This window comes from Kitasatospora sp. NPDC086801 (assembly GCF_044745805.1).
Classification (GTDB): domain Bacteria; phylum Actinomycetota; class Actinomycetes; order Streptomycetales; family Streptomycetaceae; genus Kitasatospora.
Map to the genome: position 1 here is coordinate 1 of NZ_JBIVAX010000026.1, position 56,108 is coordinate 56,108.

The 56,108-nt window shown below is 73.4% G+C and carries 48 protein-coding genes and 1 pseudogene (1 of these 49 running past the window's edge); 18 read left to right on the plus strand and 31 right to left on the minus strand.

The genetic code is table 11. The annotated features are described in order from the left end of the window. Positions 1-147, plus strand: a pseudogene (locus ACIPLC_RS24490) (IS5/IS1182 family transposase); the annotation flags it as partial. Positions 148-497: 350 nt separating this feature from the next. Here ACIPLC_RS24490 and ACIPLC_RS24495 read toward each other — a convergent pair. After that, positions 498-1,517 carry a hypothetical protein gene (locus tag ACIPLC_RS24495; protein WP_400475147.1) on the minus strand — a complete coding sequence of 340 codons (1,020 nt, stop codon included), beginning with the start codon at positions 1,515-1,517 and terminating at the stop codon, positions 498-500. A 142-nt stretch (positions 1,518-1,659) separates the two neighbouring features. On the opposite strand from ACIPLC_RS24495, the gene ACIPLC_RS24500 reads away from it, so the two are divergent. Beyond that, on the plus strand, positions 1,660-2,253 hold the full coding sequence (locus ACIPLC_RS24500) for a TetR/AcrR family transcriptional regulator (protein ID WP_400475148.1): 594 nt from the start codon (positions 1,660-1,662) through the stop codon (positions 2,251-2,253). Between the two features lie 169 nt (positions 2,254-2,422). On the opposite strand, the gene ACIPLC_RS24505 is transcribed toward ACIPLC_RS24500, so the two are convergent. Beyond that, a complete protein-coding gene (locus ACIPLC_RS24505) occupies positions 2,423-2,677 on the minus strand; it encodes a hypothetical protein (protein ID WP_400475149.1) in 255 nt (84 codons plus the stop codon). A gap of 430 nt (positions 2,678-3,107) precedes the next feature. Then, positions 3,108-3,689 carry a TetR/AcrR family transcriptional regulator gene (locus ACIPLC_RS24510; RefSeq protein WP_400475150.1) on the minus strand — a complete coding sequence of 194 codons (582 nt, stop codon included), beginning with the start codon at positions 3,687-3,689 and terminating at the stop codon, positions 3,108-3,110. Positions 3,690-3,786: 97 nt separating this feature from the next. Between ACIPLC_RS24510 and ACIPLC_RS24515 the strand changes: the two genes are divergently transcribed. Both ACIPLC_RS24515 and ACIPLC_RS24520 read left to right on the plus strand, forming a co-directional pair. Beyond that, positions 3,787-4,530: an SDR family oxidoreductase gene (locus tag ACIPLC_RS24515; RefSeq protein ID WP_400475151.1), complete on the plus strand. Its 744-nt coding sequence runs from the start codon at positions 3,787-3,789 to the stop codon at positions 4,528-4,530. Between the two features lie 49 nt (positions 4,531-4,579). After that, positions 4,580-5,008, plus strand: a complete 429-nt coding sequence (locus ACIPLC_RS24520; protein ID WP_400475152.1) for a hypothetical protein — start codon at positions 4,580-4,582, stop codon at positions 5,006-5,008. A gap of 19 nt (positions 5,009-5,027) precedes the next feature. Here ACIPLC_RS24520 and ACIPLC_RS24525 read toward each other — a convergent pair whose 3' ends face one another. From ACIPLC_RS24525 to ACIPLC_RS24535, 3 genes are all read right to left on the minus strand, one after another. Then, positions 5,028-6,485: an SDR family oxidoreductase gene (locus ACIPLC_RS24525; protein WP_400475153.1), complete on the minus strand. Its 1,458-nt coding sequence runs from the start codon at positions 6,483-6,485 to the stop codon at positions 5,028-5,030. 185 nt (positions 6,486-6,670) lie between these two features. After that, complete coding sequence (locus tag ACIPLC_RS24530) at positions 6,671-8,188, minus strand: carbohydrate binding domain-containing protein (RefSeq protein ID WP_400475154.1); 1,518 nt, start codon at positions 8,186-8,188, stop codon at positions 6,671-6,673. A 296-nt stretch (positions 8,189-8,484) separates the two neighbouring features. After that, positions 8,485-9,081, minus strand: coding sequence for a choice-of-anchor C family protein (locus tag ACIPLC_RS24535; protein ID WP_400475155.1), 597 nt, complete (start codon positions 9,079-9,081; stop codon positions 8,485-8,487). A 495-nt stretch (positions 9,082-9,576) separates the two neighbouring features. Here ACIPLC_RS24535 and ACIPLC_RS24540 point away from each other — a divergent pair, with 495 nt between their 5' ends. Then, positions 9,577-10,533, plus strand: coding sequence for an aldo/keto reductase (locus tag ACIPLC_RS24540; RefSeq protein WP_400475156.1), 957 nt, complete (start codon positions 9,577-9,579; stop codon positions 10,531-10,533). A gap of 129 nt (positions 10,534-10,662) precedes the next feature. On the opposite strand, the gene ACIPLC_RS24545 is transcribed toward ACIPLC_RS24540, so the two are convergent. From ACIPLC_RS24545 to ACIPLC_RS24560, 4 genes are all read right to left on the minus strand, one after another. After that, entirely contained in the window at positions 10,663-11,283 is a 621-nt protein-coding gene (locus ACIPLC_RS24545) for a GNAT family N-acetyltransferase (protein WP_400475157.1), read from the minus strand. A gap of 126 nt (positions 11,284-11,409) precedes the next feature. Continuing rightward, complete coding sequence (locus ACIPLC_RS24550) at positions 11,410-12,084, minus strand: nitroreductase family protein (RefSeq protein WP_400475158.1); 675 nt, start codon at positions 12,082-12,084, stop codon at positions 11,410-11,412. A gap of 150 nt (positions 12,085-12,234) precedes the next feature. Continuing rightward, a complete protein-coding gene (locus ACIPLC_RS24555; RefSeq protein ID WP_400475159.1) occupies positions 12,235-13,872 on the minus strand; it encodes an ABC-F family ATP-binding cassette domain-containing protein in 1,638 nt (545 codons plus the stop codon). Between the two features lie 104 nt (positions 13,873-13,976). After that, positions 13,977-15,194 (minus strand): trypsin-like serine peptidase, encoded by a 1,218-nt coding sequence (locus tag ACIPLC_RS24560; protein ID WP_400475160.1) that lies wholly within the window; start codon positions 15,192-15,194, stop codon positions 13,977-13,979. Between the two features lie 529 nt (positions 15,195-15,723). Here ACIPLC_RS24560 and ACIPLC_RS24565 point away from each other — a divergent pair. Both ACIPLC_RS24565 and ACIPLC_RS24570 read left to right on the plus strand, forming a co-directional pair. After that, a complete protein-coding gene (locus tag ACIPLC_RS24565; protein WP_400475161.1) occupies positions 15,724-17,331 on the plus strand; it encodes an ABC-F family ATP-binding cassette domain-containing protein in 1,608 nt (535 codons plus the stop codon). A gap of 418 nt (positions 17,332-17,749) precedes the next feature. Continuing rightward, entirely contained in the window at positions 17,750-17,962 is a 213-nt protein-coding gene (locus ACIPLC_RS24570; RefSeq protein ID WP_063351004.1) for a hypothetical protein, read from the plus strand. A 223-nt stretch (positions 17,963-18,185) separates the two neighbouring features. On the opposite strand, the gene ACIPLC_RS24575 is transcribed toward ACIPLC_RS24570, so the two are convergent. The 9 genes from ACIPLC_RS24575 to ACIPLC_RS24615 form a co-directional block, all read right to left on the minus strand. Beyond that, positions 18,186-18,833: a Pr6Pr family membrane protein gene (locus tag ACIPLC_RS24575; RefSeq protein WP_400475162.1), complete on the minus strand. Its 648-nt coding sequence runs from the start codon at positions 18,831-18,833 to the stop codon at positions 18,186-18,188. A 189-nt stretch (positions 18,834-19,022) separates the two neighbouring features. Next, entirely contained in the window at positions 19,023-19,679 is a 657-nt protein-coding gene (locus tag ACIPLC_RS24580) for a response regulator (RefSeq protein ID WP_400475243.1), read from the minus strand. A gap of 143 nt (positions 19,680-19,822) precedes the next feature. Continuing rightward, positions 19,823-21,091: a sensor histidine kinase gene (locus ACIPLC_RS24585; RefSeq protein WP_400475163.1), complete on the minus strand. Its 1,269-nt coding sequence runs from the start codon at positions 21,089-21,091 to the stop codon at positions 19,823-19,825. A 15-nt stretch (positions 21,092-21,106) separates the two neighbouring features. After that, a complete protein-coding gene (locus ACIPLC_RS24590) occupies positions 21,107-21,859 on the minus strand; it encodes a hypothetical protein (RefSeq protein WP_400475164.1) in 753 nt (250 codons plus the stop codon). Positions 21,860-22,261: 402 nt separating this feature from the next. Beyond that, the gene (locus tag ACIPLC_RS24595) at positions 22,262-22,807 is read right to left on the minus strand and encodes a GNAT family N-acetyltransferase (RefSeq protein WP_400475165.1); all 546 of its coding nucleotides are present in this window, start codon (positions 22,805-22,807) and stop codon (positions 22,262-22,264) included. A 91-nt stretch (positions 22,808-22,898) separates the two neighbouring features. Then, positions 22,899-23,975, minus strand: a complete 1,077-nt coding sequence (locus tag ACIPLC_RS24600; protein ID WP_400475166.1) for a hypothetical protein — start codon at positions 23,973-23,975, stop codon at positions 22,899-22,901. A gap of 5 nt (positions 23,976-23,980) precedes the next feature. Further along, positions 23,981-24,769 (minus strand): hypothetical protein, encoded by a 789-nt coding sequence (locus ACIPLC_RS24605; protein ID WP_400475167.1) that lies wholly within the window; start codon positions 24,767-24,769, stop codon positions 23,981-23,983. Next, complete coding sequence (locus ACIPLC_RS24610) at positions 24,742-25,446, minus strand: WXG100 family type VII secretion target (protein ID WP_400475168.1); 705 nt, start codon at positions 25,444-25,446, stop codon at positions 24,742-24,744. The genes ACIPLC_RS24605 and ACIPLC_RS24610 overlap by 28 nt, the downstream gene beginning before the upstream one ends. An 88-nt stretch (positions 25,447-25,534) precedes the next feature. Next, positions 25,535-26,005 carry a hypothetical protein gene (locus ACIPLC_RS24615; protein WP_400475169.1) on the minus strand — a complete coding sequence of 157 codons (471 nt, stop codon included), beginning with the start codon at positions 26,003-26,005 and terminating at the stop codon, positions 25,535-25,537. A 212-nt stretch (positions 26,006-26,217) separates the two neighbouring features. On the opposite strand from ACIPLC_RS24615, the gene ACIPLC_RS24620 reads away from it, so the two are divergent. From ACIPLC_RS24620 to ACIPLC_RS24635, 4 genes are read left to right on the plus strand one after another with little or no spacing between them, the layout of a single operon-like run. Then, complete coding sequence (locus ACIPLC_RS24620; RefSeq protein ID WP_400475170.1) at positions 26,218-27,390, plus strand: CaiB/BaiF CoA transferase family protein; 1,173 nt, start codon at positions 26,218-26,220, stop codon at positions 27,388-27,390. A 2-nt stretch (positions 27,391-27,392) separates the two neighbouring features. Beyond that, positions 27,393-28,535, plus strand: coding sequence for an acyl-CoA dehydrogenase family protein (locus ACIPLC_RS24625; RefSeq protein ID WP_400475171.1), 1,143 nt, complete (start codon positions 27,393-27,395; stop codon positions 28,533-28,535). Positions 28,536-28,575: 40 nt separating this feature from the next. Beyond that, positions 28,576-29,790, plus strand: coding sequence for an acetyl-CoA C-acetyltransferase (locus ACIPLC_RS24630; RefSeq protein ID WP_400475172.1), 1,215 nt, complete (start codon positions 28,576-28,578; stop codon positions 29,788-29,790). A gap of 38 nt (positions 29,791-29,828) precedes the next feature. After that, positions 29,829-32,051, plus strand: a complete 2,223-nt coding sequence (locus tag ACIPLC_RS24635; RefSeq protein WP_400475173.1) for a 3-hydroxyacyl-CoA dehydrogenase NAD-binding domain-containing protein — start codon at positions 29,829-29,831, stop codon at positions 32,049-32,051. A gap of 3 nt (positions 32,052-32,054) precedes the next feature. On the opposite strand, the gene ACIPLC_RS24640 is transcribed toward ACIPLC_RS24635, so the two are convergent. From ACIPLC_RS24640 to ACIPLC_RS24660, 5 genes are all read right to left on the minus strand, one after another. Continuing rightward, positions 32,055-32,936, minus strand: a complete 882-nt coding sequence (locus ACIPLC_RS24640) for a MerR family transcriptional regulator (RefSeq protein WP_400475174.1) — start codon at positions 32,934-32,936, stop codon at positions 32,055-32,057. Positions 32,937-33,028: 92 nt separating this feature from the next. Further along, positions 33,029-34,552, minus strand: coding sequence for a hypothetical protein (locus ACIPLC_RS24645; RefSeq protein ID WP_400475175.1), 1,524 nt, complete (start codon positions 34,550-34,552; stop codon positions 33,029-33,031). A 232-nt stretch (positions 34,553-34,784) separates the two neighbouring features. Next, the gene (locus ACIPLC_RS24650) at positions 34,785-35,816 is read right to left on the minus strand and encodes an isopenicillin N synthase family dioxygenase (RefSeq protein WP_400475176.1); all 1,032 of its coding nucleotides are present in this window, start codon (positions 35,814-35,816) and stop codon (positions 34,785-34,787) included. A 335-nt stretch (positions 35,817-36,151) separates the two neighbouring features. Then, positions 36,152-36,799 carry a response regulator gene (locus ACIPLC_RS24655; RefSeq protein ID WP_400475177.1) on the minus strand — a complete coding sequence of 216 codons (648 nt, stop codon included), beginning with the start codon at positions 36,797-36,799 and terminating at the stop codon, positions 36,152-36,154. Next, positions 36,751-38,208, minus strand: coding sequence for a histidine kinase (locus ACIPLC_RS24660; RefSeq protein ID WP_400475178.1), 1,458 nt, complete (start codon positions 38,206-38,208; stop codon positions 36,751-36,753). Before ACIPLC_RS24660 ends, ACIPLC_RS24655 begins: the two co-directional genes overlap by 49 nt. Before the next feature lie 235 nt (positions 38,209-38,443). On the opposite strand from ACIPLC_RS24660, the gene ACIPLC_RS24665 reads away from it, so the two are divergent. Beyond that, positions 38,444-39,157, plus strand: coding sequence for an ABC transporter ATP-binding protein (locus tag ACIPLC_RS24665; protein ID WP_400475179.1), 714 nt, complete (start codon positions 38,444-38,446; stop codon positions 39,155-39,157). Between the two features lie 100 nt (positions 39,158-39,257). Further along, complete coding sequence (locus ACIPLC_RS24670) at positions 39,258-41,687, plus strand: FtsX-like permease family protein (protein WP_400475180.1); 2,430 nt, start codon at positions 39,258-39,260, stop codon at positions 41,685-41,687. 104 nt (positions 41,688-41,791) lie between these two features. Here ACIPLC_RS24670 and ACIPLC_RS24675 read toward each other — a convergent pair whose 3' ends face one another. From ACIPLC_RS24675 to ACIPLC_RS24685, 3 genes are all read right to left on the minus strand, one after another. Further along, a complete protein-coding gene (locus tag ACIPLC_RS24675) occupies positions 41,792-42,559 on the minus strand; it encodes a MerR family transcriptional regulator (protein WP_400475181.1) in 768 nt (255 codons plus the stop codon). 56 nt (positions 42,560-42,615) lie between these two features. Further along, positions 42,616-43,707, minus strand: a complete 1,092-nt coding sequence (locus ACIPLC_RS24680; RefSeq protein ID WP_400475182.1) for a DUF2332 domain-containing protein — start codon at positions 43,705-43,707, stop codon at positions 42,616-42,618. 393 nt (positions 43,708-44,100) lie between these two features. Continuing rightward, complete coding sequence (locus ACIPLC_RS24685) at positions 44,101-44,973, minus strand: LysR family transcriptional regulator (RefSeq protein WP_400475244.1); 873 nt, start codon at positions 44,971-44,973, stop codon at positions 44,101-44,103. 204 nt (positions 44,974-45,177) lie between these two features. Here ACIPLC_RS24685 and ACIPLC_RS24690 point away from each other — a divergent pair, with 204 nt between their 5' ends. Beyond that, entirely contained in the window at positions 45,178-46,194 is a 1,017-nt protein-coding gene (locus ACIPLC_RS24690) for a DMT family transporter (RefSeq protein WP_400475245.1), read from the plus strand. A 7-nt stretch (positions 46,195-46,201) separates the two neighbouring features. Continuing rightward, complete coding sequence (locus ACIPLC_RS24695; RefSeq protein WP_400475183.1) at positions 46,202-47,494, plus strand: MFS transporter; 1,293 nt, start codon at positions 46,202-46,204, stop codon at positions 47,492-47,494. 3 nt (positions 47,495-47,497) lie between these two features. On the opposite strand, the gene ACIPLC_RS24700 is transcribed toward ACIPLC_RS24695, so the two are convergent. The 3 genes from ACIPLC_RS24700 to ACIPLC_RS24710 form a co-directional block, all read right to left on the minus strand. Next, a complete protein-coding gene (locus ACIPLC_RS24700) occupies positions 47,498-47,869 on the minus strand; it encodes a hypothetical protein (protein WP_400475184.1) in 372 nt (123 codons plus the stop codon). A gap of 41 nt (positions 47,870-47,910) precedes the next feature. Then, a complete protein-coding gene (locus tag ACIPLC_RS24705; RefSeq protein WP_400475185.1) occupies positions 47,911-49,074 on the minus strand; it encodes an SUKH-4 family immunity protein in 1,164 nt (387 codons plus the stop codon). A 145-nt stretch (positions 49,075-49,219) separates the two neighbouring features. Next, positions 49,220-49,810: a DinB family protein gene (locus tag ACIPLC_RS24710; RefSeq protein WP_400475186.1), complete on the minus strand. Its 591-nt coding sequence runs from the start codon at positions 49,808-49,810 to the stop codon at positions 49,220-49,222. Between the two features lie 234 nt (positions 49,811-50,044). On the opposite strand from ACIPLC_RS24710, the gene ACIPLC_RS24715 reads away from it, so the two are divergent. Genes ACIPLC_RS24715 through ACIPLC_RS24725 form a run of 3 tightly spaced genes read left to right on the plus strand, consistent with a single transcriptional unit; the run spans position 50,045 to position 55,792 of the window. Next, positions 50,045-50,764 (plus strand): hypothetical protein, encoded by a 720-nt coding sequence (locus ACIPLC_RS24715; protein WP_400475187.1) that lies wholly within the window; start codon positions 50,045-50,047, stop codon positions 50,762-50,764. Positions 50,765-50,767: 3 nt separating this feature from the next. Beyond that, entirely contained in the window at positions 50,768-52,474 is a 1,707-nt protein-coding gene (locus ACIPLC_RS24720; protein WP_400475188.1) for a DNA polymerase Y family protein, read from the plus strand. Between the two features lie 57 nt (positions 52,475-52,531). Continuing rightward, positions 52,532-55,792: an error-prone DNA polymerase gene (locus ACIPLC_RS24725; RefSeq protein ID WP_400475189.1), complete on the plus strand. Its 3,261-nt coding sequence runs from the start codon at positions 52,532-52,534 to the stop codon at positions 55,790-55,792. Between the two features lie 184 nt (positions 55,793-55,976). Here ACIPLC_RS24725 and ACIPLC_RS24730 read toward each other — a convergent pair whose 3' ends face one another. Then, positions 55,977-56,108 carry the final stretch of a TIGR03084 family metal-binding protein gene (locus tag ACIPLC_RS24730; RefSeq protein ID WP_400475190.1) on the minus strand. The gene runs 696 nt beyond the window's last position, so only the last 132 of its 828 coding nucleotides appear in the window; the start codon falls outside the window, past its right edge; the stop codon is at positions 55,977-55,979.

Here is a 56,108-nt window from a genome sequence, read left to right on the forward strand (position 1 = left end):
GGGTGGATCATGCAGCGCCGCCGGTTGGCCCGCGACTACGAGACCCTGCCGACCAGCTCCGAAGCCATGATCCACATCGCATCGATCGACAACCTCACCAAGCGCATAACGGACGAAACCACACCAAGCTGGCGAGGAACCTATTAGGACATAAAGGGCAATCCGTCTACCTCAAACGCCCTCTGAGGCGTCGCTCGTCGCGCGCAAATTATGTAGATCGGTCGGCATATTCTTGCCGGGCCGGGTGGGGGTTGCGGCGCAGGAAGTCGGCGAGATCGACTTCCTGCGCGTGAGGGGAGAGTGCCCGTGCTTGCCGCGAGTTGACTATGTAGACCGACCGTCATATTCGAGCCCATGTCGGGTGGGTGTCGCGCAGGAAGTCGGGCTGGCCGCCTTCCTGCGCGAGGTGGGGGTTTGGCGGGCAGGGGTGAGGGTGGAGGAGGGAATCAGTAGACCGGTCTGCATATTTTCCCCTGACGGGGCCGGGCGGTGCCTGGTCAGTGGGTGCGGTGGTAGGTGGCGAGGGTGGTGAAGGCGGCCTTGGGGTCCCAGGGGAGGTCGGGGTAGGTGGTGCCGGGGTGGTCCTCGTAGACCTTGACGATGCCGTAGCTGGCGAGGTCGAGGTCGTCGCGGGGGTCGGCGTCGGGGCGGTGTACGTGGTCGTAGAGGGCGAAGGTGAAGACGAAGGTGGCGTCGATGCCGCCGGCGTCAAAGGCTTCCAGCAGCTCGCGCAGGTAGGCGGCCTGGCCGGCCTCGTCGCGTTCGTACGCGCCCTTCAGGCGGACGGGGCCCTCGGCGTCGTACTCGACGATGTCCAGGCCGAGCGCGCCCCGGTCGCCCGCGCCGCGGTAGCCGGCGGAGCCGAACTCGGTGATGGCGACGGGCTTTCCCTGTGCGGCCAGGTCGTGGACGCCGTCGGCGAACCGGTCGGCGGTCTCGGCGGAGCGGTAGAGGTCGAGGGAGATGAGGTCGAAGGGCGTCCAGTCGACCCGCTCCAGCGGTACGGCGGCGTAGGTGACGCGCCCGCCGAAGTGTTCGCGGACGGCGGCCACGGCCCGGTCGAGGAACGCATTGACCCGGCCGCTGACCGTCCCGAGGTGTGCACGCACGAGCTCGGGCCGGCTGAGCAGGGCGACGCGTTCGTCCGTGGTGTCGCCGGGCAGGAATCCCGGGTTCATCAGGCTGAGTTCGGCCCCGGCGACGAACACCACCTCGGCCCCGCGCCGCCGCAGCCGTTCCGCGCGCTCGGCGCAGTCGGCGAACAGGGCCAGCAGCTCGTCGGCGGTGAGTTCCAGCGGGTACGGGGAGTACCAGACCTCCAGGCCGAGGCCGGCGGCGAGCCCGGCGGCGAGTTCGATCCGGTCGGGGTCGCCGCCCATGATGCGGACCGCGTTGCAGTGCAGGTCGTCGCGGATGAGGCGCAGTTCGCGTTCGACCTCCTCCGGGTCGAACCGGCTGCGGGAGTACGACCCGTTCTTGACGAATCCGGTGTCGTAGCTGATGCCTTTGGCGCGCACGGTGTCCTGCCTTCCTGGGGGTGGGCAAATACGGTACGGCCAGTACCCTAGTTGGCGCGGGCCGGAGATGACAAGAAGGATGGGGAGGGTGCGGGCGGTATCGACGGTGGTACCGGCGACGGGATCGGACGGGACGAGGACCATGGCCGGGCAGACGCGGCGGCGCGGGGCGGCGCTGGAGGAGGCGATCCTGCAGGCGGCGGTGGCGGAGCTCACCGCGTCCGGATTCGCCGGGCTGACCATGGACAAGGTCGCCGCCCGCGCCGGCACCAACAAGAACGCCCTCTACCGTCGCTGGCCCAACCGGCTGGCCCTCGGCATCGCCGCCTACAAGCAGCTGACCACCGCCGCCGTACCCCCCGACACCGGTGAACTGCGCGGTGACGCCCTGGAGTTGCTCCGTCAGGCGAACCGGCACTGGAGCTCCTCGCTCGGCGCGATCCTGCGCGAGCTCCTGGCCGCCGCCGGCGGCGCGGCGGAGTTCCTGGCGCAGCTCCAGGACCAGTCCGGCGAGGCTGCGGCCGCTCCCTGGCTCACCATCCTGGGGCGCGCGGTCGCCCGTGGCGAAGCGACCCCCGAGGCGCTCCACCCCAGGGTCGCCACGGTGGCGGTGGTACTGCTGCGCAACGAGTTCGTGGTGCGGGGCGTGCCGACCGCGCCCGACGACGTCCTGGTCGAGATCGTGGACGAGGTCTACCTGCCGCTGATCCGGCGCCGTGGGCCGTCGGGCGTCTGAACGGGCGCCCCAGGGCGAAGACCCGGGGTACAGGCCAAGAGCGCAGGGGCCAGAGTGCAGGCCAAGAGCGCAGGCCAAGAGCGCAGGGCCAGAGCGAAGGCCCAGAGCGAAGGCCCCGGAGTGATGCGGGGCCCAGCGGACGGGCGGAGGGCGGCGCGGGCGTCCGGGGTCAGGATCCGCCGAGGTGGCGGGCCTCCAGGTAGACCGTCCGCTCGTTCTGTCCGGGGTCGGCCAGGGCGCTGAAGCGGCTTCCGGTGGAGGTCTTGAAGTCGACGAAGAGGTCGTAGGTCAGGCTCTTGTCGAAGGACCAGCCGAAGGCCCGGGTCTCGGTGTCGGAGTCGAACCCGGTCGCGGCTCCCTGCCCGGGGCTCCAGTGGACGGGGCGGGCCAGGTCCACCGAGTGGTCGGCGAGGAAGCGGTCCACGCAGTCCTTGGGGGCTCGGAAGCTCAGGTTCAGGACCTCTCCGGGGTGCTTCGCCGATCCGTGGAACCCGATCCGTGGAACCCGACGCCCTGAAGGTCGCACGCGGGCAGGCCCAGCCCGAACGCCTTCGTCACCCTTTCGAGGGTCTGCCCCTTCGGGCTGCCCGGGTACGCCCTCGGATCCGGGTCCGCGGCCGCGCAGCCGGCCGCCAGGGCGGCGACGGCGGTCGCGGCCGTAACCAGCGCGGCCGCGCGTCGCGCCGGCCGGGATCCGAACGGCCGTGCTGTGCCTCGCCCTTGCATGAACGTCCCCTCCCCGGGCGGGCGCCGTTCCGCAGGGAGCGCCCCACGGGGCGGCACCGAAGGCGGACCGGGCGATCAACCGGCTCGGGCGGCGTCGGGCCGCGGCCGCCGGAGGTGTGGCCCGCGTCCTAACCGTTCCCGGCGACCAGGGAGTTGGTGAGCCGGTCGGCGACGGTCGCGTCGAGGGGGGCGTGGCCGAGGAGGAAGCGGTACCAGAAGACGCCGTAGATCTGGTCGACGATCAGGTCGAGGTCGGTGTCGTCGGCGAGTTCGCCGCGGTCGCGGCCGCGGGTGAGGAGGTCGCGCAGCGCGGTGCGGCGGGTGGCGGTGAAGGTCTGCATGAGGTCGGCGAGGTGGGGGTCGCGGGCGGCTTCGCGGACGAGGGTGCGCAGGGCGGGGGCGGTGGTGTCGTGTTGGGCGCCGTCGAAGGTGGTGGCGATGAAGGCGCGGAGGTCGGTGCGCAGGGTGCCGGTGTCGGGTCCGGGGACGTCCTGGTCGGCGCGGTCGGTGAGGGCGTCGAGCAGGACGGCGCCCTTGGAGGGCCACCAGCGGTAGACGGTCTGCTTGCCGACGCCGGCGGTGCGGGCGATGGCGTCGATGGTGACGGGGGTGCCGTCGGACTCGGCGAGCAGGTGCAGCGCGGCGTCGAGGATCGCTTGGTGGGCGGCCTCGTTGCGGCGGCGTCCGGTGTGCGGGCGGGCTTCGGTCATCGTGCTCCCTTTCTCTGCCCCCGCTTGACAAGACTAGCAGTCTCGGTAAAATTATTACCGGAACTAGCGGTCTCGACAACATGAAGGACACGCCATCATGAGCACCACGTCAAACCTCTTCACCGGACAGCGCGTCGTCGTGATGGGCGGCAGCTCGGGCATCGGTGAGGCCGCGGCCACCGCGTTCGCCGCGGACGGCGCCGAGGTCGTGATCACCGGCCGCGGCCGGGACCGTCTGGACGCCGCCGTCGCCCGGATCGGCGGCAAGACCACCGGCCACCAGCTGGACGCGGCCGACCCCGAGGCCGTCGCGGCCTTCTTCGCCCAGTCCGGCACCGTCGACCACCTGGTCGTCGCGGTCAGCGGCGCGGCCGGTGGCGGCCCGTTCGCCCAGCTCGACCTGGCCGACCTCGCCACCGGGTTCGACGCCAAGTTCTGGCCGCAGGTCCGCGTCCTGCACGCGGCCCTGCCGCACCTGCGGTCGGACGGATCCGTCACGCTGATCACCGCCGCCTCCGCCCGCGCCGCCATCCCCGGCACCGCCGGACTCGCCGCCATCAACGGCGCGCTGGAGGCGATGGTCCCGCCGCTGGCCGTCGAACTCGCCCCGCTGCGGATCAACGCCGTCTCGCCCGGCGTCATCGACACCCCGTGGTGGGACCGCGTCCCGGCCGAGCAGCGGACGGCGCTGTTCGACGGCCTCGCCGCCACCACCCCGGTCGGCCGGGTCGGCCGGGCCGAGGACGTCGCGCAGGCGATCCACCTGCTGGCCGCCAACACCTTCGTGACGGGCGTGGTGTTCGACTGCACGGGCGGGGCCAACCTGCCCACCGGGCGCTGATCCAGGGCGGGTTGACCGCGCTGTCACAGGCCGCGCGTACGGTACGGGCGTGAACGTTCCCGAGCTGATCCCCATCAGGTACGAGCCCGACTACCGCACCCGCACCATCGGCCGCTGGCGGGGCGGCCAGTTCTTCGCCTCGGTCACGGGGGCGATCGGTCGGCCGGAGTGCTTCGCCGTGCTGCACCGCTTCGACGCCGCCGGTCGGCACCTCGACTCGCGCATCCGGTCCACCGCCGCGGCCGAGGACGCCCGCCACCTGGTGGCGGAGTGGCTGGACGCCCTGCCCGGCCGCGCGTACGGGGACATCGCCATCGCGCCGTTCGCCGTACGGGTCGAGGGCGAGCTGTTCGGGCTGGTCCGCGAAGAAAGCGAGGAGGATGACGGGGAGGAGGGCGAGGACGACGGGATCTGCTTCGAGCTCTACCCCGACGGCCTCGGCTTCCACGCCCCGTGGGACGGCTGCTACGACACCTGAGCCGCCGTCACCGTCGCCGTCACCAGCCCGCCTCCTGGTAGTCCTTGAGGAACACCCCCGACACCGGGTCGCCCGCCTCGCCCCGGACGATGGGGTCGTAGACGCGGGCCGCGCCGTCGACGATGTCGAGCGGGGTGCGGAAGCCCTGGGCGGCGAGGTGGGCCTTCTTGGGGGCCGGGTTCTCGTCGGTGATCCAGCCGGTGTCGACGGCGCACATGTGGACGCCCTGGGAGGCGAGTTCGGCGGCGCTGGTGCGGGTGAGCATGTTGAGGGCCGCCTTGGCCATGTTGGTGTGCGGGTGGCGGGAGGTCTTGTTGCGGACGGCGAAACGGCCTTCCACGGCGGTCACGTTGACGATGTAGCGGGCCGGGTGCGGGGAGGCGAGCAGCAGGGGGAGCAGGCGGTCGCACAAGAGGGTGGGGGCGAGGGCGTTGACGAGCTGGGTCTCCAACACCTCCGCCGGGTCGAGGGCGCCGAGGCGGGCGGACCAGGAGTTGGCGGGTGAGAGGTCGGGCAGCAGACCGGCCTCGTCGCGGAGACCGGGGAGGCTCGGGAGACCGGCCTCGTCGCGGAGACCGGGAAGATCGAGCAGTGAGCCCGCGTCCGAGGGGAGTTGGGCGATCCCGGAGAGCGGCCGGAAGCCGGGGGCGCGGGTGACGGCCCGCCGGTCGGCGGTGGGCAGGCCGGTGCGCTCGCCGGCGGCCAGGTGGGTGTAGGACTCGGGTGGGCGGCGCAGGGTCTGGGCGGCGTTGTTGACGAGGATGTCGAGTGGCCGGCCGTCGGCATGCAACTGCTCGGTGAGGCCGAGGACTTGGCGCGGATCGCGGAGGTCGATGCCGACGACGGTGAGGCGGTCCCACCAGCACGCGCTGCCGTCGGCCGCGCGGAAGCGGCGGACGGCGTCGTGCGGGAACCGGCTGGTGACGGTGAGGTCGGCCCCGTCGCGGAGCATCATCAGGGCGAGCTGGAAGCCGATCTTCACGCGCCCGCCGGTGAGCAGGGCGCGGCGGCCGCGCAGGTCGGTGGTGAGGGCCCGCCGGGTGGCGTTGTCGGCGGCGCAGCCGGGGCAGAGCAGGTGGTAGAAGCCGTCGACCAGGCGGTAGGGCTGCTTGCAGACGTAGCACTTGCGCGGTGTGCGCAGTTCGCCGACGGGTGGGCCGGCGGGGGCGAGCGGGGTGTCCTCGCGGCGGTCGCGGGCGCCGGTGGCGGTGGTGGCGAGCAGGTCGGCGTCGGCCTGCCGGTCGGCGTGCTTGGCCTCCTGGCGGCGGCGCTTGCGGCTCTCCGCGACGAAGGAGCTGAGCTGCCGTTCGGCGTGCAGGCGGGTGCGGTCGTGGGCCGGGAGGGCGCGCAGGCGGCCGAGGGTGCGGCTGAATGCGGCGAGTTCCTCGGCGGTGAGGCCGGCGGCGCAGGCGGCTTCGGTGGCCGCCGTGATGGTGATGCGCTGGTTCTCGTCGTTCCGGACCGTCGTGCCGGTCATGTCCGCTCCCTCGTGCCGTGCAGGTGGGAGGGACTGTAGTGGACGGTCCGGGACGATGAGATGCCAATTTCCGCTGGTGCGCGGCCGCAACCGGGGTCGGCGGTGCGGGGGGCCCGGGGGTGCCGACGGCCTCCCGGGACCGCCGGTACCCCGACCGCCGAAGCGGGGCGGCCCGCGTGACGTGGTCAGCCCGCGTACTGGGCGAAGATCTTCGCGAACTCGTACGGCTGCTGCGGGATGTTGGTGCACTTGGAGAGCGAGCCGCCGGTGCAGGCGTTGGCGTCGCGGGTGGCGTCCCAGAAGGCGAGCAGGCCGATTTGGTTCTGCCGGGCGAAGGTCACCAACTGCTGGGCGGCGGCCTGGTTGTAGATCTGGTGGTCGTCGTTCTCGCCGATCATCGGGGTGACGCCGACCATGGCCCACAGCTGGGCGTCGGTCTTCGCCGGGTAGAGCGCCTTGAGCTGGCCGAACAGGGCCTGGGCGGCCTGCACGGCGGCGTTGCCGTAGTCGGTGCCGGTCCGGTAGTAGTCCATCGCCATGATGTTCACCAGGTCGACGGCGACCCCGGCGTCACGGGCGGACTTGACGATGGCGACGCCCTCGGCGGTCAGGCCCTCGGGCAGGACGGGCAGGGTGAAGGAGACCTTGAGGCCGGGGTGGGCCTGCTGGAGTTTGGCGAGCGCGGCGGAGCGGCGGTCGTTGGAGGCGGTGTCGGCGATGGCCGCGCCCTCGATGTCGAAGTCGACGTAGCGCAGGTTGTAGGCGTTGACCACGGCGTCGTACTCGGCGAACAGTGAGTCCACGCTGGTGCAGGCGGCGGCGAGTTCGGTGCCGCTGGCACCGCCGAAGGAGAGCTTGACGTCGCCGCCTGCCGCGCGCAGTGCGTCGATCTGGTCCTTGGCCCAGCCGGTGCGCGGGTCGTAGGCGTTGAACCAGCTGGCCTTGCAGCCGACGCCGGTGACGAAGCCCATGGTGTAGGCCTTGAGGTTGCCGGACTTGGCCATGTCGGGCATGGACGGGGTGGGCCAGGCGCCCATGTCGATGTAGGGCGCGACGGGTACGGCGACGTTCGGCGGCGGGGTGCTCGGGCCGCCGGTGGGCGTGCCGGTGGGACCGCCGGTCGGGGTGCCCGAAGTGGGCGGCGGGGTGGTGGGGTTGCCGCCGCCGGGGCCGGTGAGCGTGATGTCGTCGGCGAGGTAGGCGCCCTGCCCGTACCAGCCGTGCAGGTAGACGGTGACGCTGGTGGTGGCCGGGCCGGTGGTGAAACTGGTGGACAGCTGCTGCCAGTTGGCGCCGCCCGGCGTCCAGGCGGCCGGGTCGGTGACGCCGCTGCCGGTGGCGCCCAGGTAGACGTACTGGCCCTGCACCCAGGCGCTGAGGTCGTACGTGGTGTTGGGCTGGACGCTGACGGTCTGGCCGCACTGCGCGGTGTCGCTCGCGCTCACCGCCCCCTTGAGCGCGTAGCTGCCGCTGTGCGCGCCGGAGTTGACGACGCTGCCGGTTCCGCCGGAACAGCTCCAGGGGCCGAGCGAGCCGCTCTCCAGGCCGGGGTTGGCGAGCAGGTTGCCGTCGGCGGCGCCGGCGTTCCCGGCGATCGCGGCGAGGCCGCCGGCGGCGAGCGCGGTGGCGGCGGCGAGGCTCAGCAGCTTGGTGCGGCCGGCGGGGCGGCGGTGCGTGGGGGCGGGCTGGGGCACGCTGGGCATGGGGGTGCCTCTCGGGACGTGGGGCCGCCCGCGCCGCGAAGGGGGAAACGCGGGGCGGGCGGCAGCATGGGGGCTGGTCCGGTGCGGGGGAGGAGCGCGGTGCTGAGCATCAAACTGGACTAGACCAGCTGTGCACGTCAAGCACTTCCGGGGCATCGGGAGCCCACCGTGGGAAGGTTTTAGGAACGGTTTAAGGCGGGCGGGCCCGCCACCGTGCACCCGCTTCCCGTTGATCGCGAACGCGTCCGAGCCTGCGGGCAACGAGCCTGCGGGCAACGAGTCCGCGGTTCAGCGGATCACCCGCAACACGGCTTGCACTCCTTGACCTGGACGTCGTCCACGACCGGGCCGGCCGCGCCCGCGTTGGTGCTGGCGAAGGTCAGCGTGGTGGAGGCGTTCTGCGCGACGAAGCTCAACTGGTGTCCCACGTAACCCATGTTGGTCGGCGTCTTGCCGGTGATGTCGAAGGAGAAGTCCTGGAAGTCCTGGCCGTCGACGAGCACCCGGCCGGTCTTCAGGGCCGGGGCGGCCGACGGGTTGCCGGCCAGCGCGTACGTCACGGAGTAGGTGGCGCCCGGGACGGTGGTGAAGGTCTGGGCGACGGCGCCGGTGGTGGCGCCGTTGAGGTCCACCGACTGGTCGCCCTCGGCGGCCTGCCAGAAGCCGGCGCCGATCAGGTCGACGCTGCCGCTGGTGACCTTCCACGGGCCGATGGTCTGCCCGGCGGTGAGCTCGGTGAAGCTGTTCGCCGGGATCTTGGGCGACTCGAAGCTCCCGTCGTCGAAGCGGCTGAGGGCGCGGTGGCCGCCGGCGGCCTGCGCCGGGACGGTGACGGCGGTGGCGGCGGACACGATCAGGGCGACGGCGGCGAGGCGGGTGCGCGAGAACGTCATGGGTTCCTCCCCAACGGGATACCAGTGGATGAGCCGATGATCGGCTGTGCACAGAGGGTCTGCCGTCGCGGTGAGCCCTGCCTAGACCGGACGGATGGCGCCCGGTGGTGCGGAGATCCCGCCCATGGGCTCCCGCACGCCGGTTTGACGGGTGATCACCCGGTACCGGCCCTGCGTCGGCCCTGCGCGTGCCCGGCGGCGAGCCATGGTGTGAACGCACAGCTCAGACGGCCGTGTCCCCACGCGTGGTGGTGAAGTCCGACGTGCGCGCTCCGCCTGCGCCTCGGGCGCATCCCACCCTAGGGTGAGCCGATGGCCACTCATATGATCAGCGGCCCCTTGGGTGGTCCGCGGATCTGCTTCCTCGGCGACGGGATCCGGCGCGCGCCCGGATGGGCTTGACCTTGAGTGCACTCCAAGGTGAAAGCTGGACGCGTTGATCCACCGCACCACCCCGCGAGCGGGCAAGCACACCACCACGATCGGAGCACCGTCATGCGCAACGCCACGTTCGGTACCAGCGGCCCGGAGACCGGCGTCATCGGCCTCGGCTGCATGGGGATGACCTGGGCCTACGACGTGCAGAACCGGGACGACGAGAACTCCGTCCGGGTGATCCGGCAGGCGCTGGACCTCGGCGTCACCCTGATCGACACCGCCGACATGTACGGCCCGTACACCAACGAGGAGGTGGTCGGCGCCGCGCTGGCCGGCCCGTACCGGGAGCGCGCCTTCCTCGCCACCAAGGTCGGCATCGTCCCGGGCGGGACCGGCCAGTCGGCGGCCCGCGACGGCAGCCCCGAGCACGTGCGCCGCTCGATCGACGAGAGCCTGCGCCGCCTCGGCACCGACCACGTCGACCTCTACCAGTTGCACCGGGTCGACCCGGCCGTCCCGATCGAGGAGACCTGGGGGGCCCTCGCCGAGACCGTCGCGGCCGGCAAGGCCCGCCGGATCGGGCTCTCCGAGGTGACCGTCGAGGAGATCAAGCGGGCCCAGTCGGTGCACCCGGTGGCGTCCGTGCAGTCCGAACTCTCGCTCTGGACGAGGGACGCGCTGGCCGAGGTGCTGCCGTACACCGAGGAGCAGGGCATCGCCTTCCTGCCGTTCTCGCCGCTCGGCCGGGGCTTCCTGACCGGCAGCATCGCCTCCTTCGACGAGCTGCCCGCGGACGACTTCCGCCGCCGGCTGCCGCGCTTCCAGCAGGACGCGCTGAAGGCGAACCTGGCGCTGGTCGGCAGCGTCAAGGAGGTCGCCGAGCGGGTCGGCGCGACGCCCGCGCAGGTGGCGCTGGCCTGGGTGCTGGCGCAGGGCCGGTACGTCTTCCCGATCCCGGGCACCAAGACGCCGCGCTACCTGGTGGACAACGCTGGCGCGGCCGAGCTCGTGCTCTCGGCGGCCGACCTGGCCGACCTGGACGCGCTGCCGACGCCGACCGGCGAGCGCTACTGAGCGGCGCGGGCCGCCCGGTCCCCCTGCCCGGAACGCCGCCCTGGCCCGGAACGCCGCCCTGACCCGGAGTGCCGCCCTGGCCCGGAATGCAGCCCCCGGCCCGGATACAGCCCCCGGCCCGGAACGCCGTCAGGCCTCCCTGACCCAGATCAGCTGCCGTCCGGTCTCGGCGGGAGCCCGGACGGCGGCCTCGGCGACCCGGTCGAGCCGGTAGCCGAGCTTGCGCGGGACGGCCGCGCTGGCGCCGTTCGCCTCGTCGCAGTGGATCTCCACCCGTGCGATGCCGGGCAGCGCCAGCGCGGCCTCGGTGAGCGCCCCGGCCGTGGTGGTGGCGATGCCGCGACCGGCGTGCCGGGCGGCGACCCAGTAGCCGATCTCCAGCGCGCCGGGGCCGATCCGGCCGTGCAGGCCGAGGGCGCCGACCACGCCGCCGGGTTCGGCGTCCAGGCCGACCAGGTACATGAAGTCGGTGCCGGCCTCCCAGGCGAGGGAGCCGGCCCGGGTCAGCCCGGCGGTCTGCGCCCGGGTGGGGGGTTCGGCCGCCCACTCCATCCAGGGCCGCAGGTGGTCCAGGTTGGCGCGGACGGCCTTGTTGAGCGCCACCGCGTGCATGCTGCGGCGGCGCAGCAGCGAGATCCCGCCGGGCAGCCGCAGTTCCTCGGGCGGCCGCCCGGTGGTGACGGCGGTGGGTCCGGGCACGTGGAGCGGGGTGGGCGGGTACTTGCAGGACCGTGACTGCGGGTGGCTCATGACCGCGATTATGTCCTTGGCCGGGACCTGTCACCACGGAATTCCGGGTGGCTCCCCCGCAGGCCCCATCACACCCCGGCGCACCCGGGCGTACCCCGGAGCACCCGGGCGCGCACGCCCGGCGGGTCAGAGCCGGACCAGCACCTCGTCCAGGTCCTTGCGCCGCAGATCCGGTACCCGCGCCCCCTCGGCGGGGTAGCCGACCGGGATGACGTACGCGGCGCGCTCCTCCGGCGGGCGCTCGCAGACCTCGTTGAGGAACTTCATCGGGCTCGGCGTGTGGGTCAGCGTCGCCAGCCCGGCCTGGTGCAGCGAGGCCAGCAGCAGTCCGACCGCGATCCCCACCGACTCCTTGGTGTAGTACGGGCGCGGCGAATCGGGCCCCTTGTGCACCTCGAACACCACGATCACCGCCGGCGCGTCCTCCAGGAACGGCTTGTGCCAGTCGGTGCCGATCGGCGCCAGCGCGGCCAGCCACTCCTCCGACGCCCGGTGCGCGTAGAACTCGCGCTCCTCGGCCTCGGCGGCCTCGCGCAGCCGCCGCTTGCGCTCCGGGTCGGTGATCACCACGAACCGCCAGGGCTGGACGTGCGCGCCGCTGGGCGCGGTGTTGGCGGTCCGGACCGCCCACTCGACGACCCCGTCCGGGATCGGGCGGGTCGCGTAGTCGCGGACGGTCCGGCGCTGCGCCATCACGTCGTGAAAGGACCTGCTGCGGGCCTCGGCCTCGTGGGCCGGCACCGTCATCGGGGTGAGGGGGACGGTCGGGTAGGGCGTCCCTGCCACTGCACTGTCAACCATGGCCGACAGCACAGCACATGACGGCCGCGCCGGGAAGAGGTCGAGACCAATCCGCAGATCAGGTCCGTCCTGCCGGTCCGCCCCGCCTGATGCCGCCTGGCCGGTCCGCCCTGCCGGGCCGTCTCGCAGGGGCAGCCCGGCAGGACCGCTCTACAGCTCGTGCACCCGCCCGTCCCGGACCTCGATCCGCCGGTTCACCGTGACGGTGTCCAGCATCCGCCGGTCGTGGGTGACCAGCAGCAGGGTCCCGGTGTACGAGCCGAGCGCCGCCTCCAACTGCTCGATCGCGGGCAGGTCCAGGTGGTTGGTGGGCTCGTCCAGCACCAGCAGGTTGACCCCGCGCGCCTGGAGCAGCGCCAGCGCGGCCCTGGTGCGCTCGCCGGGGGAGAGGGTGCCGGCCGGGCGCTTCACGTGCACCGCCTTGAGGCCGAACTTGGCCAGCAGGGTGCGCACCTCCTCCGGCGTGAGCTCCGGTACGGCGGCGGCGAAGGCGTCCGACAGCGGCTCGCCGCCGAGGAACAGCCCGCGCGCCTGGTCCACCTCGCCGACCACCACGCCGGAGCCCAACGAGGCGCTGCCGCCGTCGAGTTCGAGCCGGCCGAGCAGGGCGGCCAGCAGGGTGGACTTGCCCGCGCCGTTGGCGCCGGTGATGGCGACCCGGTCCGCCCAGTCGATCTGCAGGTCCACCGGGCCGAAGGCGAAGTCGCCGCGGCGGGCGACGGCCGCGCGCAGGGTGGCGACCACCGAGCCGGAGCGCGGCGCGGTGGCGATCTCCATCCGCAGCTCCCACTCCTTGCGCGGCTCCTCGACCACGTCCAGCCGCTCGATCATCCGCTGGGTCTGCCGGGCCTTCGAGGCCTGCTTCTCGGTGGACTCGGCGCGCTGGGCCTTTCCGATCTTGTCGTTGTCGGAGGACTTGCGGCGGGCGTTGCGCACGCCGTGCTCCATCCAGCCGCGCTGCATCCGGGCCCGCGCCTCCAGCCCGGCCTTGGTGTCGGCGTAATCGTCGTACTCCTCGCGGGCGTGCCGGCGGGCCACCGCGCGCTCCTCCAGGTACGCCTCGTAGCCGCCGCCGTACAGGTTGACCTGCTGCTGGTGCAGGTCCAGCTCGAGCACCTTGGTGACGGTGCGGGCCAGGAACTCGCGGTCGTGGCTGATCAGCACGGTGCCCGCGCGCAGGCCCTTGACGAAGGCCTCCAGCCGCTCCAGGCCGTCCAGGTCGAGGTCGTTGGTGGGCTCGTCGAGCAGGAAGACGTCGTAGCGGGAGAGGAGCAGCGAGGCGAGGCCGGCCCGGGCGGCCTGGCCGCCGGACAGCGCCGTCATCGGCAGGTCGAGCGAGACCTTCAGGCCGAGCGAGTCGGCGACCTCCTCGGCGCGTTCCTCCAGGTCGGCGCCGCCGAGCTCCAGCCAGCGGTCCAGGCTCGACGCGTACGCGTCGTCGGCGCCCGGGCGGCCCTCGACCAGGCCCTCGGTGGCCTCGTCCAGTGCGGTCTGCGCGGCCGCCACGCCCGTGCGGCGGGCCAGGAAGTCGCGCACCGACTCGCCCTCGCGCCGCTCCGGCTCCTGTGGCAGGTGGCCGATGTTGGCGGTCGCCGGGCTGAGCCGCAGCGAGCCGCCCTCGGGGGTGTCCAGCCCGGCCAGCAGCCGCAGCAGCGTCGACTTGCCGGCGCCGTTCACGCCGACCAGGCCGATTACGTCACCGGGGGCGACGACCAGGTCCAGGCCGGAGAAGAGGGTGCGTTCGCCGTGGCCGGCGGCGAGGTCCTTGACTACGAGTGTGGCGCTCATGATGAGCCCGATTGTAGGAGGAGCGGGCCGGGTGGGGGAAAAGCCCGGGGCCGCGGCGCGACGGCCGCGGCCCCGGGGACCGGCCACGCGGGCCGGTCAGGAGGTCACTTCGACTTCTTCGAGAAGTAGTCGAACATCCGGGCCGCCACGTCGTCCAGGTACGGGCCGGCCTCCCAGGTGCTGGCACCGTTGCCGATCGAGGTGTCGCTGACCAGGGCCGGCTTGCCGTCCTTGGGGGCGACCCAGCCGCCGCCGCTGCTGCCGCCGGTCATGTTGCAGCCGATCATCAGCATCGCCGGGCGGCTCGGGTCGCCGGTCTTCTTCGCGGGCTTGCCGCTGTCGCAGTGGTCCAGCTCGACGCCGTCGAACGGCTTGCCGGCCGGGTAGCCGTAGGCGCTGACGCTGTTGAGCTGCTCACGCGGGGCGTTGAACCAGATCGGCACGGAGCCGCCGACGGTCTCCTCCAGCGACTTGCCGTTGCCGCTCGGGTTGGCGACCTTGATGATGCCGAAGTCGTACTGGCTCCACGGGCCGCCGTGCTCCGGGTCGGCCTCGGCCGACCACTGCGGCGAGACCATGCCGGCGGTCGCGCCCCACTCGCCGTACGGCTCGGCGTCGGTCTCGTTGGCCTGCTTGCCGCCGCTCAGCAGCCCGTTGCTGTTGTAGGCCGGGGCGAAGGAGATGTTGGTGTAGTACTGGCCGCCCTTGCCGCCGTTCAGGCAGTGGCTGGCGGTCCAGACCAGGTTGCTCTTGCCGGGGTTGGCCGGGTCGGAGACGACGGTGCCGGAGCACACGTAGTCCTCGTTCCCGTCCTTGAAGAAGATCTTGCCGTTGACGTGCAGGTTCTTCGCGAACGGGTGCTGGGTCGGCTTGGCCTCGATGACGGTGGGCAGCGGGTCGCCGGTGCTCGGGGGCTGCGCCGGGGCCGGGGTGGCCGGCTTCGAGGTCGGCTGGGCCGGGGCCGCGCCGGTCGGCTGGGCCGGCGGCTGCGTCGGGTCGGGCTGCGGCTGCGGCATCGGCTTGGGCTTGGCGTTCAGGATCCGCTGAAGCGTCCAGTAACCCTTGACCGCCGGAGTGATCACGTTCTGCTGGGCCCACTTGTCCCAGTCCTCGAACTTCCAGGTCTTCAGCTCTTCGACGGTCGGCAGCTTGATCGGCGCCGCGCCCGGCTTGCCGGTGGCGCCGGCCGCGACCGTCGGAGCCGTGGTCCGGGCCACGGCCGGGTCGCTGTTGTCCGGGCCGCACGCGGTCGCGGCCAGCATGGTCAGCGCGGCGACGGAGGAGCCCAGGACGGCACGGTTCGGCCGGTACATCGGTGACATGAGTTCAAATCCCCCTGTGAATAACCGCCACGCGACCCCTTCCTCGGGTACGGCTCCGGGAAGCCGCAGGCGTGGCAGGGGAGGAGTCTGCCATGCGGATAAAGGCCTCCTTACGCACACCCCCGGACTGGGACGGGGCCGTCACCGGATCGGCACCGGACCGGCACCCGCCCTCCTCCGGCGGTCCGGAATCCGGTCGGGCGGCCGCTTCCCGATGCGTGTCCAGGGGTGCTTCCCGGTGCGCCGAAATTCGGTTGCCCCGGTCCGGCGCCGTGCGTAGCGTGGACGGAGTCACCCGCCAGACAAGGAGAAGGCCGTTGCTCTACTGAGGTTCCGGGACACCGCCCCCGCCGCGCAGGCCCTTCGCCGCGCGGTGTGCGAGTGTGCGACCTCAGTCACGGCCCCGTGGCGAGCCCGATCCGGCTGATCCGGATCCGCCCCGCCCTCCCCCCGGCCGTACCGGCCCGCACCCGCGGTGTCTCCCCGTGTTGCTCACCGTTCCCTTCGGCAACCACCCGGGAGGCCCTCCATGGCACAACCCACCACCGCCGTCCTCTGCACCGATCTCACCTTCGAGTGGCCCGACGGCAAGCCCGTCCTGGACGGCTTCCACCTCGCCGTCGGCCCCGGCCGCACCGGCCTGATCGGGCTCAACGGCGCCGGCAAGTCCACCCTGCTGCGGCTGATCGCCGGCGAGCTGACCCCGACCGGCGGCGCCGTCCGGGTCGACGGCGAACTCGGCTACCTGCCCCAGGGCTTGACGCTGGACACCACCGTGCGGGTGGACGAGGCGCTCGGCGTCCGGGCCACCCGCGAGGCCCTGCACGCCATCGAGTCCGGCGACACCGACCAGCGCCACTTCGACGCCGTCGGCGACGACTGGGACGTCGAGGAGCGCGCCCGCGCCACCCTCGACCGGCTCGGCCTGCACCGCCTCGGCCTCGACCGCACCACCGGGGAGCTCTCCGGCGGTGAGGCCGTCCTGCTGCGCCTCGCCGCCCTGCTGATGCGCCGCCCCGACGTCCTGCTGCTCGACGAGCCCACCAACAACCTCGACCGGACGGCCCGGGAGCGGCTCTACGAGACGGTCGCCGGCTGGCACGGCGTCATGCTGATCGTCAGCCACGACCGCGAACTGCTCCAGCACGTCGACCAGATCGCCGACCTGAGGGACGGCGCGGTCACCTGGTACGGCGGCAACTTCGCCGAGTACGAGCGCACCCTCGCCGCCCAGCAGGAGACCGCCGAGCGGCTGCTGCGTAACGCCGAGGCCGACGTCGAGCGCCAGAAACGGGACTTGACCGAGGCCCGCACCCGGCTGGACCGCAGCGCCAGCTACGGCAAGAAGCGCTCGGTCACCCGCAACGACCCGCACATCTTCGCGGGCAAGCTCAAACGCCAGGGCCAGGAGACGGCCGGGCGGCTCCAGGGCATGCACACCGAGCGGCTGGAGGAGGCCAGGCAGCGGCTCACCGCCGCCGAGGAGGCGGTGCGCGACGACGCCGAGATCCGGATCGACCTGCCGCGCACGGCCGTCCCGGTCGGGCGCACCGTGCTCACCCTGCAGAAGGTCCGGCTGCCCTACGGCACCACCGCCGACCTCGACCTGCGCGGCCCCGAGCGGATCGCCCTGGTCGGCCGCAACGGCTCCGGCAAGACCACCCTGCTGCGCACCATCGCGGGCGAACTCGCCCCGCTGGAGGGCGAGATCAGCACCCCGGTGCCGCTGCGCCACCTGCCGCAGCGGCTCGACCTGCTGGACGACAAGCTGACCGTGGCGGAGAACGTCAAGCTGTTCGCCCCCGCCGCCGGGGACAACGCGATCCGTGCCCGGCTGGCCCGCTTCCTGTTCCGCGGCGGCAGGGCCGACCAGCCCGCCGCCACCCTCTCCGGTGGCGAGCGGTTCCGGGCCACCCTGGCCGCGCTGCTGCTGGCCGACCCGCCGCCGCAGCTGCTGCTGCTCGACGAGCCGACCAACAATCTGGACCTCGCCAGCGTCCGCCAGCTCACCCAGGCGCTCGCCGCCTACCAGGGCGCGCTGATCGTGGCCAGCCACGACCTGCCGTTCCTGCGCGGCCTGGGCCTCACCCGGTGGCTGGAGCTGGACGGCGAACTGCGGGGGGTGGATCCGATGTAGCCGGTGCCGGCCGTGCGGCCACGGCTGCCGGGGTGACCACCGCTGCTCGGGCGGCCGCTGCCGCTCGGGCAGCAGCCACTGCTCGGGCAGCAGCCACTGCTGGGGCGGCCGCTGCCGCTCACCGAGGACGCGGCGGGCCGTGCTCAGGGCGGAGTCCTCGAGCCCGGCCGGCTCGTCATCGGTGAACACCGACGTGCGGATGTCCGGCGGGATGCCGGGCCTGTCGAAGGTGCTGCAGCCGCCACCGCGACGTCATCCCGCGCGCCCGACCCTCGCCTGACCCCCACCCGACTTCGGGGCTCCCCGAGGCCTCGCCGAAACCACTCCGAGGGGGTATCGACAGCAGACCCTTTTGACGGCGGGTGAAAATCCTCCGTTGGTGGTCCCAACTCCGGTGTGCTCCAGTACCATCGGCGCCATGCCTGCGCTCAACATCGAGTACACGGAGCACGAGCTCGCCGCGATCCGCGAGGCCGCCGCCGCAGACGGGAAGAGCATCAAGGCGTACATCCACGACCTGAGCGTGCGGGAGCAGCAACGGCGGGTGTTCGTGGATCACGCGGTGGCGTTCTGGAAGTCGCACCGGGCGGAGTTCGACGCCGCGTTCCCGGAGGACGCGCCGGCGGCGTGAACGGCGCGGCGGGAGTGCGGGGGTGATGCTGTTCCACGTCGACCTGCGCTGGCTGCTCGACGTGCAGGAGCTGGCCTCGCCGGAGGACCTCAGCGTGCGGGACTACTCCGCGCTGCAGGCCGCCGTCGCCCGGCACCGGGTGAACACCGCGCAACTCGGCCACGACGCCGACGCCGCCTGGTGCGCGGCCACCCGGGAGGAGGCGTCACCTGTGCGCGGGAGTTCAGGACTTGGCGGACCTCAGCTTGCCCGCGACCAGCGTTCCCAGCCGGTCCAGCCCGATCACGGCGGCGGCCAGCACCACGAACTCGACCGTCAGCAGGGCTATCTGGCCCCAGACGTAGCCGTAGCCCTTGGTGGTGGGGTCGAAGAAGAAGTACGGGTAGGGCGTCGGGTAGTCGTCGAACAGCGCGTTCCGGGCGAGCACGATCGCCGCGTAGCCGAGCGGGAACGCCAGCCAGAGCGGGACGTCCTTCCAGGCCGCGGCGTTGCGCGGCTTCAGCACCAGCCAGTCGGCGATCACCATCACCGGCGTCACGTAGTGCAGGAAGAACGACGACCAGTGCGCGAGCTTGTCCGGTCCGCTGACCAGCCCGGGCAGCGGGTTGGCGCCGTGCTGGAGCAGGACGTGCGAGACCAGCCCGGTGATCACTATGTACAGGGTGGCGGCGCCGCGCAGCCGGGGCGCGGGCGCGTCCACGGTGTCGCGCTTGAGCATCCAGTACACGGCGCCGATGAAGTAGCCGAGCACGATGACGTTGCTCTGCACGGTGAAGTACACCAGCGGCGCGGTTCCGAGGGTCAGGCCGAGGCCCGCCGAGAGCACGATGCCCATGCGCCACCACAGCGCGGGGCGGGTCCGGACTGTCATGCGGCCACCAGTTCGTTTCAGGCGATACGGGAGGTATCGGACGGTTGAGGGGGAAGATCGCACTCTACTCGCAGGTAGCGGCTGGACGGAAGAAACGGTCCTGCATGCTGTCAGGCCGTAGCTGGGCCCTGTAAGACCCGTCGGCCCCGTCGGCCCCGTGGGCCCTGCCGACCCCGTGGGCCCCTCGGCTCAGCCCGGCAGGACGAAGCCCGACTCGTACGCCGCGATCACCGCCTGGGTGCGGTCGCGGGCACCCAGCTTGGCGAGCACGCTGCCGACGTGCGTCTTCACCGTCTCCTGGCTGACCACCAGCTCCCGGGCGATCTCGCCGTTGTTGAGCCCGGTGGCCATCAGCCGCAGCACCTGGCCCTCCCGTTCGGTCAGCCGCCCGATGGTCCTCCGGTCCGGGTCGGCGGACCTGCGGGCGTCCGCGCCGTGCCGAAGGGCGAGTTCGCGCACGGCCGCCGGGAAGAGCAGCGAGTCCCCGCGCGCGACCAGCCGCACCGCCTGGACCATCTCCTCCGCCCGCGCCCGCTTCAACAGGAAGCCGGCCGCGCCCGCCCGCAGCGCGTCGTACACGTGGTCGTCGTGCTCGAAGGTGGTGACCACCAGGATCCGCGGTGGCTCGGCCATCCCGCCGACCAACTGCTCGGTGGCCCGGATCCCGTCGATGCCGGGCATCCGGACGTCCATCAGCACCACGTCCGGGCGCAGTTCGCGCACCAGCGGGACGACCGCGGCGCCGTCCGAGGCCTCGCCGACCACCGAGAGGTCCGGTTCGGCGTCGATCACCACCCGCAGGCCCGTCCGGACCAGCCGCTCGTCGTCCGCGATCACCACGCGGATGGCGTCGCGGCGCGCGCTCTCGCTGCGGATGCCGTCGCCGCGTGCGCTCTCTGCGCGTGCGCTCTCTCCGCATGTGCTCTCTGCGCGTGCGCTCTCGCGGCGCGGGCTCTCGTCGCGCTCGCCTTCGCCACGGTCGTCCTCGTTCATCGTGCCCCTCCCACCGGCAGCCAGACCGCCAGCCGCCACGTCGTCCCGTCCTCGCTCGGCCCCGCCGTGCTCCCGCCGCGCAGGGCCGTCGCGCGCTCCCCGATCCCGCGCAGCCCGCGACCGCCGCCGGGCCGGCTCGGGCGGGCGGCGCCCAGCGGGTTGGTCAGTTCGATCTCCAGCCGGCCCCCGGCCAGCGCGACCCGCAGTCCGGCCGGCGCGGGCCCGGCGTGCCGCAGCACGTTGGTCAGGCCCTCCTGCACGATCCGGTACGCCTCCCGGGAGACTCCGGCGGGCAGCCGGACCAGGCCCGGGCCCAGGTCGGCGTCCACCGTCACGCCGGTGCGGGCGAGTTGGCGCAGCAGGTCGTCCAGCCCGTTGAGGGTGGGCCCGGCGGACTCACCGGCGCCGGCTTCCTCCTCGCGCAACAGTCCGAGCACGGTGTCCAGTTCGGCGACGGCCGCCCGCGCGGTCTGCTCGATCGCCTGTAGCGCCTCGGCGGTGAAGTCCGGGTCGGTGCGCAGCACCCGGGCGGCCGCCGAGGCCTGGATGCCGACCGCGCTGAGGGCGTGCCCGACCGAGTCGTGCAGTTCGCGGGCCAGCCGGTTGCGCTGCGCGAGCACGGTGGCCCGGCGTTCCGCGGCGGCCAGCCGCTCCTCCGGGGTCGGGCCGAGCAGGGTCGGCGCCCAGCGGGCCAGCAGGGCGCCGCAGCCGGCGCTGGTGGCGACGATCAGCAGCAGGAGGGCGAGGCCCAGCGCCGGGCCGGTGAGCATCCAGCCGGGGAAGCGGTCCTCCCAGTACCTCGCGAGGTCCTCGGTGCCGGTGAAGGAGAACAGCAGCACCACCGCGAACGGCACCCCGCCGAGCGTCATCCCGGCCACCACACCGCCGAAGAGGAGGTGCAGCACGTACCAGAGCGCGGTGCGCCGGCGCGCCGCCCACGAGCGGGCGGGCCCGGCGGCCAGTTCCTCCGGCCGCTCCGCCGCGCAGAGCGTCCGGGCCGCGGCCCCCTCCAGCGCCCGCACGGTCGGCACCAGTGCCGTGACGGCGGCCATCGGCAGCGAGGTGAACAGCGCGGTGAACTGCAGCAGCGTCTGGCGCAGTTGCCCCTGGTTCGGGTTGAGCGCCCCGAGCATCACCACCGAGAGCAGCCAGTACGGCATCAGCAGTGCGCCGCCCAGCACCAGGTGCGCCCAGCGCAGCCGGGCCCGCCGCCCCAGCAGCAACCCCGCCGCCCGCCGCATCCGGCCGCCCGCCCCCGTGTTCACCCGGGTGACCCTACGTCAGCGACTCCGCGGCCCGCCGCCGCCCGTCCGGCCGGCGCCACCGCGCCCGCCGACAGGGCCAGCAGCCCGGTGACAACCTGGGCGGTCTGCACCAGCGGCATCAGCCCGGGCACGGCCATCCGCAGGTCCGTCACCCTGGTCGTCGTCACGCCGAACACCCACCACCTGCCAGCAGCCCCAGCCGAACAGCGAACCGGCGGCCGTCCACGCCACCAGCAGCGGAGCGCGCAGCCGCCGTCGCGGCCGGACCCGGAACGCCAGCACCAGCAGCGCCGCCGGTGCGGCCACCGCCATCGCCGCAGACGCCCCGTCCATCACCGCCACCCCCGGGTTCCGGTCCGCCACCAGACTCAGCGGCAGCCCGGCGGTGCCGCCCGCCGCCCAGTACGCCCGGGCCGCCGCGACGCCCAGCTCGAGCAGGGCGGCGACGCAGGCGAGGCTGCGCTGCACGGCCAGGGCGGGGGAGCGGGGCAGGTCGCCGATCCGGTCCCGCAGCAGGCCGGGCCAGCGCCGCCGGGCGTACAGGGCGAAGGCGGTGAGCAGCCCGACGCCCTGGACGGCGAAGCCGCCGTACACCACGGCGAAGACCCAGTCGCCGATCCCGCCCGCGTCGTGCCCGTCCTGTCCGCCGTTGCCGCCGTTGCCGCCGTTGCCGCCGTTTCGCGGCTCCGGTCCGGCCAGCAGCGCGCTGACCAGGAACAACGGCAGCGCCACCAGGATCGTGCCGAGCAGCCCGGTGGCCACCCACATCGGGAAGGCCACCAGCCCGGCCGGCGCCCGCCGCCCCCCACGGCCGGGTGAAGGCCAGCGCCAGTGCCACGGCGATCGCGTCCATCCCGGAGGTGAGCAGGTTCACCAGCCACAGCTTGTCCATGCCGCCCGGATCGTCCGACCCCACCGGGTGCCCGGTCAACCACCGCAGTTCCAGCGTCAGATACGGCACCGTCGCCAGCGCGGCGATCCAGGCGGCCGTGGCCCGCACCGCGCTCTCCTTGAACCTCATGCCTCCACGGTTCCGCCGCCCCCGGGGCCGGCACGTCAACCCGGTGAACGGTCACCCTCCCCCTCCGGGGGGATCCTGCCCCGCGCCCCTCCTCCCGAGGCGGGGGAGCCCGGTCGGCCCGGGACGCGCCCCTGGCTCCGTCCGGCGGCTCAGGCCGTCCGGTGGATCAGCCGGCCCTCGTCGTCGATGCGGCCGTCCGGGTCCGGCAGCAGCCCGAGCCGCTCGGCGAGCCGGCGGGACGGCACGTTGTCCGGGTGGATCAGGGCGACCACCGGCACGCCGGGGAAGCGCGGCAGCGCCTCCGCCATCGCCGCCCGGGCCGCCTCGGCGGCGTAGCCCAGGCCCCAGGCGGACGGCCGGAAGCGGTAGTAGAGGTTGAACACCCGCTCGCCGTCCAGCGTGTGCAGGTAGAGTCCGGCGAACCCGATGACCGCCTCCGGCTCCTCCCGGGTGGACACGGTGCAGTACCCCACCCCGTCCCGCGCCCAGTCGGCGACGAAGCCGTCCAGCATCTTCCGGCTCGCCGCCCGGTCGCGGTGGGGTCCGTTGGGGTTGTAGCGGTTGGTCTCCGGATCCCCGTGGATCGCGAACACCGCCTCCACGTCCCCCTCCTGGGGCCGGCCGAGGACCAGCCGCTCGGAGGCGGTGACGATCGTGCGGGTGGTGTGTCCGGTGGCGTGTCCGGTGATGGTCATGGCGCTTCCCCCGTGTCGTACGTAATAGGTCTACCGCACCATAGACCATTACCCCGACAGCCGTCCGACCATTTCCGCCCACCCGCCCCGGCTACAGGATCGGCTCACACCCGATCGCTTTGCCCCCGGCGGTGAGGAACCGGCGCATCAGGTCCTTCTGGTCGGGGAACAGGAAGGGCCTTTCGAGGCTGTGTTCGTACCCGCCGTCGACGGTGAAGAAGACGTCCTTGCCCTGACAGGTGGCGACGAGTGTCCCGCCGGCGACCCAGCTGGCTCGCCCGAACTCGGACGGCTCCTTGCCGTCCTTCTGGGCTAGGGCGGTGACCCGCGGCTCGGTGGTGATCGCGAATTCCTGTGACCGACTGTCGTGCCTCGGGTCCTCGCCGATCGTGCAGGACCAGATCGGGTTGGACGCGGTGGTGACCTGCTGCGGCATGGGCCACTGGGCCTCGGGGTTCTTCGCGGGTGCGAACCCGGGCAGGCCGCAGAGGTTGGCCCAGTCCGGTTCCGTCTGGGCCGCCTTCGCCGACAGGCTCTTCGGTCCTGGAAGTGTCCGGTCCGCGCACGAGCGGGCCTTGGCCACACTGTTGGCGAAGGCCACGGCCAAGCGGGCCCTGGCCTCGTCATGGCCCGCCTCGCTGGTGCTCACCTCGGCACGCACGCCCTTCTGGCACCCCTCGGGGAGCGCGGCCCACGCGGCGCCCGGGGTGACCGAGCCGGCCGATTCGCCGGAGAACAGCCGGGCATCCGACGCGGCCAATGCGCCCGGGCCGTCAGCGGCGTTGAGGACGACGGTGAACCGCACGACCTTCTTGGAGGTCTCGAACAAGCCGGAGCTGACCGTGGCGGAGCAGCTGTTCCCGGTGGAGTTCTTCGTCGCCGAGTAGCCCTTCTTGTTCTCACTCATCGGTCCGGACCCCAGCAGGTCGTGCACCTGCTCCGCTGTGGCCGCTCCGTCGCACACGCTGTCGGGCCCGCCGATGTTCGTCAGCCGGTACAGCGCGAAGCCCGCCGCCCCTGCCAGGGCGAGGGAGAATGCCAACAGCACCGCCGTCAACCGCACCCGCAGGGCGCGCGTGGTGAACCCGCGCCGATTGAGTGCCGCGTCGACCTTGCCGGCCAGCCCTACGGCGTCGTCGGGACGCCCGCTCTTGCTCTTGGTCTCCATAGTCCTCACGCCCTGCCGAACACGGTGCGATAGGTGGTGTCGATTCCGTTGTTGTAGGCGGATCCCGCGGTCCTCTGGAGCTGCTGTGGCACGCCCCCGTCGAGGTCCATGGTCTGATGGTCGACTCCGGACATGATCAGCTTGTCGTCGATCATCGCCTTCAGCTGCTGCTGTCCTGCCGAGAAGTGGGAGCTCAGATTGTCCTGGAGCTTGCTGTCGATCTTGGCCTTGGCGGCGTCGGCGTAGGTGGCCGTCCCGATATCGGCGTAGCGCTGCGCGATGTCGCCCACACCCGGAATCAAGTTCAGGGGTGTGCCGAGCAGGTGGTAATTCATCTTCGCCTGCCAGTCCTGGGCAGAATTGGCGGAGTCCGCGTGGTCGACGACGGAGTCGGCGTACACCGCGTCGAGCGCGCCGAGAGTCCTGCCGGACTCGTGGACGAGGGCATCCAGTCCGTGGTTCACACCACCCGTCGCATCGGGCTTCACCGCGTCGGGGCCGTACCCGTCCGGGCGGCGGGCGATCTCCTGGGTCTCGGCGTGCTGGATGACGGCGAATGCCGCCGGGTCCTCGACGGCGCCTCGGATCAGGCGCAGCAGCTGCTCGCGGTTGACGGTGAGCCCGTCCGGCTGGGACGCGCCGTACAGGTCCTTGCCGAGGATCTCGTGCGTGTCCGCAGCGTAGTCGGCGATCATGTCGGCCATCGGCCGACGGAGTCCGGCCGGAAGGGACGTCTTGTCCCCGGGGCCGGTGCCGGCGAACGACTTCATCGTCTCGTCCATGATCTGCGACATGACCTTGTCGTGCGGGCGGACGACCGGTTGGTCGCTGTGCGGGTCCCGACCGGTCGTGGCCGCCTCCAGGGCATAGCCGAATGCGCTACGGGAGGGAGTGAAGTCGGCGGGAACGTTCTGCTCGTTTCCCTGGAACGGCCACTTCCGATCGTGCAGCAGGTAGTGCCGATGTCGCCCTGGAGTGCGGCGGTGGCCCGCTGGTCGGCGGAGTCCGCCTTCTCGACGGCCTTCGTCAGCCGGGCCGCGATGGCCTCGGCCTTGGCCGCGAGCGTCTGAGCCAGCTGCTCGCCGTCGGGGTCGTTCCTCGTCTCCTTCGGCAGGGTCCAGTTGACCCGGCCGTCCGCGGCGACGGTCATGTTGTCGCTCTGGGCGTCGTGGATCGCCGTGTCGAGGTCGCGGCGGGCGGCGGCGAAGTCCTCGGCGGCGGTCTTCATGATCGCGGCGAGGGCGGTGGCGACGGTCGAGGCCTGCTTGAAGTCGCCGTCGACGGCCTGGAGCACCTTGGTCGCGTCGTCGGCCGCCGCGCCCTTCCAACCGGCCCGCTGCGCGGTGCTGGTGAGGTCCTTGGCGACCCGGCCGTCCAGGGCGGTGAGGGCTTTGGCGACGCCGGCCCAGGCTTCGGCGGCGTCGGTGATCCCGGAGAAGTCGGCCTCGTGCAGTTCCTTGAAGGACACCATGTGTCCGGGTTCCCCCTTCTGGTCTTCCAACTGCTGTTCTTCTGGGGCCAAACAGGGGCAAACAGGGCCAAGTGGGGCCAAACAGGGCCTAGCGGCCCGCGCGGAGGTCGGCGGCGGTCGCGGCTTCGTCGGCGCTGTAGGACTGCCGGGTCCTGTCGAGGTTGCCGGCGGCGTTGCCGAGCGTGTCGTGCAGGGCCTTGCACTGCTGCATCCGGCGCTCGGTGCAGCCGGTGAGGGCGCCGCCGAAGGAGAAGCCGCAGATCCTGGTCGACGCGGTGCTCGCGTACTCGGTGAGGCTGTGTGCGCCGGGCCCGGCCTTGCCGTTCGCGCTGTCGAGGTCGGTGGCGATCTGCCGGGCCATCCCGGCCGAGGCGTTGAGTTCGTGCGGGACGTCCAGCCGGGTGGTCACCAGGCCCGGGGCGAGGACGGGCGCGGGCACGTTGCCGCCACCGGACCGGACGGGTGGGGCGTACGGCGCGGTCCTGGCCGAGCCGGGTGCCGGAGCCGAGACCGGCGAGACCGGCGAGACCGGCCCGGTGGTGAAGTACGGGCTAACCATGTGCGTGCAACTCCTTCTCGTCGAGAAGGGGTCAATCCCCCCTGTGGCATGACGACGGTACACGGACCCTCCGTCAGTACACTGACGCACCCTCCGTGTTCGCGGTCGCACGGCGGGTGGATGGGGGAAGAGGTCTTGTTACCGGCGGGTCGCTTCTCTATCATCGCGAGTGTTACAGCTTTACTGTCAAACCCAGAAGGGTTCTGCAGCCAGTGCGTGACACGAGCAGTCCGCCGGGCGCCACGGCCGCCGGCCCCGGCCCGTTGGCGGGGGTGCGGGTGGTCGAGCTCGCCGGGATCGGGCCGGGGCCGTTCGCGGCGATGCTGCTGGCCGACCTGGGCGCCGACGTGGTGCGGGTGGACCGGCCGGATCCGTCGCCGCTGGGGGTCGATCCGGCGTACGACGTGACCAACCGGAACAAGCGGTCGGTGCTGGTCGACCTCAAGTCCCCGGCGGGGCCCGGCCTGGTGCTGGACCTGGTCGAGCGGGCGGACCTGCTGATCGAGGGCTACCGGCCCGGGGTCGCGGAGCGGCTCGGGGTCGGGCCGCAGGACTGCCTGGCCCGCAACCCGGCGCTGGTGTACGGGCGGATGACCGGGTGGGGGCAGCAGGGGCCGCGCGCCGCCAGTGCCGGGCACGACCTCGGGTACGCGGCGGTGGCCGGGGTGCTCGGCCTGGTCGCGGGGCCGGGCGGGCCCGAGGAGGCGCCCGGTATCCCGGCCAACCTGCTGGGCGACTACGCGGGCGGCTCGCTCTACCTGGTCGTCGGCCTGCTCGCCGGGCTGCACCACGCCAGGAGCACCGGCACCGGCCAGGTCGTCGACGCCGCGATCGTGGACGGCGCGGCGCACCTGTCCAGCATGCTGTGGGGGCTGCTCGCGGCCGGCCACTGGCAGGACCGCCGGGGCGCCAACCTGCTGGACGGTGGCGCGCCGTTCTACGCGGTCTACCGGGCGGCCGACGGCGGGCACCTGGCCGTGGGGGCGCTGGAGCCGCGGTTCTACGCCGAGTTCGCCCGGTTGCTGGAACTCGGCCCGCAGGCGCCCGGGCAGTACGACCTGGCCCGCTGGCCCGAACTGCGGGCCCTGATCGCCGACCGCTTCGCCACCCGGACCAGGGCCGAGTGGGAGGCCGTCTTCGCCGGCTCCGACGCCTGCGTGGAGCCCGTGCTGACGATGCGTCAAGCAGCCAGGGAGGAGCACCTTTTGGCGCGCGGCACGTACGTCGAGGCGGGCGGCGTCACCCAGCCGGCCCCCGCCCCGCGCTTCTCCGCCACCCCCGGCGCGCTGCGCCGCCCGCCCGCGCGGCCGGGCGCGGACACCGCCGAGGTGGCCCGCGACTGGGCCGTTCCGTCACTCGACTCCGATGCAGGACAAGGAGCGTAGCGTTGCAGCGCGAGATCTTCACCGAGCAGCACGAGGACTTCCGGGCCACCGTACGGGCCTTCCTCGCCAAGGAGGTGCTGCCGCACTACGACCGCTGGGAGAAGGCCGGCATCGTCGACCGCTCGGCCTGGCTGGCGGCCGGCCGGCAGGGCCTGCTGGGGGTGGCCGTCCCCGAGGAGTACGGCGGCGGGGGCGCTCCGGACTTCCGCTACGCCGCGGTGCTGGCCGAGGAGTTCGCCCGGGCCGGCGCCTCCGGGCTGGCGATCGGCCTGCACAACGACATCATCGGCCCCTACCTCACCTCGCTCGCCACCGAGGAGCAGAAGCGCCGCTGGCTGCCCGGCTTCTGCAGCGGCGAGCTGATCACCGCGATCGCGATGACCGAGCCCGGCACCGGCTCCGACCTCCAGGGCATCCGCACCCAGGCGGTCGACCGGGGCGACCACTACCTGCTCAACGGCGCCAAGACCTTCATCTCCAACGGCATCCTCGCCGACCTGGTGGTCGTGGTCGCCCGCACCACCCCCGAGGGCGGCGCGCACGGGCTGAGCCTACTGGTGGTCGAGCGCGGCACGCCCGGCTTCGAGCGCGGCCGCAACCTCGACAAGATCGGCCAGAAGGCCCAGGACACCGCCGAGTTGTTCTTCGAGGACGTCCGGGTGCCGAAGGCGAACCTGCTCGGCGAGCTCAACGGCGGCTTCGTCCACCTGATGCAGAACCTCGCCCAGGAGCGGCTGACCATCGCGGCCGCGGCGATCGCCGGCGCCGAGTACCTGGTCGAGATCACCACCGACTACGTCAAGCAGCGCGAGGCCTTCGGCCGCCCGCTGGCCAAGCTCCAGCACGTGCGCTTCGAGATCGCCGAACTCGCCACCGAGTGCGCCGTCACCCGGGCGTTCGTCGACCGCTGCATCACCGAGCACCACCGCTACGCGCTCACCCCGGCGGACGCCTCGATGGCCAAGTGGTGGGCCACCGAACTGCAGAAGCGCACCGCCGACCGCTGCCTCCAACTGCACGGCGGCTACGGGTACATGAGCGAGTTCCCGGTCGCCCGGGCGTTCACCGACGGCCGCATCCAGACCATCTACGGCGGCACCACCGAGATCATGAAGGAGATCGTCGGCCGGTCCATCCTCGGCTGAGGCCTCCCGCGAACCCCCCTGCCCCGAAAGGCGTTTGACCGTGACCACCGAAGCGTACGTCTACGACGCGATCCGCACCCCGCGCGGCCGGGGCAAGGCCACCGGCTCGCTGCACGGCACCAAGCCGATCGACCTCGTCGTCGGCCTGATCCACGAACTGCGCCTCCGCCACCCGGAGTTGGACCCGGCGGCGATCGACGACATCGTGCTCGGCGTGGTCAGCCCGATCGGCGACCAGGGCTCCGACATCGCCCGGATCGCGGCCATCGCGGCCGGCCTGCCCGACACGGTGGCCGGCGTCCAGGAGAACCGCTTCTGCGCCTCCGGCCTGGAGGCCGTCAACCTGGCCGCCGCCAAGGTCCGTTCGGGCTGGGAGGACCTCATCCTGGCCGGCGGCGTCGAGTCGATGTCCCGGGTCAAGATGGCCTCCGACGGCGGCGCCTGGTTCGCGGACCCGATGACCGCGTACGAGACCAACTTCGCCCCGCAGGGCATCGGCGCCGACCTGATCGCCACCATCGAGGGCCTCTCCCGCACCGACGTGGACGCCTTCGCCGCCGAATCCCAGGCCCGTGCCGCCAAGGCCCAGGCGGACGGCCTGTTCGACCGCTCGGTGGTCCCGGTCCGCGACCGCAACGGCCTGGTCGTGCTGGAGCGCGACGAGTTCATCCGCCCCGGCACCACCGTCGAGACCCTGGCCGGCCTCAAGCCCTCCTTCGCCGGCATCGGCGAGGCCGGCGGCTTCGACGCCGTCGCCCTGCAGAAGTACCACTGGGTCGAGGCCATTGACCACGTCCACCACGCCGGCAACTCCTCCGGCATCGTCGACGGCGCCGCGCTCGTCGCCATCGGCAGCCGCGAGATCGGCGAGCGGTACGGGCTGCGCCCGCGCGCCCGGATCGTCTCCGCCGCCGTCTCCGGCTCCGAGCCCACCATCATGCTCACCGGCCCCGCGCCGGCCACCCGCAAGGCGCTCGCCAAGGCCGGGCTCACCGCCGCCGACATCGACCTGGTCGAGATCAACGAGGCCTTCGCGGCGGTCGCGCTGCGCTTCATCCGCGAACTGGGCTTCCGGCACGAGCAGGTCAACGTCAACGGCGGCGCGATCGCCCTCGGCCACCCGCTCGGCGCCACCGGCGCGATGCTGCTCGGCACCGTGATCGACGAGTTGGAGCGGCGTGACCTGCGCTACGGCCTGATCACCCTCTGCGTGGGCGGCGGCATGGGCGTCGCCACCATCGTCGAGCGCGTCTGACCCACTGTCCCTCGGATCCCCCCGGAGACCCTGAACTCATGAGCGACACCACCACCATCCGCTGGGAGCAGGACCAGGACGGCGTGGTCACCCTCGTCCTCGACGACCCGACCCAGTCCGTCAACACCATGAACGAGGCCTTCACCGCCGACCTCGACGCCGTCGTCGACCGGCTGGCCGGCCTCGCCGCCGCCGACGGGCTGCGCGGCGTCATCGTCACCTCCGGGAAGAAGACCTTCTTCGCCGGGGGAGACCTCCGGATGCTCTCCGCCGCCCGCCCCGAGGACGCCGCCGCCGTCTTCGAGAAGTCCCTGCGGATCAAGCGCGCGCTGCGCAGGCTGGAGACCCTCGGCAAGCCGGTCGTCGCCGCCGTGAACGGCAGCGCGCTCGGCGGCGGCCTGGAGATCGCTCTCGCCTGCCACCACCGGATCGCCCTGGACACCCCCGCCAGCCGGATCGGCCTGCCCGAGGTCACCCTCGGCCTGCTGCCCGGCGGCGGCGGAGTGGTCCGCACGGTACGGCTGTTCGGCATCACCGACGCCCTGCTGAAGTTCCTCCTGCAAGGCCGCCAGTACCGCCCGGCGCAGGCCCTGGAACACGGACTGGTCCACGAACTCGTCGCCACCCCGGAGGAGCTGACCGCCCGGGCGCGGGCCTGGATCGAGGCCAACCCGACCGCCGTCCAGCCCTGGGACGTCAAGGGCCACAAGATCCCCGGCGGCACCCCCGCGACCCCGGCGTTCGCCGCCAACCTGCCCGCCTTCCCGGCCAACCTGCGCAAGCAGCTCAACGGCGCGCCCTACCCGGCCCCGCGCAACATCCTGGCCGCCGCCGTCGAGAGCGCCCAGGTCGACATCGACACCGCGATGGCGATCGAGGCCCGCTACTTCACCGAGCTCGCCTGCGGACAGACCAGCAAGAACATGATCCAGGCGCTGTTCTTCGACCTGCAGGCCGTCAACGCCGGCGCCGGCCGCCCCCAGGGCGTCGAGAAGCGGTCCGTCCGCAAGGTCGCCGTGCTCGGGGCCGGGATGATGGGCGCGGGCATCGCCTACGCCTGCGCCAAGGCCGGCATCGAGGTCGTGCTCAAGGACGTGAGCGTGGCCGCCGCCGAACGCGGCAAGGCCTACTCCGCCGGGCTGCTGGACAAGGCGATCGCCCGCGGCCGCTCCACCGAGGCCGAGCGGGACGCGCTGCTCGCCCGGATCACCCCCACCGCCGAGCCCGCCGACCTGGCCGGCTGCGACGCGGTGATCGAGGCCGTCTTCGAGAACACCGAGCTCAAGCACAAGGTGTTCCAGGAGGTCGAGGGCGTCCTCGCCCCCGACGCGCTGCTCTGCTCCAACACCTCCACCCTGCCGATCGGGCTGCTCGCCGAAGGCGTCGAGCGCACCGCCGACTTCATCGGCCTGCACTTCTTCTCCCCGGTCGACAAGATGCGCCTGGTCGAGATCATCCGCGGCCCGCAGACCGGCGACGAGGCGCTCGCCCGCGCCTTCGACCTGGTCCGGCAGATCGACAGGACCCCGATCGTGGTCAACGACTCGCGGGGCTTCTTCACCTCACGGGTCATCGGCCAGTTCCTCAACGAGGGCGTCGCCATGGTCGGCGAGGGCGTCCCTGCGGCCAGCATCGAGCAGGCCGCCGCCCAGGCCGGCTACCCCGCCAGGGTGCTCTCGCTGATGGACGAGCTCACCCTCACCCTGCCGCGCAAGATCCGCGACGAGTACCGGCGCGCGGTCGAGTCCGCCGGTGGCACCTGGACGCCCCACCCGGCCGACGCGGTGGTCGACCGGATGGTCGACGAGTTCGGCCGCCCCGGGCGCAGCGGCGGCGCCGGCTTCTACGAGTACGGCGAGGACGGCAAGCGCGGGCGGCTCTGGCCTGGGCTGCGCGAGCACTTCGGCGGGCCGGCCGCGGACCTCTCCTCCGCGGACCTCTCCTCCGCAGACCTCTCCTCCGCAGACCTCTCCTTCGAGGACCTCAAGGAGCGGATGCTGTTCAGTGAGGCGCTGGACTCGGTGCGCTGCCTGGAGGAGGGCGTGCTGACCTCGGTCGCCGACGCCAACGTGGGCTCCATCCTCGGCATCGGCTTCCCGGCCTGGACGGGCGGCGTGTTCCAGTACATCAACGGGTACGAGGGCGGCCCGGCCGGCTTCGCGGCCCGAGCCCGCGAACTCGCCGCCGCCTACGGCGAGCGGTTCGCGCCGCCGGCGCTGCTGGAGCGGATCGCGGCGGAGGGGCGCACCTTCACCGACTGACCGTCAGTCCCGAGCGGGTGGGGCCGTGTGCCGGACGGCCCCACCCGGCTCCTCCCGCAGTTCCCCGCCCGACTCCCCGCCCAGCTCCCCGCCCGACTCCCCGCCCAGCTCCCTGCCCAGCTCCCCGCCCAGTTCCCCGCCCAGCTCCCTGCCCAGCTCCCCGCCGAGCTCCTCCCGCAGCGAGCGCTGGAACGCCGTGACCAGCGCCTGCGCCACCATCGGTTGGATGTGGTCCGTCAGCGCCCTCATCCGGGCCAGCTCGTCCGGCTCCGGCTCGCTCTCCCGGTACGGCCGCCACACCGTCTCCCGGAACAGCCGCTGCAACTCCCGGGCCGTCGCCCGGCTGTGCTCCAGCACCACCGCCCGCGCGGCCAGCAGCGCCTCCAACGGGATCGGCACGTCCAGGATCCGCACCCCCAGCGGCAGCAGGCCCGGATCCACCCGGAACAGCTCCGGATCGGCCGTCCGCTCCAACGCCCCCATCGCGACCAGGCGTTCCACCTGCTCCTCCGACAGCCCCCGCCCGGCCCGCCGCTCCAACTGGGCCCGGCCCAGCTCCTCCGCCGCCTCGGGTGTCCAGGACGCCACCAGCGCCCGGTGGATCGCCAGATCCAGCGATGTACTGTCCTCCGGCAGCCGGGCCAGGTACCGCTCGATCGCCGCCAACGTCAGCCCCTGACGCTGCAACTCCTCGATCAGCTCCAGCCGGTCCAGGTGCGCCGCCCCGTACAGGCCGACCCGGCGCCGCCCCAACTCCGGCGGCGGCAGCAGGCCCTTCGTCCCGTAGAACCGCACCGTCCGCACCGTCACCCCGGCCCGCGCCGCCAGCTCGTCGACCGTCAGCCGCACACCGCCCCCGTCCTCCACGGCCCCGCGTTCCCCCATCCGCCGCCTCCTGCACTGGCACACTTCCACTGTGACAGCAGCAGTGTGACAGTGCCGTGCTACCAGGTCCATCGGGGCGGTGGTGCACTGCTCTACTCCACCGGGCAGGCTGGCGCGGTCGATTCGGTGATCTGCCAGTGTTCCCGCTTCACGAGGACCGAACTCTCGTCCGTGGTGTCCCAGAGCCTGATCCAGTCGCCTGAGACGGGGAAGGCGACGTACGGATGGGCAACGGCGACAGTTGCACCCTGGAATGGCACTGCGGCGGTATCGGCTGGGCGGAGGCAGACCCTGTGCGGTACGAGGCCGAAGTACTGGGTCGGCTGTCGGCCGGACTTGGCCTCGGCCGCCGCCGAGGCGGCGGCCCGGGCGGCCGGATCCAGAACCTGCCCCCAGAGTAGGCCGATGGTGAGGATCAGGGCGGTGCAGAGAAGCGACCCGCCGACCCACAACCCTGCTGTGGTCCGGAACGCATGGAAGTGCCGGGCGTACCCCAGGAGGCCCAGGACGACGAGGGGGCCCGCAGCGACGATGAGGGCCTTCATGGCGGCGATGAACTGCCAGCTCCCGGGGATGAAGACTTCTTCGCGGCTGGCGCCGAAGTGGTCGAGATAGTAGGTGTGTAGGGAAATCCCGGGAACCGGTAGCACGGAGAGAGCCAGGGGGATCAGCGCTGGGATCAACCAAGCGGCCGTCGCCTTCCACGACAGATTGCGGAACAGCAGCCGCAAGCCATTGCCAGTGAGGAACGCGGCGATCAATGTCCCCGAGAGGGCGAGGGCGTTCGGCATCCTCCATCCGATTAGCAAGCCGACGCCAGTCAGTGCGAGGCCTGCCAGCCAGCCGTAGGACGCGGTCCGAATGGCATCGGGGCGGAAGGGCCGGGAGCCGTAACGAGCGGCCAGCAGGAAGGCTGGCACGCCGAGGATCAGCGGGATCAGCAGCGTGATTACCGCTGTGGGCAGAAGGTTGATTCTGGCGGAGCCGAGACACACCGAGAGGAACAGGATGACCATGGACGTGGTCATGACCACCGGGATGGCGATGCGCTCGGGAAGTAGGTGTTGCCGGGGGCGTGGTGCCTGTTCCGCCGAGGACGGCGAGCCGACCAAGCGGGGAAGAGCGTCGTGCGGCGGGGTGTGGACGGCTGTCAGCGGGCGGACGGTGGCGAGTCGGGCGGCCTCACGGACATCGGGTCCAGCCGGTAGAAAGATCTCACGCCCGGTGTCGAAGAGCCTGGTGAGCAGCAATGAGCGGCGGAGCCAGTCCGGTTGAACGGCTGGTGGTACGGGTCGGTGAGCGAGCCACCTGGTTCGCGGCGGATCGTCGGGCGTGACGGGTTCCTGGACCAGCAGGTCGATTGAGACCGGGGCCTGTCGGCATGCGCTGTGGAATGCGAGTCTTGCTGCCAGTGCCGCGCCCCAGAACGAACCGGTAATCCCGACTTCGACGATCCAGACCTCTGTCGCGCCCCCGTTCTCAGTGTTTCCCGTTGGTGACACCACCCACCCGCGTCGGGTGATCAACTCGCTGAGTCGATCCCGGCCGCCGGGAGTTCCGCGCACCTCGATCTCCATGCGGAACCAGTAGTCGTATCCCTGATACTGGTCTGCCATTCCCACCCCTCGAACCTGGCTTTGCCTGCGATTGATTCTGATCGCGTGGAGGAATGCTAGGGGAAGTCTGGTTGGGCTGCCAGGAATTTTAGGTGAGGGTTGGATTTTTATCTGAAAATGGCCGAAATGGGATGAATCGTATGCAAATCTTTTGCGTTTGAGTTGACTCGAACGCCCGCACCGACACGCACCCGTGGTGCGGGTGTGTGCCGGTACGAGCTACCCACGCGCCTCAGCGGGAGGCGGCGTCGGAGAGGTCGGCGTGGTGGCGGCGGGTGACCTCGGGGTGGGCCCTCGTGTAGCCCTTCCACTCGTTGAGGCCGAACTCGGCGAACAGCGGGTTGTCCGGGTCCGCGGTGGCGCCGGGGGCGTGCTGGGCGAGCGGGAAGTCCAGCGGCTCGATGTGGGCGTCGAGGCGGGGGTTGTAGAAGAACGGGACGGAGAAGCGCTCGCGGGCGCCGACCGGGCTGACCACGCGGTGGTTGGTGGCCTTGAGGTAGCCGTCGGTGGCGACCTCCAGCAGTTCACCGAGGTTGACGACGAAGGCGCCCGGCATCGGCGGGACCTCCAGGAAGGTGCCGTCCGGGCGCTCGACCTGGAGGCCGCCGACGGTGTCCTGGAGCAGCAGCGTGATGAAGCCGTAGTCCTTGTGGGCGCCGACGCCCTGGCCGGCGCCGTCCGGCGCGGTGCCGGGGTAGCGGACCAGCTTGAGCCGCAGGTGGGGGTGGCCGGCGAAGGCCTCGTCGTAGAAGTCGGGGCGGGCGCCGATCGCGGTGAGGAGCTCGTGCAGCAGGCGGCGGGCGGTCCCGCTGAGGTGGTCGATCCAGCCGAGCGCGGCGGTGCGCAGTTCGGGGAGCGCCGCGGGCCACTGGTTGGGGCCCTCCAGCCACCAGTACGGGGGCTCGCCGGTGCCGGGGACGTGCGGGGGCAGCTCGGCGCCGATGTCCAGCTGGTCGCGCCAGTCCTGGTTGCCGCCGGTGAGCTCGTCGCCGGTGCGGGTGTAGCCGCGGTAGTGGGGGGAGTTGAGGTTGCTCACGGCGAGCCGGTCGGCCTCGGGGAGGGCGAAGAAGGCGCGCATCGCGTCGGCGAGCGCGGCCGTCTCCTCCGGGGTGATGCCGTGGCCGACGAGCTGGAAGAACCCGACGTCGGTGGCTGCGGCACGGAGTTCGTCGTGCAGTCGGCGGCGGTCGTCCGGGCCGCCGTCGGCGAGTGAGAGGTCGATCACCGGGAGGGAGCCGGATATGGGGGTGTACTGCTGCGACATGTGTGACATCCGCTGGTCTCGTCCCGGCCGCTCCCGGTGATCGACCGGGGGATGGCCGGAGTAGCCGCCTGGTGCGGCGGGTGCTCCGGGTGCCGGGAGGTGGAGGCGGCCGGGTGGAGGCTGCCCATGAGGGTGGTGGCGCGAGGTTCAGCTGGAGCGTCGACAGGACATGCTTGTCACGCGGAGCAGGTCCACGTGGCGACGGCGAACAAGGATGAGCACGTCACCAGCGTAGATGACCTTGACCAGGGCGGGCGAGCCCCCTGTGGTGGAGGGCGGCCTCTCACTTGGCGGTGCGCCTTCAAGGGATGGGAAGTCTTCGTGTGTCGCTCCTCTCAGCCGTTGTTGAGGTAGGCCAGCACGGCCAGGACGCGGCGGTTGTCGTCGTCGGAGGGCTGGAGGTCGAGCCGGACGAAGATCGACGCGGTGTGCTTGGCGACGGCCCGCTCCGTGATCACCAACTGCTGGGCGATCGCCGCGTTGGAGCGGCCCTCGGCCATCAGCGCCAGCACCTGCCGCTCGCGCGGGGAGAGGGTGGAGACCGGGCCGGCCGAGGCGTTGTGGGTGAGCAGCCGGGTGATCACCTCCGGGTCCATCACGGTGCCGCCCTGGGCGACCCGCTGCACCGCGTCGATGAACTGGGGGCCGCCCAGCACCCGGTCCTTCAACAGGTAGCCGATCCCGCCCGTGCTGCCGGCCAGCAGCTCGCGCGCGTACAGCTGTTCCACGAACTGCGACAGCACCAGGACGGGCAGCCCGGGGTGCGCCTGCCGGGCCGCCAGTGCCGCCCGCAGCCCCTCGTCGGTGAAGCCGGGCGGCAGCCGCACGTCGACCACGGCGATGTCCGGTCGGTCGGCGGCCACCGCGGCGAGCAGTTCGTCGCCGCTCTCGACCGCCGCGGTGACCTTCATGCCGCTGGCCTCCAGCAGCCGGGTCAGGCCGTCCCGGAGGAGGAAGAGGTCTTCGGCGATGACAACGCGCACGGGATCTCCAGGTTCACAATGGTTGGACCGCCGGGCGGGCTGCTGATCGCGAGCACCCCGTCGAAGGCGGCCAGTCGGCGTTCGGTTCCGCTGAGGCCGGTCCCTTGGGACGGGTTGGCGCCACCGCGCCCGTCATCGGTGACCGATATCCGCAGCAGTCCGTCACTGTGCCCTATCTCGATCCACACGTGCGAGGCGCCCGCGTGTTTCACCACGTTGGCCAGCAGCTCGCTCACCGCGAAGTAGACGGCGGACTCCACCGGGGCGGGCGCCCGGCCGGGCAGCCCACCGGTGAAGGTGACCGGTAGCGGGAGGTCCAGTGCGGTCGCCTCGACCGCGTCGGCCAGGCCGCGGTCGGCGAGCACCGGCGGATGGATGCCCCGGACCAGGTCGCGCAGCTCGCCCAGGGCCTTCACCGAGGACATCCGGGCCTCGACCAGCAGGGGCTGCAGGGCCTCCGGATCGTCCTTCAGCTGCTCGGCCACGGTCAGCAGCATGCCCAGGGCGACCAGCCGGGCCTGCGCCCCGTCGTGCAGGTCCCGCTCGATCCGGCGCAGCTCGGCCGCCCCGGCGTCGATGGTGTCCGCCCTGGTCCGGGCCAGATGGCTGACCTGGCGGGTGAGTTCGGCCCGCCGGGACGGTCCGAGGAGGGCGCGGGCGGCCCGCTCGTGCACCCGCAGGACGGGCGGCGCGGCCCACAGGGCGGCCAGCGGGGAGATGCACAGCCCCATCAGGTAGACGAGGCCCAGCGGGAGGAACGGCCCGTTCCGGCCGAGCACTTGGAGGGCGATCGGGGTCAGGAGGACGATCACGGCGGTGAACGGGATGGCGCAGCCGGAGGCGAGTACCCAGAGGATGTCCCGCCAGGTCGCAGGGTCGGTCAGCCAGCCGCCCGCGCGCAGCCGGCCCCACGGCCGGGCGTCGGCGGCGGCGCGGTGGTACGGCACCGGGATCGGCCGGCCGCTCCACCGGCCGACGATCCGCCGGTTCTCCGTCGCGATCCAGCGCGTGCCGAGCAGGCCGATCACCAGCATCGCCGGCCCCAGGCAGAGCGAGCCGGACCGGCCGCCGGGCGGGGCGCCGCCGTAGATGTCGGTGGCCATCAGGGCGAGCGCGCCCGGCGCGAACAGGGCGGCCCCGGCCGCCCGGCCGCCGCCCCCGGTGGCCCAGCAGAGCGCCCAGAGGGCGACCGGCGCCAGCGGCACCAGCAGGATCAGCGGCCCGCCCGGGCGGTGCGAGAACGGCTCGGCGTCGTCCGGGCCGAGCAGGGCGGCGGCCAACAGGACCGGCCCGGCCAGCAAGGCCAGCAGCCCCGTGACGGCCAACGTGACCATGTAGAGCGCCCGCACGCCGGCCACGACGGCGCCCCCCAACTGCGCGACGGCGCTGGACACTACGGTCGTCTCCATCCCGCGCCTCCTCTCCGATCGGTGGCCGAACGGCCCCGGGTTGATCATTCGGCGGTTAGTCTGCCGCGCCGTGACGTGCAGCGCTCTAGGTCTGCGCCCCCAATCCGGGGTGTATCTGGATACACCCCGGAGAGGCCGTCCAGACGGCTGTCCGCACCCCGCCCCGGATTCGTAGCGTCATGTCCCGTCAGCCGGCCCGGGCTTCCGGTGCCGGACTTCGAATCGTGGAGGGCCCGTGAACGCGCCGATCATCCGGATCCGCGGCGTCAGCAAGACGTACGACCGATCCGACGCCGCCCGCCCCGCGCTGGCCGGGCTCGACCTGGAGGTCCGGGCCGGCGAGGCGCTGGCCGTGCTCGGCCGTTCGGGCAGCGGCAAGTCCACCCTGCTGAACCTGATCGCCGGCCTCGACCGCCCGAGCGAGGGCGCCGTCGAGGTGGACGGCGTGGCCGTCCACGAGCTCGGCGAGGCCGCCCTGGCCGAGTACCGGCGGAAGCGGATCGGCATGGTGTTCCAGTTCTTCAACCTGCTGGACGACCTGAACGTCGAGGACAACGTGCTGCTCCCGGCCCAGCTCGCCGGGATGCGGCGGGAGCAGGCCCGCACCCGGGCCGGCGAGCTGCTGGAGCGGCTCGGGGTGGCCCGGCACGCCAAGGCCTTCCCCGGCCGGCTCTCCGGCGGCGAGCGCCAACGCGTCGCGGTGGCCCGGGCGTTGATGAACCGTCCGCCGCTGCTGCTCGCCGACGAGCCGACCGGGGCGCTGGACACCGCCTCGGCCGCCGACGTCCGCGACCTGCTCCGGGGGCTCAACGCGGAGGGCCAGACGATCCTGCTGGTCACCCACGACACCGCGCTCGCCGAGGCCTGTGCCGACCGGACCATCGAACTGCTCGACGGCCGGCTGGTCCGGGACACCGCGGCCGTGCCGACCCCCGGCGGTGTGCGATGAGCGAGCGGTGGGGGCGCCCCGGGCCGGAGGCCGGGGGAGAGCGAATCACGGGGGAGCGCCGGTGGGCGAATGCCCCTGTCGAGCGAAGCGGGGCGGGCACATGAGCGTACTGGGCAAGGTGGTTCGCGCCGGGGTCGGCCGCAAGCGGGTGCAGACCCTGGTCATGGTGCTCACCACGATGGCGGCCGTGACGGCGTGCATCCTCGCCACGGGCCTGCTGGTCGCCTCCCAGGGCCCGTACCAGCACACCTTCGCCGACCAGCGCGGCGCGCACCTCAACGTGCTGTACGACCCGGCCAAGGCGAGCCCCGCCCAGCTCGCCGCGACCGCGCACGCCCCTGGCGTGACGGCCTCGGCCGGCCCCTACCCGGCGCTCACCGTCCAGCCGCGCGCCGGTGACGACCTCCGGATCCCGCCGGCCGGCAGCCTGCTCCCGCCGGTGACACTGGTCGGCCGGGGGAAGGACGGCCCGCTGGACGGCCTGCGGATCACCATGGGCCGCTGGCTCGCCGGCCCCGGCGAGGTGGTGTTCCTGGACGGCCACTCGCCGCTGGGCGTCGGCGACAGCATGCAGTTCCCCGACCTCCCCGGGCACCCGACCCTCAAGGTCGTCGGCCTGGCCGCCTCCCCCTCCTGGAGCGCGGACGGCTGGATCGCCCCCGAGCAGGTCGCCGGGCTCACCGCGCCCGGTACGGCGCCCGCCGCCCAGTACCTCTACCGTTTCGCCCACGCCGGCACCGACGCCGAGGTGGAGGCCGACCGCGCCGCGCTCGCCGCCGCGGTGCCGGGCGGCGCCCTCGCCAGGACCACCTCGTACCGGCCGGCCCAGGCGGAGGCCAACCGGACGGCCGCGACCTTCGTCCCGTTCGTGACGGCCTTCGGGGTGCTCGGCCTGGCCATGTCGGTGTTGATCATCGGCGTCGTGGTCAGCGGCGCCGTCAGCGCCGCCACCCGGCGAATCGGCATCCTCAAATCGCTCGGCTTCACCCCGTCCCAGGTGGCCCGCGCCTACGTCGGTCAGGCACTGATCCCCGCCGGGGTCGGCACGGCGCTCGGGGTGCTCGGCGGAAACCTGCTGTCCGTGCCCGTCCTCGGGATGGCGCACAAGGCCCTGCGCGGCGGTCTGCTCGGCATCCCGCTCTGGGTGGACGTCGCCGTCTCGGCGGTGGCGCTGGCGGCCGTGGCGGGCACCGCGCTGGTGCCCGCGCTGCGGGCCGGTCGGCTGCGCACGGTGGAGGCGCTCGCGGTCGGCCGGACGGCGCCGGGCGCCCGGCGGGCGGCCGCCCGTGGCGGGCCGGGCCGGGCCGGGGCCTCCGGTCAGGCCGGCGCGTCGGGCCTGGTCGGGGTGTCGGGCCTGGTCGCCAGGGTCCAGCAGTTCATCGGCCGCCTACCGCTGCCGCGCGCCCTGAGCCTCGGGCTGGCGACCCCGCTCACCCGGCCGGCCCGCTCGGCGACCACGGCCGCCGCGGTGGTGCTCGGCACGGCCGGGGTCACCCTCTGCGTCGGCCTGACGCTCTCGCTCGGCTCCTTCCAGGACGGCCTACAGGCCGGGCGCTCCAGCGAGGTCGTGGTCCAGACCCCGATCGAGAGCTCGGCGAAGGCCGCCGACCACGTGGACGAGGCCGCAGCGGCCAAGGCGATCACCGACCGCCCCGGCACCCGGGCCTGGTACAGCACCGCCCCGACGTCGGTCGCCGTGGCCGGGAACACCGGGCGCACCGCGGTGATCGCCTTCACTGGGGACGCCTCCTGGGGCGGCTACCAGCTGATCTCCGGCCGGTGGTTCCAGGGCCCCGGCGAGGTGGTCGTCGCCACCGCCTTCCTGCACGCCAACCAGGTGCGCGTCGGCGACACCGTCGCCCTCACCGACCACGGGCGCAGCGCCCCGGTGCGGATCAGCGGCGAGGCCCTGACCACCAACGACCAGGTGTTCGTCGACCGGGCCACGCTGGCCCCGTTCGGCGCCGCCGTCCAAGCCGACGCGGTCGCCTTCCAGATCGACCTCACCCCGGGCACGGACGCGAAGGCCTACGCGGACGGGCTCGACGACGTGGTCCGGCCGCTGGGCCTGAGCGCCGAAGCGGGCGGGCAGCAGATCAGCATCGTGATGCTGGCCATGAACACCCTCGCCGGGACGCTCACACTGCTGCTGGCCGTGGTGGCCGGTCTGGGCGTGCTCAACACGGTGCTGCTGGACACCCGGGAGCGGGTGCACGACCTCGGGGTGCTCAAGGCGCTGGGGATGTCGCCCCGGCAGACGGTTGGCATGGTGCTCACCTCGGTCTGCGGCAGCGGGCTGGTGGCCGGGCTGATCGGGGTCCCGATCGGGATCCTGCTGCACCACCAGGTGATGCCGGCGATGGCGCGCGCCGCCGGGGTCGGGGTGCCGGAGGCGGACCTCACCGTGTTCGACCCCTCGGTGGTGGGGCCGCTGATACTCGGCGGCCTGGTGCTGGCGCTGCTCGGCGCCCTCCTCCCCGCCGTCTGGACCGCCCGCACCCGGACGGTCACGGCGCTGCGCACCGAGTGACGGCGGGGCGGCCACCCCGGCCACCCCGGCTGCCCCGGCCTTCCCGACCGGGGTGGCGGGGGCAGCCGGGAAGGCCCGGTCCGGCCACCCCGCGCGCTGACGGCTCAGGCCAGTCGCGCCGCCGCGTACGCCTCCATGGCAGCCCGCTGGTACGCGGCCAGGCCCGGGGTGATGGCCTCGTACGCGGCGCTCCACTGGGCGTTCTCCGTGCAGGAGCGCGCGATCGCGCGGAACTCCTCGACGGAGACCGTCCGGAGCGCGGTGAGCGGCCGGTACTCGGCGTCGATGTGGCTCTGCACGGGCTCGGCGTCCGCCGGGTGGCCGGCCGCCAGCAGCTCCGCCAGGCGGACCATCCGCGCCGTCCGTTCGCGCTGTCCGGCCTCGATGTCGGCCTGGCTCATCGCGGCGGTGGCGTGCCGCGCCGCCTCGGCGTGCTCGGGGAAGTCCCGCAGGCTCTCCTCGACATCGCCGGGCTGGATGCCCTCGAACAGGTTCTCCGGGCGGTTGATGCTGGTCATGGGTGTGCCGTCCTTCCGGGAGCGTTCCAGGTCGGCGACCGTGCGGGAGACGGTGGCGGCCAGGGTGTCCAGCCGGTCGCGCTCGGAGAGCAGCCGGTGCCGGTGGTCCCGCAGGGCCTCCAGCTCGTCCACCTGGTCGCCCAGGATCCGGGCGATCTCGGTCAGCCCGACTCCCAGCGCCCGCAGCACGAGGATCTGTTGCAGCTGGAGCAACTGCCGCTCCTCGTAGTAGCGGTGGCCGTTGGAGCCGATCCAGGCCGGGGGCAGCAGCCCGATCTCGTCGTAGTGCCGCAGGGTTCGGGCGGTCACGCCCGACATCCGGACGACTTCCGCGATCGGCCAGGCCGTTGCCATGCGCCGTCTCCCTCGTTCACGTTCGCTTGGACCAGGGCCGGTTCCTCCGGCCCTGGTCACGACGGTAGAAGCTGCCGCTGCGGCAGCTTCAAGTCCCGGGACCGGAACCAGTCGAGGGACTGCCCGTGCGGTCCGGTGAAGGCCACCGGCCGTTCGTCCAGGGCGAGCGCGAACAGCCCGGATCCGGCGGGTGCCGGGCGGGGGAGACGCCGCTCGACGGTCGGCAGCACCGAGACGGCCTCGTTGGAGATCCAGTGCCCGGGCAGGCCGCGCATGGTCACCGCGAACTCCTCGCGCGCCTCCAGGGGCAGGTAGGCGAGCACCGCGCTGTGGAACACCACCGGCGTCGCGCCGGCGGGCACCTGTGCCACCAACTCCCGTACCGTCGCGTTGAGGTCGCCGCGTACCAGGTGCGGCGGATCGGCCCGGGCGACCTGGACGGCGCCGCGCAGCCGCTCCAGCCGGTGGGTCTGCTCGGGCCAGACCAGCGACTCCAACCAGCGCATGTCCTCCTCGTCCTGGATGTCCAGCGGGTTGAGGTCGATCCCGGCGCGCCAGACCACCTCGGGCAGCCGCTCCCGCAGTGACGCCGGCAGCGGCACCGGCCCGCGCACCGCGCACTCCAGCGTCACCGGGCTCCCCTGGGCGCCGAACTCACCCGCCGGGCCGTCAACCTCGCCCGCGCCGCCCGCGCCGCCCGCGCCGCCCGAGGGCCGGTACCGGTACCGGTACCGGTCCGGGTAGAGGCAGAGCCCAGCCGAGGCCCCGACCTCGATCAGCGCGAGCGGCTGCGGCAGCGTCGCCAGCAGCGGCAGCAGGGTCGCGCACCGGCCCGCCTCGTTGGTCTGCGTCCGCCGTTGCAGCATCGTCGCCGCGACCTCGCCCCAGTGTGCCGATGTCCAGGCACGGAACGGCGGGTAGCCGGCCGTCACCGGCCCGCCGAGGTGGCGGACCGAGCCGAACAGCAGGTTCGGCTGCCGCTTCGCGGGCGGCAGTCCGTCCAGCAGCGCGCACAACTCCTCGTCCCCGGCGACGCGTTCGGCGAGGTCCTGGTAGCTCGCCGAGTTGCCGCGCGCCTCCCGTTCCGCGAACGCCCGGTAGAGGTCGCCGGTGCAGGAGCCGATGGGGTCCCCCGTGGCACTGTTCATGTTCCGTACTGCCTTTCTCTTCGACTCTCTTCAACCAAGGCGGTCGACGCCCGCTACACCTACGAGTCCGAGAAGCGCGGCGGCAGATGGCTGATCGTCGACCACCACTCCTCGCTCCCCCCCCCGGGCCGAAGGCTGAGCCGTGGCCCGGGTGAGGTGACGATCCGCGAGGCGACGGTCCGCGAGGTGGCGGTGCGCAGCGTGATCCGTCCGCCGAGCCCGCCGCCGGGCGCGCCGCCGGGCGCGTTCCTGAGGCCCCCGGCAGTGTGGGAACCCCCCGGCCTTGGGCCCTGTCCCCGGGGGCGTCAACAGCAATACACGCACGAGGGGCACCCTAGTGACCTGCGCCGACCGCTCGGACACCGCCACCGCCCGGAGGCGGTCGGGCCGGTACTACGGCTGCGCCGCCGCCCGCAGCGCGGACACCAGCGCGCCGAGCACCGGCTGTCCCCAGGCACCCTCGCGTACCGCGGCGTGCAGCGCACGGACCGGCTCCGGGCCGCGGAGCCGGCGCACGGTGACGCCCGGGTGGCGCTGGGCCAGCCCCAGGGCCGGGACCAGCGCGACGCCCAGTCCGGCCGCGACGAAGCCCTGCGCCGTCGCGTAGTCGGCGCTGTCCACCGCGACGGACGGGGCGAACCCGGCCGCGTCGCAGGCCCTGCGGACGACCTCCCGGCACGGGCCGGGCGGCTCCGCCCCCACCCAGGGCTCGTCCGCGAGCTCGGCGAGGTCCAGGACGCGCTTCGCGGCGAGCCGGTGGCCCCTGGGCAGCACCGCCCGGTACGGGTCGTCGCGCAGGTGGACCAGCCGCAGGCCCGGGTGCGCGGCGCCGTCGGACCGGACCACCACCGCGAGGTCGGCCCGGCCGTCCAGCACTTCGGTGAGCGGGTCCTCCGGGTCGGTCATGCCGAGGTCGAGCCGTACGCCCGGGTGCGTCCGGCGGAACGCTGCCACCGCCGGGGCCACCAGCGCGGCGCCGGCCGTGGCGAAGTAGCGGACGGTCAGGCTGCCGCTGCGCCCGGCCCGCAGGTCGGCCAGTGCGGCGCCGGCCTCCGCGACCTGCCGCTCGATGACCGCGGCGTGCCCGGCGAGCAGCAGTCCGGCGGCGGTCGGCCGCACGCCGCGCCCGACGCGTTCCAGCAGTGCCGTCCCGGTCTCCCGTTCCAGCGCCGCCACCTGCTGGCTGACGGCGGACGGGGTGTAGCCGAGCGCGCCGGCCGCCGCGCTCACCGAGCCGTGGTCGACCACGGCCCGCAGGACCTGCATCCGTCGGACGTCGAGCACCTCAGCCATTGAGCACCTCAGTCATGTAGCTCAGCTTAAAGGTGGTGAAGAACATTTCGCTTGTGCTACCGGATCCCGTCGCGGGACCGTCGTCGAACACCCCCGACGCCGTCGCCCCGACGCCGTCACCCCGACAACCACGACAACCACGACACCCCGACAGAAGGAGCACCGCCCGTGCTGCGGATGGCCGTTCTCGCCCTGTTCTGGGGCTCGGGCTTCCTCTGGATCCGGCTCGCGCTCCAGCACGGGCTCACCCCCGTGCAGATCACCGTGCTCCGCTCGGTCCTCGGCGCCGCCGTCCTGCTGCTGCTCGCCCGTTCCGCCCGGCAGTGCCTGCCGCGCGGCGCCGCCGTCTGGCGCCGGCTCACGCTGGCAGCGCTGCTCTGCAACGCGCTGCCGTTCCTCCTGACCGCGTACGGCGAGCGCGGCGTCGGTTCCGGCCTGGCCGGGGTGCTGCACGCGACCACCCCGCTCTGGTCCCTGCTGGTCGGCCTCGCCCTCGGCACCGAACGCGCCCGCGGTCCGCTGCGGTTGGGCGGTCTGGCGCTCGGCTTCGCGGGTGTGCTGCTGATCTTCTCCCCGTGGCGGGACGGCGGCGGCCTCCCGGTCCTGCCCGCGCTCGCCCTGCTCGGCGCGGCGGCCAGCTACGCGGTCGCCTTCGCCTACATGGCCCGCGCCCTCACCGGCACGGGAACGGCCCCGCTGGCCCTCTCCGCCGCCCAGCTCACCGCCGCGGCCGGGCTGAGCACGCTCGCGCTCCCGGTCGGCGGCTCGCTCGACCCGATCGCGGGCGCCGATCCGCTCGGACTCGTCGCCGTCGCGGTCCTCGGCGTCGCCTGCACCGGGCTCACCTTCCACCTCAACTACCGTCTCATCGCCACGGAGGGCCCCACCAGTGCGGCCACCGTCGGCTACCTGCTGCCGGTGGTCTCCACCGCGCTCGGCGCGCTCGTCCTCGGCGAGGAGCTGACAACTCGGACCGTCGCCGGAATGATCGTCGTACTCGCCGGCGTTTTCCTGACGAAACATCACCGGGGCCAGCCGGCCGACCCGGGCACGACAACCCCCACCACGGCCCAGGCCACCGCCCCCACCGCAAGCCCCACCCCCGCTTCCGCCCCCACCCCCACGCCCACCCCCACGCCCACCCCCACGCCCACCCCCACCCCCACGCCCACCCCCACCGCTTCACGCGACTGAACGGACCATGCGCCCCCACTCCCTCTGGCGAACCGCCGACTTCCGCGCCCTCTTCACCGCGACCGCCCTCGCCCAACTCGGCACCAACGTCGGCTACGTCGCCGTCCCGCTGATCGCCGTCGAGGCGTTCGACGCGGGCCCGGGGCAGGTCGGCGTCCTCGCCACTCTGAGCACCCTCGCCTTCCTGCTCATCGGCCTGCCCGCCGGCGCCTGGGTGGACCGGATGCGCCACCGCCGCGTGCTGATCGTCGCCGACCTGGTGAAGGCCGCGCTGTACGCCTCCATCCCGCTCTCCTGGTGGCTGGGCGGGCTCACTCTCTGGCAGCTGTACACGGTCGCGCTGCTCACCGGTTGCGCGACGGTCTTCTTCGACGTGGGCTCGCAGAGCGTGCTGCCCCGGTTGGTCGGCCGCGGGCACCTGGTGCAGGCGAACGCCGCCGTCGTCGGCCTGATGGCGGTCGGCAACGTCGCCGGGCGTGGCGCAGGCGGCCTGCTGGTCCAACTGCTCACCGCGCCGTTCGCGATCGTCGCGACCGCGCTCAGCCACCTCGGCTCGGCGCTGCGCCTGATCGGACTGCGTCGCACCCCCGCCCCCGAGCCGGCCGCCGACGGGGCGGGCGGAGGGCTCGGCGCGCAGATCGCCGAAGGGCTGCGGCACGTCCTCGGCAACCGGGAACTGCGCGCGCTCGCTCTCACCGCTGCCCTCGCCAACCTGGGCTTCCAGCTCGTCAACACCCTGCTCCCGGTGCTGTTCGTGCGGGAACTGCACCTTCCCGCCGGGGCGTTGGGCTTGTTCTGGGCGGTCGGCGGGGTCGGCATCCTGCTCGGCTCGCGCTGCGCCCGCCCGATCGCCGCCCGACTCGGCTACGGACGCACGCTCGGCCTGGCCGGCCTGTGCGTGGCGCCCGCCGGGCTGCTGGTACCGCTGATCGGCCACGGGCCCTGGCTGTTCGCGGCGGGGGCGGGCTGGCTGCTGGTCTCGCTCAAGACCGGGATGGACAACGTCCTCGGGGTGAGCCTGCGTCAGCGGATGACTCCGGACGCGCTCCTCGGCCGGATGAACGCCACCTTCCGCTTCCTGCTCACCGGCGCGCTCGCGATCGGCTCCGCGCTGTCCGGGCTGCTCGGCGAACTCGTCGGCCTGCGGGCCACCCTCTGGTTCGGCGGGGCCGTCCTCGCGGTGGCCTTCCTGCCGGTCTTCCTCTCCCCGATCCGCACCCGCCGCCGACTCCCTGACGCCGAAACCGAAACCGGCAACGACGCCCCCACCCAGATCCCCGCGCGGCCCCGACAGGCCTGAGGCCTACCAGCCCGGCCCGTGCCCCGGCTGCCAGTCCAGCCCCAGGTGCGGACGCGGGCGGTGGATCCGCAGCAGCGCGGTCACCGACCAGACGACCAGGGTCAGCAGGGAGTAGAACAGCAGCAGCGCCCAGAACGGGGTGGTGGACACGCTCCCGTCCTCGAACCGGCACCACGCGTCCGGCGGAAGCCAGGACGCACCCGTCTCCAGCAGCCGTCCGCCGCCGGGCACCAGACCCCGTTCGCAGCGTCCGCCGAAGTCCAGTGACCGCACGTACAGCAGCCCGTACAGCGCGCCCGCCGCCGCGAGGGACAGGGCGGCGCCGAAGGTGAGCAGCACCGCCCGCCGTCGCCTCGCCGTACGGATGTTCGTCACCGGGGCAGCGTACCGGCGCACCGTCCGGGGCACCGCCGGGATCACCCGAGCAGGCCGCCCAGGTGCGCGTCCTCGGCGAGCAGCCGCCACGAGCACCCGGGCGAGGCGAACGCCTCCGGGTCGACGGCCTCCACCAGCCGGTCCACCACGGTGCTCAGCAGCGACTGCGGGTCGAACACCGCCCAGGTGTCCCGGCCCCGTCCGTAGTCCCAGCGTTCCCACTCGGCGCGCAGCCGCTCGTACGTCCACAGCGCGTACAGCAGGGCGGACAGGTCGCGGTTGAGGTAGGCCTCCGGCTGGCCGTCGTCGTACCAGTCCGGCAGCTCCAGGCGGCCGGTGACGCCGTCCAGGGCGATCGTCAGATCCGTCGGCCAGTCGCCGAGCGCCAGGAACTCCCGCTGGTACGGGCGCTCCTCCTCGCCGTCGAAGTACTCCGGGTACGCCTGCGCCATCGTGACCAGCGGTTCCTCGCAGACTCCGAACATCGCCCCGCCCAGCGGCAGCCCGATCTCGGTCAGCAGCCGCCGGGTCGGTTCGTGCACCAGCCCGGCGGGCAGTTCCTCCGCCCGGTAGCGGTGCACCAGGCCCGCGCCGCCCTCCTCGCCCGTCAGCGTGGCGAGCTCCGCCACCAGCTCCGTGCCGACCTCGTACGCCGGCCCGCCAGGACCGCCGGGCAGCGCCCCCCAGCCCAGCGCCCGTACCAGCAGTGCCGTGCCCCAGTGCGCGGGCGGCGTCGCGGACCGCCCGAACAGTTCCGGATCGACCTGCCGCATCCGCCGTTCGGCCTCGGCCATCACCTCGGCGACCACGGCGGGGCCGCGCCGCCCGTCCAGCGCGTCCGCCTGCCGGGCCGCCGCGGCCACCGCCTCCACCTCCTGCACCAGCCCGGCCAACTCGGGCAGGCCGGAGGCCAGCAGGTCCCGCCGCAGGGCCCCTCCACCGAGGAACACCTCGCCGGTCGTCCCGTCGAGCAGCACCGGGCCGCCGGCCGCGGCGAACGGCGCGCAGTACTCCGTCTCACCCAGGACGAACAGCCGTTCCGCCTCCGGCAGCGCCGCCAACCCCCCGCCACCGAGCACCCCGAAGTCCAGGAACGCCCCCGAGAGCGGCAGCCCCTCGCGTATCAGGAACTCCCGGCTCCCCGGATGCACCACCCCACCCGGCAACCCGTCCGCCGCCACCCGCGCACACCCCACGTCCCCCATGTCCCCCACCCTCCACAGCCCCGACCCTTGACCCCCAGACCCTAGCCGCCCCGCCCGACACCGACACCGACACCGACACCGGCGCCGACACCGACACCGGCACCGGCAATGCCACCGGAGGGCCCGGCCGGACCAGCCGCGCGGGTCAGGCGAGTCCGCCGGCCTCCCGGGCGGCCTGTTCCACGCGGGCGTGGTGGGCCTGCCACCAGGCTGCGTCGCCGGGGGCGGTGTTGATCCCGTCGGGGCGCTGGCCGGTGGCGCCGTCGACGAGTTCGCGGACGAGGTCGGCGTGGCCGGCGTGGCGGTGGGTCTCGGCGATCATGTGGACGAGGACCCGGTGCAGGGTCTGTTCGGCCCGCCGGCCGAACGGTATCCGGCCGATCGCGTCCAGCGGCAGCGCCTCGATGGTGGCGTCCGTGTGCGCCCAGACCCGGCGGTAGCGCCCGGTGATCTCCTCCGTGCCCTCGTCCGCCCGCGCCCACAGGTCGGCGTTCGGCTCGGTGTCGCCGGTGAACCACAGCGGCGTCGGTTCGGGGAACGGCCGCCCGAAGGTGTCGCCGAAGTACATCGCCTCGGCCCCGGTGACGTGCTTGACCAGCCCCAGCAGGTTGGTCCCGGTCGGGGTCAGCGGGCGCCGGAGGTCGTACTCGGACAGGCCGTCGAGCTTCCACATCAGGACGTCGCGGGCGTCCTGGAGGTAGATCCGGAGGTCGGCCTTGGGGTCGGTTGCCGTCATGGCATCAGTCTGTTGATCACGTCGGGCCTGTCCACCGATTTCCGGCCCCGTCGACCGGCCCCGGTCGACCTTCGCCGGGACCGGCCGGTGCTCGACGAGGGGGCGCTACGGAGTGTGACGGGAGGGTAGGAGGATGTGGACTTGAATCTTTACGAACGAATGTTCGATCCTGGGGCTGTGTCCGTTTTCGAACCTATTTTCGATTCCATCGCCGAGCGACCGCCGCTCCGGCCGGTGGCGTCGGCCGCCGTGCCGGGGGAGGGGCGGGCCGGGCGGGGCGTGGTGCCGGTGGTGCCGGCGCTGCGCGAGGTGCTGCCGGACGGCGGGCTGCGGCGGGGGACGGCGGTGTCGGTGGCGGGCGGGGACACCGGGCTGCTGCTGGCGCTGGCGGCCGGGGTGAAGGAGACCGAGGGCGGCTGGGCGGCGGCCGTCGGGCTGCCGGACCTGGGGCTGGCCGCGGCCGAGGGGTACGGGCTGGACCTGCGGCGGCTGCTGGTCGCGGACGACCCGGGGGCGCACTGGGCCGAGGTGGTGTCGGTGCTGGCCGGCGCGGTCGAACTGGTCATGCTGCGCCCGGACGGCCCGGTGCCGCCGAAGCTGGCCGCCCGGCTGGCGGCGGTGCTGCGCCGCAGCGGCTGCGTGCTGCTGGTGGCCGGGCCGTGGCCGGGGGCGGCCCTGCGGCTGGGGGTGCGGTCCGGACGCTGGTTCGGGCTGGGGGACGGTTACGGGCAGCTCGCCGGGCGGCAGGTGGAGGTGGTGGCCGAGGGCCGTGGTTCGGCGGTGCGCGGGCGGACCGCCCGGCTCTGGCTGCCGGACGAGCACGGCGCGGTGCGGCCGGTCCTGGAGAAGCCCGTCTTGGAGCGGCCCACCCTGGAGCGACCCGCCCTGGACGGCCCCGCGCCGGTGCGGCCCGTGGCCGTCGAGCAGCCGCTCGAACGGGTAGCGGTGGTGTGAGCGATGGCGGACGACAGGACGCCGCGGGTGCTGGTGGTCTGGTGCCCGGACTGGCCGGTGGCGGCCGTCACCGGCGACGACCCGGTGGCGGTGACCGAGGGCGGGCGGATCCTCGCCTGCTCGGCGGGCGCCCGGGCGGCCGGGGTGCGGCAGGGGCAGCGGCTCAAGCTGGCCCAGCGGCTCTGCCCGGCGCTGGAGCTGCGCGACCGCGACCCCGAGGCGGAGACCCGCCGCTTCGAGCCGGTGGTCGCGGCGGTGGAGGCGTTCACACCCCGGGTGGAGGTGGTCCGCCCGGGCCTGTGCGCGATCCCGGTGAAGGGGCCGGGCCGCTACTTCGGCGGCGAGGAGGCGCTGGCGGCCAAGGTCCGGACGGCGGTGGCGGACGCGCTGGCGCGGGAGCCGGTACCGGACGCCGTCCCCGGTGCGGTCGCCGTGCCCGCCGCGCCCACCGCTTCTGCCGCGCCCACCGTTCCCCCCACCGCCCCCACCGCCCCCACCGCCCCCACCACCCCCGCCGCGACGGAGCACCCCCCGCCCCCGCCCGCCCAGGTCGGCGTCGCCGACGGCCTGTTCGCCGCCTTGCTCGCCGCCCGCGCCGGGGTGCTGGTGCCGGCCGGGCGGACGGCGGAGTTCCTCGCGCCGTACCCGGTGGGCGTGCTCGGCGACGAGGCGCTGGCGGAGGTGCTGGGGCGGCTCGGCCTGCCGACCGTCGGGGCGTTCGCCGCACTGCCGTCCGAGGCGGTCGCGGACCGCTTCGGCCCGGCCGGGGCGGTGGCGCACCGGCTGGCCCGGGGGTTGCAGCCGCGCCCGCTGGTGCCGCGCGACCAGGAGCCGGACCTCGCCGTCGAGCAGCGCTTCGACCCGCCCGAGCCGCTGGCGGAGCCGCTGGTGTTCGTCGCCCGCACGCTGGCCGAGCAGCTGCACCAGCGGCTGGCCGGGGCCGGGCTGACCTGCCGCCGGGTGGCCGTCGAGGTGGCCTGCGCGGACGGGCGGACGGCCTCGCGGCTGTGGCGGCACGAGGGCGGGCTGTCGGCGACGGCGCTGGCCGAGCGGGTCCGCTGGCAGCTCCAGGCCTGGCAGGGCGCGGGCACGTTCACCTCGCCCGGGGAGGCGCCCGACGCCGGGTTCACCCTGCTCCGCCTGGCACCCGACGGCCTCTCCCCGGACCAGGGCCGCCAGTTGGCGCTGTGGGGACAGGCGGCCGCGGACGACCGGGTGGAGCGTGCGGTGGCCCGGGTGCAGGCGGTGCTCGGACACGCCGGGCTGCGCCGGATCGAGCCGGCCGGCGGGCGCGGTCCTGGTGAGCAGGCGGTCAAGGTGCCGTGGGGTGAGCTGCACGAGGCGGCGGCGCAGGCCGGCGCGCCCTGGCCCGGGCGGCTGCCGGACGTGTGGCCGGCGGTGGTGCTGCGGGAGCCGGTGCCGGTGCGGGTGCTGGACGAGGCCGGGCTGCCGGTCACGGTGGACGGTCGGGCGGGGGTGTCGGCCCGGCCGGCCCTGGTGGTGTTCCACGAGGGCCGGGAGGGGCAGGGGCGGCAAGGGCGACAGGAACGGGTGGACGGCTGGACCGGCCCCTGGCCGGCGGTCGAGTACTGGTGGGACCAGTCGCTCGCCCGCCGCCGGGCCCGGTTCCAGGTCGTGGTGGGTGGCGGCCGGGCGCTGCTGCTCACCGTGGAGGGGGGTGCGTGGTACCTGGAGGCCGGTTACGACTGACAGCCACCGGCCCGAGGGGGGAGAGGTGACGAACCGCGAGAACGAAGGCGACCCCCGATGGACTTCACCAGCCACCCCACCCTCCCCTGGAGCGAGCTGCACCGCCGCCTGACCGGCGCCGCGCCGGACCGTACGGTCGTCCCCCTGCGCCGCCCCGTCCCCAAGGCGCCCGTCCCCAAGGCGCCCGTCCCCAAGGACAACGGTCCCAAGGACAACGGCCCCGGAGACGACGGCGGCAACGAGCCCTGGGCCGAACTGCACGTCCACTCCGCCTTCAGTTTCCTGGACGGCGCCAGCGACCCGGAGGACCTGGTCGCCGAGGCGGCCCGGCTGGGCGTGGAGACACTGGCGATCACCGACCACGACGGCCTGTACGGCGCGGTCCGGCTGGCCGAGGCGGCCCGGGGGACGGGCGTGGCCACCGCGTTCGGTGCCGAACTGACGTTCCGTCACAAAAGCGCGGAGGAAGAGCACTTGCTGGTCCTGGCCCGCGACCCGGCAGGCTACCGCCGACTGTCCGCCGCGATCGCCGCCGCCCAGCTGGCCGGCGGCGCGAAGGGCCGCCCGGCGTGCGACCTCGCGGCGCTGGCCGGGGCGCACGGCGGCCACTGGGCGGTACTCACCGGCTGCCGCCTCGGTCGCGTCCCGGCCGGCCTCAAGGACGGCACGGCAGGGCAGCAACTCCGCACCCTGACGGAGGCGTTCGGCCGCGACAACGTCCACGTGGAGCTGATCGACCAGTGGCTTCCCGGCGACGACCGGCGCAATGACGCCCTCGCCGCACTCGCCGCCGAGCAGGGACTCCCGGTGGTCGCCTCCACCAACGCCCACCACGCCGGCCCGGCCCAGGGCCGGCTGGCGCAGAGCCTGGCCGCGCTGCACGGGCGCCGCACCCTACAGGACGCGGTCGGCTGGACCCGGGCCGCGGGCACCGCGCACCTGCGCTCGGGCCGGGAGATGGCCGCCCGGCTGGCCCGTTTCCCGGGGGTGCGGCGGGCCACCGCCAAACTCGGCCGTTCCTGCGCCTTCGACTTCACCAGGCTGGACCCGGAGCTTCCGGGCTTTCCCGTCCCGGAGGGCGAGAGCGAGATCAGCCACCTGCGCGCCCTGGTCGCCGTCGGCGGTCCGGCCCGCTTCGGGCCCGGCAACGCGGCCGCCCGGCGCCAGCTCGCCCTGGAACTGGACGTCATCGAGGACCTCGACCTGGCCGGCTACTTCCTGATCGTGCACGACATCGTCGACTTCTGCCGGAGCGAGGACATCTGGTGCCAGGGCCGTGGCTCGGCCGCCAACTCGGCGGTCTGCTACGCCCTGGGGATCACCGCCGTCGACCCGGTCCACTACAAGCTGCTGTTCGAACGCTTCCTGTCCACCGCCCGGGACGGGCCGCCCGACATCGACCTGGACATCGAGAACCGCCGCCGCGAGGAGGTCATCCAGTACGTCTACCGCCGCTACGGCCGCGAGCACGCCGCGCAGGTCGCCAACGTGATCACCTACCGGCCCCGGCTGGCGATCCGCGACGCCGCCCGGGTGCTCGGCTACCCGCAGGGCCAGGTGGACGCGTTCAGTCGGCAGACCGACTTCCGCTCCGCGCCCGGCGCGGACGCCGTGATCCCCGCCGACGTGCTCTCGCTCGCCGCCCAACTCCACGGCCTGCCGCGCCACCTGGGCATCCACTCGGGCGGCATGGTGCTCACCAGGGAGCCGATCGGCGAGATCTGCCCGACCGAGTGGGCCCGGATGCCCGGGCGTTCCGTCCTCCAGTGGGACAAGGAGTCCGTCGCCGGCGCCGGGCTGGTGAAGATCGACCTGCTCGGCCTCGGCATGCTCGCCGCGCTGCACGACGCCTGCGACCTGGTCGCCGAACACCACGGTCTGCGCTACGACCTGGCCACCATCCCGGACGACGACAAGGGCGTGTACGCGATGCTGCGCCGGGCGGACACCGTCGGCGTGTTCCAGGTCGAGTCGCGGGCCCAGATGGCGACGCTGCCCCGGCTCAAGCCGGACCACTTCTACGACCTGGTGGTCGAGGTCGCGCTGATCCGGCCCGGCCCGATCCAGGGCGGCTCCGTCCACCCGTACCTGCGCCGACGGGCGGGGGCCGAACCGGCCGGCTGCCCGCACCCGCTGATGGAGAACGCCCTCGGCAAGACCCTCGGGGTGCCGCTGTTCCAGGAGCAGATGATGCAACTCGCCATCGACTGCGCCGGATTCACGCCTGCCGAGGCGGACCGGCTGCGGCAGGCGATGGGCGCCAAGCGTTCGCACGAGCGGGTCGCCCGGCTGCGTGAGCGGCTGTTGGGCGGGATGGCCGAGCGCGGCATCCCCGAGGAGGTCGCCGAGGACGTCTACGGCAAGATCGAGGCGTTCTCCAACTACGGCTTCCCGGAGAGCCACGCGATCAGTTTCGCCTACCTGGTGTACGCCAGCGCCTGGCTCAAGTACCACTTCCCGGCGGCCTTCACCTGCGCCCTGCTGGCCAACCAGCCGATGGGTTTCTACTCGCCGCTGAGCCTGGTCGCGGACGCCCGGCGGCACGGCGTGCGGGTGCGCGGGGTGGACGTGAACGCCAGCGCGCCGCGCCCCACCCTGGAGCCGCACCGGGGGTTGACGCCGGAACCGCCGTTGACCGCGGGCCGCCCGCAGCCGGCGATCCGGCTGGGACTGGAGACGGTGCGCGGCATCGGCGCCCCGCAGGCCGCGGCGATCGCGGCCGGGCAGCCGTACGCCGACCTGGAAGACTTCGCCCGTCGCACGGGCCTGCCCGCGCCGGCATTGGAGGCGCTGGCGACGGCGGGCGCCTTCGACTTCTTTGGGCTGACGAGGCGTCAGGCGCTGTGGATGGCCGGGGCGTTCGCCGGGATCTCGGCCGCGCTGATCCCAGGGACCACGCCCGGGACGGAGGCGCCGCCGCTGCCGGGTATGAGCCCGGTCGAGGAGACCATCGCCGACCTGTGGGCCACCGGAACCTCCGCCACCAGCCACCCGCTCCAGCACCTGCGCGCCCACCTGGAGCGCGGCGGCGCCCTGTCCGCCGCCGAACTGCCGGGCGTGGCAGCGGGATCGGAGGTGGTGGTCGGCGGCCTGGTCACCCACCGGCAGCGGCCGCCGACGGCCGGCGGGGTGCTCTTCCTCAGCCTGGAGGACGAGACCGGCCTGATCAACGTGATCTGCAACCGTCCGGTCTGGGAGTCCCAGCGCCGCACCGCCCTCGACCGGGCCGGCCTGCTGGTCCACGGCCGCATCGAGCGCGACCGCGGCGCCACCAACCTGATCGCCACCCGGCTCACCCCGCTGCGGATCGGGCTCTGAGCGGGGCGGGACGCGGGACGCGGGGCGAGATGCGGGGCGGGACACGGGTCGGGACACGGGTCGGGACACGGGTCGGGGCACGGGGTGGGGAGCGGGGTGGGACGCAGGCCGGGCCGCCCGGTGCCGGCAGGGCGACGTCCTCCCGGCCCGCCGCCCGCACCACGGACATGACGGTCAGTCAGGCTCAGGCGGGAGTCCGCCCCTTGCCCGGGGCTCCGGCGAAGACCTGGGCGATGGGGAGCCAGGCGGTCGCGGTGGGGCCGGTGGCGGTGAGGGCGAGGTCGTCGCGGTGGCGGCGCTGGGTCACCAGGAGGCA

What these genes read in the sequence shown, in the direction of transcription:
- ACIPLC_RS24540 (WP_400475156.1), top strand. Translation starts at nt 9,577, where the DNA reads ATGCGCAACGCCACGTTCGGTACCAGCGGCCCGGAGACCGGCGTCATC.
- ACIPLC_RS24610 (WP_400475168.1), bottom strand. Translation starts at nt 25,446, where the DNA reads ATGGTGTCCTTCAAGGAACTGCACGAGGCCGACTTCTCCGGGATCACC.
- ACIPLC_RS24590 (WP_400475164.1), bottom strand. Translation starts at nt 21,859, where the DNA reads ATGTGGGTGGCCACCGGGCTGCTCGGCACGATCCTGGTGGCGCTGCCG.
- ACIPLC_RS24650 (WP_400475176.1), bottom strand. Translation starts at nt 35,816, where the DNA reads ATGTCGCAGCAGTACACCCCCATATCCGGCTCCCTCCCGGTGATCGAC.
- ACIPLC_RS24515 (WP_400475151.1), top strand. Translation starts at nt 3,787, where the DNA reads ATGAGCACCACGTCAAACCTCTTCACCGGACAGCGCGTCGTCGTGATG.
- ACIPLC_RS24605 (WP_400475167.1), bottom strand. Translation starts at nt 24,769, where the DNA reads ATGTCGCAGATCATGGACGAGACGATGAAGTCGTTCGCCGGCACCGGC.
- ACIPLC_RS24575 (WP_400475162.1), bottom strand. Translation starts at nt 18,833, where the DNA reads ATGACAGTCCGGACCCGCCCCGCGCTGTGGTGGCGCATGGGCATCGTG.
- ACIPLC_RS24685 (WP_400475244.1), bottom strand. Translation starts at nt 44,973, where the DNA reads ATGCAGGTCCTGCGGGCCGTGGTCGACCACGGCTCGGTGAGCGCGGCG.
- ACIPLC_RS24560 (WP_400475160.1), bottom strand. Translation starts at nt 15,194, where the DNA reads ATGTCACCGATGTACCGGCCGAACCGTGCCGTCCTGGGCTCCTCCGTC.
- ACIPLC_RS24690 (WP_400475245.1), top strand. Translation starts at nt 45,178, where the DNA reads ATGGCCGTTCTCGCCCTGTTCTGGGGCTCGGGCTTCCTCTGGATCCGG.
- ACIPLC_RS24680 (WP_400475182.1), bottom strand. Translation starts at nt 43,707, where the DNA reads ATGAACAGTGCCACGGGGGACCCCATCGGCTCCTGCACCGGCGACCTC.
- ACIPLC_RS24500 (WP_400475148.1), top strand. Translation starts at nt 1,660, where the DNA reads ATGGCCGGGCAGACGCGGCGGCGCGGGGCGGCGCTGGAGGAGGCGATC.
- ACIPLC_RS24550 (WP_400475158.1), bottom strand. Translation starts at nt 12,084, where the DNA reads ATGGTTGACAGTGCAGTGGCAGGGACGCCCTACCCGACCGTCCCCCTC.
- ACIPLC_RS24595 (WP_400475165.1), bottom strand. Translation starts at nt 22,807, where the DNA reads ATGACCATCACCGGACACGCCACCGGACACACCACCCGCACGATCGTC.
- ACIPLC_RS24645 (WP_400475175.1), bottom strand. Translation starts at nt 34,552, where the DNA reads ATGGCAGACCAGTATCAGGGATACGACTACTGGTTCCGCATGGAGATC.
- ACIPLC_RS24675 (WP_400475181.1), bottom strand. Translation starts at nt 42,559, where the DNA reads ATGGCAACGGCCTGGCCGATCGCGGAAGTCGTCCGGATGTCGGGCGTG.
- ACIPLC_RS24615 (WP_400475169.1), bottom strand. Translation starts at nt 26,005, where the DNA reads ATGGTTAGCCCGTACTTCACCACCGGGCCGGTCTCGCCGGTCTCGCCG.
- ACIPLC_RS24535 (WP_400475155.1), bottom strand. Translation starts at nt 9,081, where the DNA reads ATGACGTTCTCGCGCACCCGCCTCGCCGCCGTCGCCCTGATCGTGTCC.
- ACIPLC_RS24635 (WP_400475173.1), top strand. Translation starts at nt 29,829, where the DNA reads ATGAGCGACACCACCACCATCCGCTGGGAGCAGGACCAGGACGGCGTG.
- ACIPLC_RS24720 (WP_400475188.1), top strand. Translation starts at nt 50,768, where the DNA reads ATGGCGGACGACAGGACGCCGCGGGTGCTGGTGGTCTGGTGCCCGGAC.
- ACIPLC_RS24670 (WP_400475180.1), top strand. Translation starts at nt 39,258, where the DNA reads ATGAGCGTACTGGGCAAGGTGGTTCGCGCCGGGGTCGGCCGCAAGCGG.
- ACIPLC_RS24555 (WP_400475159.1), bottom strand. Translation starts at nt 13,872, where the DNA reads ATGAGCGCCACACTCGTAGTCAAGGACCTCGCCGCCGGCCACGGCGAA.
- ACIPLC_RS24545 (WP_400475157.1), bottom strand. Translation starts at nt 11,283, where the DNA reads ATGAGCCACCCGCAGTCACGGTCCTGCAAGTACCCGCCCACCCCGCTC.
- ACIPLC_RS24725 (WP_400475189.1), top strand. Translation starts at nt 52,532, where the DNA reads ATGGACTTCACCAGCCACCCCACCCTCCCCTGGAGCGAGCTGCACCGC.
- ACIPLC_RS24600 (WP_400475166.1), bottom strand. Translation starts at nt 23,975, where the DNA reads ATGGAGACCAAGAGCAAGAGCGGGCGTCCCGACGACGCCGTAGGGCTG.
- ACIPLC_RS24640 (WP_400475174.1), bottom strand. Translation starts at nt 32,936, where the DNA reads ATGGGGGAACGCGGGGCCGTGGAGGACGGGGGCGGTGTGCGGCTGACG.
- ACIPLC_RS24695 (WP_400475183.1), top strand. Translation starts at nt 46,202, where the DNA reads ATGCGCCCCCACTCCCTCTGGCGAACCGCCGACTTCCGCGCCCTCTTC.
- ACIPLC_RS24510 (WP_400475150.1), bottom strand. Translation starts at nt 3,689, where the DNA reads ATGACCGAAGCCCGCCCGCACACCGGACGCCGCCGCAACGAGGCCGCC.
- ACIPLC_RS24570 (WP_063351004.1), top strand. Translation starts at nt 17,750, where the DNA reads ATGCCTGCGCTCAACATCGAGTACACGGAGCACGAGCTCGCCGCGATC.
- ACIPLC_RS24565 (WP_400475161.1), top strand. Translation starts at nt 15,724, where the DNA reads ATGGCACAACCCACCACCGCCGTCCTCTGCACCGATCTCACCTTCGAG.
- ACIPLC_RS24660 (WP_400475178.1), bottom strand. Translation starts at nt 38,208, where the DNA reads ATGGAGACGACCGTAGTGTCCAGCGCCGTCGCGCAGTTGGGGGGCGCC.
- ACIPLC_RS24705 (WP_400475185.1), bottom strand. Translation starts at nt 49,074, where the DNA reads ATGGGGGACGTGGGGTGTGCGCGGGTGGCGGCGGACGGGTTGCCGGGT.
- ACIPLC_RS24525 (WP_400475153.1), bottom strand. Translation starts at nt 6,485, where the DNA reads ATGACCGGCACGACGGTCCGGAACGACGAGAACCAGCGCATCACCATC.
- ACIPLC_RS24710 (WP_400475186.1), bottom strand. Translation starts at nt 49,810, where the DNA reads ATGACGGCAACCGACCCCAAGGCCGACCTCCGGATCTACCTCCAGGAC.
- ACIPLC_RS24530 (WP_400475154.1), bottom strand. Translation starts at nt 8,188, where the DNA reads ATGCCCAGCGTGCCCCAGCCCGCCCCCACGCACCGCCGCCCCGCCGGC.